This is a genomic window from Cupriavidus sp. 01T418, from assembly GCF_056398885.1.
Genome location: NZ_JBFTQG010000007.1, coordinates 57,209 through 112,454 on the forward strand (window position 1 = coordinate 57,209; position 55,246 = coordinate 112,454).

Below are 55,246 nucleotides of genomic sequence, written 5' to 3' on the forward strand. Positions count from 1 at the left end.
GGCGCTTGTGTACGACTTCGGTGTGGCACAGCCGGATTGCCCCCCGGCCGTTGAACTGCTATTGCTCTTGGTTAAGACGATTCGCGCCAAATGGCGATCACACGGCGGGCAAATGAAGTTGCCCAACCGGATCGAACCGGCAGCCGTATCCGGCCATCGCAGCCTGACGATGCTGAATCGGTATTACCCCAACTGGCTGAAGATACAGTCGTCCAAAGCGGTGCGGAGACCGTCGCTTCCGTCCGGATCATCTGCACTCACCCGCAAGTGCCCCATCCGCATCACCGCCGCCCCACCTTTCTTACCATCCATGACACACACTTACGCCTGAGCCGCTTCCGCTGTAACAAGCGTAACGCCGCATTTCGCCAGCAGGCGGCGCCACGCCACATACGGCAAATTGGTATTCAATGCAGTTTAGGGGACGCAAACGCCCCCCTCGCGGGATCTCGTTCCGCGTCGATCCAAGGTGAGCAACATGAACGGGCGTAGGGTTGGCCAGCTTTTGCTGGTGTTGGCGGCGCTGGGCGCGAGCGGGACGGTCCTGGCAGGCGGTGGCGGCGGACACGGCGGCGGTGGCGGACACGGCGGCGGCTGGCATGGGGGCGGCGGTGGCGGCTGGCATGGCGGTGGAGGCTGGCATGGGGGCGGTGGTTGGCATGGTGGCTGGCACGGGAGCGTAGGCGTCGTCATCGGTCCCGGCTGGGGATATGGATATGGATGGGGCTACCCCTACCCTTATTACTATCCCCCCGGCTATTACTATCCGCCCGACGTAGTGGGCGTGCCGACCTCGCCGCCGCAATACATCGAGCAGGGCCAGGACGGAAGCTTTGAGATGGACAGCGGTGGTTTCGTGCCACCAGCGCCCCAACAGCAACCGCAGCCGCAGCAACAGGCGTACTGGTATCACTGCACCAGGCCGGATGGCTACTACCCGTATGTCAAGGCCTGCCCCGGCGGCTGGCGGAAGGTCCCGGCGCAACCACCCGCCTAGCGCCTGGAGCGCGTTTCCAATGACTACGGCGCGCAGTGACGCTGCGCGCGATGTTTCGATGAACGAGGTATCGAGGTGGCGACATGAGAGCCCTTAACCATTCCAGCCGGCCCAGCTTGCCTGGACTCCCGGTCCTGCTGGGCCTGCCGCTGGCGGCACTGGTACTGGCCGGCTGTGCCGTAATGCCCAGCGGCCCCAGCGTGATGGTGCTCCCCGGAACCGGCAAGAGCTTCAATCAGTTCCGGGCCGACGACAACACCTGCCGCCAATTCGCCTTCGGCCAGGTGGGCGGCGTGACCGCCAACCAGGCGGCAACCACCAGCGCGGTAGGCAGCGCCGCGGTCGGCACGGCGTTGGGTGCTGCCGCTGGCGCAGCGTTCAACGGCGGCAGCGGTGCGGCAGTGGGCGCGGGCGTCGGCCTGCTCACCGGCGCGGCAGTCGGCACGAGCAATGCCCAATACGCGGGCTATGGCAGCCAGCGCCGCTACGACGCTGCCTATGTGCAGTGCATGTACGCCAGCGGTCATCGGGTGCCGGTCTACGGCAATATGGCGGCGGCCCCGCGGCCGGCCGCGCCGACCTACTACTATCCGCCGCCGCCACCGGGCTATTACCCGCCGCAGTAACCCTGCGATCTCCGCCCCGCGGCGTTGAGGCGAGGCTGGCTCGGGGCGGGCTTATGGCGATTTGCCCTTGCTGCGCGCCCTGATCCAGTCGCAGAAGTCGCGCGGCCGCGCCACCGGGTCCACCTCGGCACAAGCATGGGCCAAGTCGGCGAACTGGTTTGCCTCGTCGCCGAGATAATAGAAATGCAAGCGTTCCAGCCACGCACGGCCCTGGACCGGGTCACCGCTCAAGGCCAGCAGCCAAGCGGTGCGGGCAATCAGCGTGGGCGTGGGCAGCAGGTGAAGGGCGGCGATATGCGGCGGCAGCAACTGCGCCGCGTTCTCCGGCGTGATCGTGGCATCCTCCGCCGCTTCCGCTGCGGCGGCCTGGCGGAACCAGAAGCGCGGCATCGGCAGCGCCGCACGGCGCTCCGCGCGCGCATATTCGCGCGCTTCGGCACGCCGGTAGTCCTGCCACATGGTGGCGAGGAGGGCTGCCGCCACGCCGATGAACGCCACGCCGGCCAGCACGGCAAGCCAACGCGGCGCGCGCATGCGGCAGAAGCCCGATGGCTCCAGCCATCCCAGCATGAAGCAGAACGGCAACATGAAATACAGGTAGTGCAGCGGGTACTCCAGCATCGAATGCGCACACAGCATGGCCAGCCATGTGAGCACCAGCACCGTCCGCGCGCGCTCTGGCCCGTCGCCGCGCCACAGGCGCCGGTGCGCCACGCGCCACAGCCAGGCCAGCAATGAGAGCACGACGCCAGCGGTACCGACCAGTCCCGTCTTCGCCAGCAGGTCCAGCAACGCGTTGTGGGCATGCAGCGACATTTCCACTGTCACGCCGACTTGCGCCATCTGCTGGAACTGCGCCCAGCCGAACTCGCCCCAGCTCACCCCCAGCCAGGGATGCGAGCGAAACATCGCCCACGCATGGGACCACAGCGCCCCGCGTGCCGATACCTGGTTGGACGCCTGCAGCTGCGCCACCGTATCGAACAGCCGCCAGTCGAAGACCTGCCCCGCGCTCTTGATCAGCGGCTGCAGCATCAGCAACAGCACCACCATCGCCACCGCGGCAAACACCAGCCCGGCCGGCCGGCTCATCGGGTTGCGGCCGGCATGGCGCGGACGCTGCATCGCACCCGGCTCGCCCTGCCCCGCCCCGCGCGCCATCAAGGCGGCGACCAACGCATAGGCCGCGGCCAGGCCGACATGCAGGATACCGGTGCGCGAGCCCGACAGCACGATGCCGCTCTCCAGCAGCAGCACCGCCGCCAGCCAGGCCGGCGCCCGCAGCCAGCCGCGCGCTGCCAGCCATACGCCAGCCGCGAGGGCCAGGCCCTCGACTGTGGCCTGGTGGTTGGGCTGGTTGAGGTTGCCCCACAGGCGGCGGTTGTCGTCGTAGAAGTAGGTGGAAACCATCCCGAGGGTGTCAGGCTCCAGACCGAAGACCTGGATCCATTGCGCCAGCGTGCCAAGCAATCCGGCTATCAGCCAGGCAATGGCGAGCGCATCGGTCATCGCCTGGCGCTCGGGCGGCGACGCGGCCCTGCCCTGCCGCCACGCTGCCCACATCACCGCGGCGGCGAGCGCCAGCACGAGCTCGGTGATCAGCCGGCTGCCCGACAGGTCGACCATGCCGGTCAGCCCTTGCGCAATGCCGGTGGCGATCAGCCAGAGGGGAAAGAGGACGATCCAGGGAAACCGGGCGGGCGTGGCCTGGCAAGCGGGCCCCTGGGCTTGCCGGTTTGCCGTGATGGCCAGCGCGATGACGGCCAGGGCGAACAACAATGCCGAGGCCCATTCGCCGTAGAAGGTGGCTAGCGGGAGCGTGTGCCGGGAGACCAGCAGCGGCACGATCAGCGCGACAGCGAGGGAACTGGAGGATATGGCTGACCGGGAGGGCAGCATGCGGGATGCCTTGTTATGCCTTGTTATGCCTGGTTGGCAAAAGGCGGATGATAGCTCGGGGAGCAGGCAATGAAAAAGCGCCCGAAGGCGCTTTTTCATTGCGGGCCCGGACTGGCGTCCGTCAGGCCGGCTGTACCGACCGTCTCTGCAGCAGCTTGCCCACCACTACCACCAGTGCCGCGCCGATTGCGCCAAACACCAAGTGTGCATGCGGCACGTGCATCTCGAACCACGCAGCGTCCACCGGATCGCTCACCAGCATCTCGCCCGCCAGGTAGCCCAGCAGCGCCGCGCCCAGCACGATGATGATGGGGAAGCGGTCCATGACCTTGAGCAGGATGGTGCTGCCGAACACGATCAGCGGAATCGACAGGCCCAGGCCCAGGATCAGCAGCATCAGCTGGCTGCCTTCCGGTCCCTTCTGCGCCGCGGCGGCCACGGCCACCACGTTGTCGAGCGACATCACCAGGTCGGCAATCAGGATGGTGCGGACCGCGGCCCAGATGTTGTCCTTGGCGTCGTGGCCGTCCTCGTCGTCTTCACCGGTCAGCAGCTGCACGCCGATGTAGACCAGCAGCAAGGCGCCGACGATCTTCAGGTACGGCAGGCTGAGCAACTTGACCGCGGCGACCGTCAATACCACCCGCATGATGATGGCGGCGGCGCTGCCCCAGAAGATTGCCTTCTTCTGCTGCGCGGGCGGGAGGTTGCGGGAGGCCAGTGCGATCACCACGGCGTTGTCGCCGGAAAGCACGATGTTGGTCAGGATGATGGATCCCAACGCGATCCAAAACGCAGTGGAGGACAGCAGTTCCACGGTAAAGCTCCTCGAGTTTCTAATTTATGATTCGAACGCCACGTATGTACCGATTGCCATCGGCATCTACGGAATTTCGGATGTCTGAGATTTCAGACATGAAGATTTACCGTATCAAGCTTTCGATTGGGTTTCAATCGGCATATCGCACGCCTCCGGAGTTACCCTAGGTGATTGGCACTCCAGAACGACATGCCCCCGCACGAAGGCGGGGGCATCGAGGTCCGATGTGCGGTTGCGGCCATGCACCCGCACCGGTACCGGCAAGCCATTCCCGCCCCTGGGGGAGGGAAAGCCGCTGTTCGGTATTACAGGATCGACTTGAGCAAGCGAGCCATTTCCGACGGATTCTTGGTGACCTTGATACCGCAGGCTTCCATGATTTCCAGCTTGGCTTGCGCCGTGTCGGCACCGCCCGAGATCAGCGCGCCGGCGTGGCCCATGCGCTTGCCCGGAGGCGCGGTCACGCCAGCGATGAAGCCAACCACCGGCTTCTTCATGTTTTCCTTGATCCAGTAAGCCGCGTTGGCTTCATCCGGACCACCGATTTCGCCGATCATGACCACGGCGTCCGTTTCGGGATCGTCGTTGAACATCTTCATGATGTCGATGTGCTTCAGGCCGTTGATGGGGTCGCCACCAATGCCCACGGCCGACGACTGGCCCATGCCCAGCGCGGTCAGCTGGCCCACTGCTTCATAGGTCAGCGTGCCCGAGCGCGACACCACGCCGATACGGCCCTTGCGGTGGATGTGGCCCGGCATGATGCCGATCTTGATTTCGTCAGGCGTGATCAGGCCCGGGCAGTTGGGTCCGAGCAGCAAGGTCTTCTTGTTGCCCTTCACCATCTTGTCCTTGAGCTCCATCATGTCGCGCACGGGGATGCCTTCGGTGATGCAGACCACCAGGTCCAGGTCAGCGTCGACGGCTTCCCAGATGGCGGCAGCGGCGCCGGCGGGCGGCACGTAGATCACGGAAACGGTAGCGCCGGTCGATGCCTTGGCATCCTTGACGCTGGCGTAGATGGGAATGCCTTCGAAGTCTTCGCCGGCTTTCTTCGGGTTCACGCCGGCAACGAAGCAGTTCTTGCCGTTGGCGTAGTCGCGGCAGCCACGGGTGTGGAACTGGCCGGTCTTGCCGGTGATGCCCTGGGTGATGACCTTGGTGTCTTTATTGATCAGAATCGACATGCTGTAATCCTTTGCTTGGCTCAAAGCAGCGCGCGAAGGCCTGGCCCCGGCGCGCTGCTGGCGTTCGTGTTCGCGTCTGGCTTACTTGCCCGCGGCGGCAGCCACGACCTTCTGGGCGGCTTCTTCCATGGTGTCGGCCGCGATGATGGGCAGGCCCGAGTCGGCCAGCATCTGCTTGCCGATCTCTTCGTTGGTACCCTTCATGCGCACCACCAGGGGCACGGACAGCGACACGGCCTTGGATGCAGCGATCACGCCTTCGGCGATCACGTCGCAACGCATGATGCCGCCGAAGATGTTGACCAGGATGGCCTTCAGGTTCGGGTTCTTCAACATCAGCTTGAAGGCTTCGGTGACCTTCTCGGTGGTGGCACCGCCGCCCACGTCCAGGAAGTTGGCCGGCTCGCCGCCGAACAGCTTGATGGTGTCCATGGTGGCCATGGCCAGGCCGGCGCCGTTCACCAGGCAGCCGATGTTGCCGTCCAGCGAGATGTAGGCCAGGTCGAACTTCGAAGCTTCGATTTCAGCCGGATCTTCTTCGTCCAGGTCGCGGTAGGCGACGATTTCCGGATGACGGAACAGGGCGTTGGAGTCGAAGTTGAACTTGGCGTCCAGCGCGATCACCTTGCCGTCGCCGGTCAGGATCAGCGGGTTGATTTCAGCCAGCGATGCGTCGGTGTCCCAGAACGCCTTGTACAGGCCTTGCAGGGCCTGGCGGGCTTGGGGAACGCTTGCGTCGGGCACGCCGATCTTGCGGGCGATGTCGTCGGCGTCAGCGTCGAGCAGGCCAGCGGACGGATCGATGATCAGCGTGTGGATCTTTTCCGGGCTGTGGGCAGCGACTTCCTCGATGTCCATGCCGCCTTCGCTGGAAGCCATCAGGGCCACCTTTTGCGAGACGCGGTCGACGACCAGGCTGACGTACAGTTCCTTCTTGATGTCAGCGCCTTCTTCGACCAGCAGGCGGTTGACCTTCTTGCCTTCCGGGCCGGTCTGGTGCGTGACCAGGGTCATGCCCAGAATATTGCTGGCGTAGGTCTTGACCTCGTCGATGCTCTTGGCCACCTTCACGCCGCCGCCCTTGCCGCGGCCGCCCGCGTGGATCTGCGCCTTGACGACCCATACCGGGCCGCCCAGTTGTTCAGCAGCCTTCAGGGCCTCTTCGACCGAGAACGCGGGGATGCCGCGCGGAACCGGCACATTGTATTTGCGCAGGATTTCCTTGCCTTGGTACTCATGGATATTCATGCGTGTTTCCTTTCGGGTAGGCGTAAAAGTGGAGATGGAATCTCGGCGGATGGCCGGCCGGCCTGGCTTAGCCGGAGGTGCCGGTTGGCCTGCGGGACATAGCGCCGCCAGCGGTGGCGGCGAGCGCCTCCGCGGGTTGCGCCGCCGGGGTCGAAGACCCTTCGGTCTTGATCCTCGGCTTTGGCTGGTGACCATACCAGCGCGGGTAAAACTGACGCACCACCTCGCCTTCGAAATGCAGGGCATGGCAGCCGTGCAACTGGTAAGGCGGTTCAGGATTGGTGTCTTCGGTGCCGCCGTCGCGGATCTTGAACACGTCGCCGGCGAAGGCCTGGATCGCGGTGGTCGGCAGCACGCCGGCCAGCTCGGTCAGGTGGGTGCAGCCCAACACGCCGGACAGCCGTTCTTTCACGGCCTTGCGGAAACCCTTCATCAGGTTCAGGCCGATCAGCTTGCGGTAGGCCGGGCCGATGGTGTCGCACTGGCCCGGATACGGTACCCAGTCGGAACAGGCATCGGCGTCCACCACGTTCATGCGCACATCAACGGTAATGCGCAGCCACAAATCGTGCAGCGGCTCGCCCACGGGGCGCACGCCACCACCGGCAAGCTCGATCTCGCGGGGCTTGGTGTCGGTCAGGCGCGCTTCGATATCCCATAGGCCATCGTCCCTAAGGTACGCCTCGGCCATGATGGCGCGACGGTGACGCAGGGTGCGATTGACGGGCGGGGAAAGCGGCATAACACCAGGCAGGAGCGGGAAAAAGGACGGCCAAGCCAGAGGCTGGGCCAGAAAACCGCAGAATTTTAACATGCCGGCCAACTTTGGCCGGGAACAAACTGCGCGCGGGGCTGTTGTCGGGGATTGTCGGGTGACGGACAGGTACTGTGGACAGGGAAAATGCGCGCAAGCACAAGACTGAACCGCTGCCCGAATCACATGCGGACGGCGCCGAATACGCCACCGAATACGCCTACTGCCGAATCAGGTATGCGCACCGCGCCGGTGCAGGACATCGTGGCGGCATCACTTTGGGCGGAAATCCGGCAGGGTTGGTCAGCCGCATCGATTGCTCAGTCGTGTCAGTCGTGTCAGTCGGCGCCATCCAGCCATTCGTCCGCGCCCTTGATCACCTGGCTCACCACCGAGCGGGAAAAACCGCGCGCCACCAGGAAGCGGATCTGCCTGGCCCGCTCCTCGGGCGTGGCGGGCGGCGCGCCGAAGCGCTTTTGCCATACCGCCCGGCCGCGCTCCAGTTCGGAGCCGCGCAGGCGCTCCTGCAGACCGGCGAGCTGCTCGCCGCCGAGCTGGTGGGTGCGGGCTTCCTGCATGACGCGGGCGGCGCCATAGCGGCTGGCGCGCCGGTGCACCAGGCTGTCGACGAAGCGCTCGTTGGACAGCCAGTTCTCGCGCTCCAGCGCATCCAGCAGTTGCTCCAGGGCCTCGGGCGATTCGGCGTGCGGGGCCAGCTTGCGTGCCAGCTCCGCCCGGCTGTGCTCGCGCCGCGACAGGTAGCCTACGGCGCGGGCCTTGAGGGAAAGAGGGGGACGAGTGGCCATGAAAAGAGCGTTTGAAATGCGCGTCAAGAACGCAAACCGGGGCGGCCCGCGTCGCTGCGCGTGCCGCCCCGGCGGGGTTCGCGGCCGGGAACGTCCCGGCCGGCGAAGTTCAGGCCTCGACGGTGGCCACGGCGGCAGCCGGCGTGCCGTTCATCAGCACCACGCCCAGCGATTCACGCACCTTGTTCTCGATCTCGTCGGCGATATCGGGATTCTCGCGCAGGTATTCACGCGCGTTGTCCTTGCCCTGGCCGATCTTCTCGCCCTTGTAGCTGTACCAGGCGCCGGACTTCTCGACAACCTTGGCGTCCACGCCCAGGTCGATGATTTCGCCCTGGCGCGAGATGCCCTGTCCGTAGAGGATGTCGAAGAAGGCTTCGCGGAACGGCGGCGACACCTTGTTCTTGACCACCTTGACCTTGGTCTCGTTGCCGATCACCTCATCGCCCTTCTTGATCGAGCCGATGCGGCGGATATCCAGGCGCACCGAAGCGTAGAACTTCAGCGCATTGCCACCGGTGGTGGTTTCGGGCGAACCGAACATCACGCCGATCTTCATGCGGATCTGGTTGATGAAGATCACCAGGCAGTTGGTGCGCTTGATGGTGCCGGTCAGCTTGCGCAGCGCCTGGCTCATCAGGCGGGCCTGCAGGCCGGGCAGGGAATCGCCCATTTCGCCTTCGATTTCGGCCTTGGGCACCAGGGCCGCCACCGAGTCGATCACGATCAGGTCGACCGAGCCCGAGCGCACCAGCGCGTCGGTGATTTCCAGTGCCTGCTCGCCGGTGTCCGGCTGGGAGATCAGCAGTTCGCCCACGGCCACGCCGAGCTTGGAGGCGTAGTTGACGTCGAGCGCGTGCTCGGCATCGATAAAGGCGCAGGTACCGCCCAGCTTCTGCATCTCGGCCACGACCTGCAGCGTCAGCGTGGTCTTGCCCGAGGATTCCGGACCGTAGATTTCCACCACCCGGCCGCGCGGCAGGCCGCCGACGCCCAGTGCGATGTCCAGGCCCAGCGAGCCGGTGGACACGACCTGGATATCCTGCTCGACCTCGGCATCGCCCAATTTCATGATCGAGCCCTTGCCGAACTGCTTCTCGATCTGGGCCAGCGCGGCCGCCAGCGCCTTCTGCTTTTCGGCGCTTACGCCAGCACTCGCCTTCTTGCCGTCATCCATGGTCGTCCTTCCGTCAATGGTGTATAAATAGGCCGCATGTGGCGCGCTGCCCTCTTTTGCTGGCAACCGCCCGGCCCGCGCCGCACTGCGAACTCCTGATGACGATGAACCTGGCAGCAGGGGCAAACATTGGGGCGAACGTTCGGTAAAAAACAAGTACAAGATCTGTAAAGCCCGGCTTGCATCGACTTGGCATCGAAGACAAATCGAATGCGACCGGCATAAGCGAGTACTGTATAAAAAAACAGTATGCTTGGCAAGCCCCGTCCGCGCCCATTTGATGGAAAGGGGCGACAAAGCCGGGCCAGGGTGGAGACAACCATGCGTATTCTGATCGCCGAAGATGACGATGTGCTGGCAGACGGCCTGACGCGCTCGCTACGTCACTCCGGCTATGCCGTCGACCATGTTGCCAGTGGGGTTGAAGCCGACTCTGCGCTGTCGACCCAGGCCTTCGACCTGCTGATCCTCGATCTCGGCCTGCCGCGCATGCCGGGGCTGGAAGTGCTCAAGCGGCTGCGCGCGCGCGGCGCCATGCTGCCGGTGCTGATCCTGACCGCCGCCGACGGCGTGGACGAGCGCGTCAAGGGCCTGGACCTGGGCGCCGACGACTACATGGCCAAGCCTTTCGCCCTGTCCGAACTGGAAGCGCGCGTGCGCGCGCTGGTGCGGCGCGGCACCGGCGGCGGCGCCACGCTGACCCACCACGGTCCGCTGGCCTTCGACCAGGTCGGCCGCATTGCCTACCTGAACGAGCAGATGCTGGATCTTTCGGCGCGCGAGGTGGGACTGCTGGAGATCCTGCTCACCCGCACCGGGCGGCTGGTATCGAAGGAGCAACTGGTCGACCACCTGTGCGAATGGGGCGAGGAGGTCAGCAACAACGCCATCGAAGTCTATGTGCACCGGCTGCGCAAGAAGATCGAGGTGGGCGGCATCCGCATTGCCACGGTGCGCGGGCTGGGCTATTGCCTGGAGAAATTCCAGGCCGCCGTGGCGCACGACCAGGAGCGCCATTAGCATCGGCGTTGGCATTAGAATCGGAATCAGCGTCAGCACTACCGTGCTTTATTGCCCTGCTTCATTGCCCTGCGGCGACATCGCCAAGCCCTGCCTCTCCTTTTCCCCATGACCCTGCTGCGACTGCTCCGGCGGCGCCAGCGGGCCGCGCAGCCCGCGCCCACCGCCTCCGCGCCCCCCGCGCCCGACGAGATTGTCAGCGACGAAACGCTGGCCGCCGCCTTGCCTCACCTCGAAGACAGCGCCGGCCACCCGTCGCCGCGCTCGCTGTTCGGCGAGATCCTGGACTGGATGCTGGCGCCGCTGCTGCTGCTGTGGCCGATGAGCATTGCCGTGACCTACCTGGTGGCCAAATCGATCGCCAATGGCCCCTTCGACCGCTCGCTGGAAGCCAGCGCCATCGTGCTCTCGCAGCAGGTGCGCGAGGTCAACGGGCGCGTCACGCTGCAGCTGCCACTGTCCGCGCGCGAGATCCTGCGCGCCGATGAAACCGACAACATCTATTACCAGGTGGTGGGCACGCACGGCGAATTCGTCGCCGGCGACAACGACATGCCGCTGCCCGGCGACGACGACCGCGGCCACGCCGGCCTGGTCTCGCTGCGCAACGACCGCATCGCGGGCAACGATGTGCGCGTGGCCTATACCTATGTCGATCTCAAGCAGGGCGGCGACGCGCAGCCGGTGCTGGTGCAGGTGGGCGAAACCCTCGACAAGCGCGCGCGGCTGGCCAACGAAATCATCAAGGGCCTGATCCTCCCGCAATTCGTGATCCTGCCGCTCGCGGTGGTGCTGGTGTGGTTCGGCCTCACGCGCGGGCTGGCACCGCTGACGTCCATCCAGCAGCGCATCCGCGCACGCAATCCCGGCGACACCAGCCCCATCGAGGAACACGCCGCGCCGCAGGAAATCACGCCGCTGGTGGCATCGTTCAATGACCTGCTGGCGCGCCTGGATGTCTCGGTCCAGACACAGAAGCGCTTTATCGCCGATGCCGCCCACCAGATGAAAACGCCGCTGGCCGGGCTGCGCATGCAGGCCGAACTGGCGCAACGCGAGCAATCGCCCGAGGAGCTGCGCAAATCGCTGGCACAGATTGCCGGCAGTTCCGAGCGTGCCGCCCACCTGGTGACGCAGCTGCTGTCGCTCGCGCGCATGGAGAACCCGGCCGGGGCCGGCAGCATGGCCCCGCTGGACCTGGCCGCGCTGGCGCGCGACGTGGTCAAGGACTGGTTGCCGCAAGCCTGGGCGCGCCGCATCGACCTGGGCGTGGATGCCGGCGAGCACCCGGTGATGGTGCAAGGCAATCGCCTGATGCTCACCGAGATGCTCAACAACCTGATCGACAACGCCATCCGCTACACGCCCGCGGATGGCCACGCCACCGTGCGCGTCAGCGCCGATGCGTTCGAGCCTTTCGCGTATATCGAAGTGGAAGACACCGGTCCCGGCATCCCCGTGGCCGAGCGCGAGCGCGTGATGGAGCGGTTCTACCGTGTACTCGGCACCAAGACCCAGGGCAGCGGCCTGGGCCTGGCCATCGTGCGCGAGATCGTGCAGCAGCATGGCGGCGACGTCAGCATCCTCGACCACGTCTACCAGGCGGAGCCGCGCCTGGCCGGCGCCTGCTTCCGCGTTACGCTGCGCCGCCCTTCCCCCTGGAGCCGGCATGAATGATCCCGACCACACGCGCGGTGGGCGCGACCAGGCTGAGCAGTCCGAACGGCGCGCCTGGCATCGCAACCTGCGCTGGATCGCCGCGCTGCTGTCGATCTGGTTCGTGGTCACCTTCGTCGTGGCCTGGTTCGCCCGCGATCTGCGCTTCGATTTCTTCGGCTGGCCCTTCTCGTTCTGGGTCGGCGCGCAAGGCGCGCTGGTCGTCTACGTTCTGATGGCGGCGCTCTACGCCTGGCGCATGAACCGCGAGGACGACGACGATGCCGACGAACGTGCCGCGCTCGCCCGGCGCCATGACGATGCTGCATAGCAAGAAATGCAGGGGCGCCGCTTAGCGCTGGTTCCTCCGCGATTTTCCGCGACCGGGCGCGTCGCGGCGCAGCAAGGCCGGATCCGTTTTTGCCTAGCGTATACCCCGAGCATTTAGCAGCGTACGGCGCCGGAATTGTCAGAACGCAGTAAGTTTCACCACCCACAATCCATTGCAACTTCGGAGGCGATGGTGCGCCCGCGACAGCGCGAGCGTGCCAGTGGTCCCCCGGAAAGTTCCGAACACAAACGGAGGAGACAATGGCTAACGCACAGAACGTGGCAATGCCCGGACGCACAAACCAGGGCTCGGCGATGACGCCCGAAGAGAGGAAGGTGATTTTTGCTTCCTCGCTCGGCACGGTATTCGAGTGGTACGACTTTTACCTTTACGGTTCGCTGGCGGCCATTATCGCCAAGCAGTTCTTTTCCGGCCTCGATCCAACCGCCGCCTTCATCTTCGCGCTGCTGGCCTTTGCCGCGGGCTTTGTGGTGCGGCCGTTCGGCGCGCTGGTGTTCGGCCGCCTGGGCGACATGATCGGGCGCAAGTACACCTTCCTGGTGACCATCCTGATCATGGGCGCGTCCACCTTCATCGTGGGCCTGCTGCCCAGCTACGCCACCATCGGCTGGGCCGCCCCGATCATCCTGATCGCGCTGCGCATGCTGCAGGGCCTCGCGCTCGGCGGCGAGTACGGCGGTGCCGCCACCTATGTGGCCGAGCACGCGCCGCACGGCAAGCGCGGCGCCTACACGGCATGGATCCAGACCACCGCCACGCTCGGCCTGTTCCTGTCGCTGATCGTGATCCTGCTGTGCCGCAACCTGACCGGTCCGAACTTCGACACCTGGGGCTGGCGCATTCCGTTCCTGGTCTCGATCGCGCTGCTCGCCGTGTCGGTGTATATCCGCCTGTCGATGAGCGAATCGCCCGCCTTCCAGAAGATGAAGGCCGAGGGCAAGACCTCCAAGGCTCCGCTGACCGAGTCGTTCGGCCAGTGGCGCAACCTGAAGATCGTGATCCTGGCGCTGGTCGGCCTGACCGCCGGCCAGGCCGTGGTCTGGTACACGGGCCAGTTCTACTCGCTGTTCTTCCTGACCCAGGTGCTGAAGGTCGACGCCACCACCGCCAACCTGCTGATCGCGGGCGCCCTGGTGATCGGCACGCCCTTCTTCATCTTCTTCGGCTCGCTGTCGGACAAGATCGGCCGCAAGTGGATCATCCTGGCCGGCTGCGCGCTGGCGATGCTGACCTACTTCCCGCTGTTCAAGGCCCTGACCCACTACGCCAACCCGGCCCTGGAGCGTGCCCAGCAAACCGCGCAGATCGTGGTGACCGCGGACCCGAAGCAATGCTCCTTCCAGGGCAGCCCGATCGCCCGCGAGATCGATTTCCGCAGCTCCTGCGATATCGTCAAGCGGACCCTGGCGCAAGCCTCGGCCAGCTATGAAGTGGTGGAAGCCCCTGCCGGCACCGTAGCCTCGGTGAAGATCGGCGACAAGGAGATTGCCTCCTTAAACGCCACCCTGGTACCGGCGGGCCACAGCTTCGACGACGCCAGCAAGAAGCAGATCGCGGCGTTCAAGAAGCAGGTGGGCGATTCGATGGCCGCGGCCGGCTACCCGACCAAGGCGGACCCGGCGCAAATGAACACCATCATGGTGCTGGTGCTCCTGGTCATCCTGGTGATCTACGTGACCATGGTGTACGGCCCGATCGCCGCGATGCTGGTGGAGATGTTCCCGACCCGGATCCGCTACACCTCGATGTCGCTGCCGTATCACGTCGGCAATGGCTGGTTCGGCGGCCTGCTGCCCACCATCTCCTTCGCGCTGGTGGCGCAGAACGGCAACATCTACTACGGGCTCTGGTATCCGATCATCATCGCCGGCGTCACCCTGGTCATCGGAGCGCTGTTCATCCGCGAAACCAAGGATGTGGATATCTACGCCAACGACTGATCCGGTAATCAATCGCTCTACGCGGCGGACCTCGCGGTCCGCCGCTTTTTTTTCGGGTTGCGGGAAAGGCGGCTTGTGCCCCCCTCGAAGTTTTCCAGGAGGGGGTGTTGACAGGTCCGAAACGGCATGTATAATTGCGGTCTTCGTTGGCGAATTAGCTCAGTCGGTTAGAGCGACGGAATCATAATCCGCAGGTCCGGGGTTCGAATCCCTGATTCGCCACCAGTATTTCTGTAGGAAATCAGTACTTGCCAGCCCCTTCAGGTCTCGGACCTGAAGGGGCTTTGGTTTTGGCCCTCCCGAAGTCTCAGCGATGACCCCGAAGGCGCCATCCAGCACAAGCTGGCTACCCCCGCCCTCGCCTCTCAAACGTCTCGTCACCCCTCCACGCCAAGAAACTGCGCTTCACGGTAACTTCGACTCCGCCCAGGAGTCGGACCACCTTTGAACCGTCTTCGGCCGTTACCGACTCCACCCCGGGCGGCCATCCTTGCTTCCAAATCAGTTCGGTTAAGCTCGACATAGCTGCCGCCTCACTTCTATGGTATGCCTAGCAGGGCGACGGCTTTTGCCCGGACTTCGGCCAGTTCCGCAGAAGACACCTTACCCTTGTGATTCGCCCTTCGCACGACCCAATCGACACTCTTCACCCGGTCAGCCAGCGCCGCGCTAGGTTTGTCGCCAGCAATCGACACCTCGAATGGATAGCCCTTGATCTGGGTAGTCATGGGGCAGCAGAGCATCAGGCCTGTTTTGCCGTTGTACGCAGCCGGACTGAGAACGAGGGCAGGCCGATGCCCGGCTTGTTCGTGGCCGGCTTGCGGGTCGAAATGCAGCCATACAATGTCGCCGGCCTCGGGCACGTAGCGGCGCACCACTAGAACGCCTCCTTGCCAACTGCGGGGCCGAAACTAGCCTCGGCGTGCAAGTTGTCCGGCGTAATGCCGGCCAGCAATTGCGTAGCGGCTCAATGACAATGCGCCCACCTTCCTCGCGCACGTCCACGGTATCGTCCAAGCTCAAGCTTGCGGCTTCCATGATGGCGGCAGGAATGCGCACCGACGCGCTGTTGCCCCACTTCTTCACGATGACTCGCATGTGAGCCACCTCCGTATCATCAATGTTGATACACGAATCCCAACGGCGCCTTCCATTCTCGTGTGCGGCGTGTGTCAAGATCCTATGAGGCATCCAGGCGGTCGGCGAACCGAGGCCTAAAACGAGCGTGCCGAGCCTTGTTCACAGGAGAGCATCATGCGTATAGATCAGGCATACCCGACGCATTCCGAAGCGGTCATGCTGGCGGTGTCACGGGAGCTGGCCGGCAGCAAGTGGAAGGTTGCGCTGCATGATGGCCGGCGCAAGCAGCACGTCCACATTGGGGATTAGCACAGGCAGGGTACTCCTGTACTGCCGCAGGGTCATCGCTTCAGATCCCGGTAGAAATTCTCATGTGGGCCGACCGCTTCCAGGTACACGAGCCGAAGACCATCATCAACGGTGTATCCAAGCAGAAACATCTGACCGTGGCTGTGGAACTTGTAAACATACAGATCAGCCAAGTCGCCCTTCTTTCGCTCCCCGGCAGCAGGCGTAGTCGCGACGACTGCTACCGCGTCGTCTACGTCAGCGGCGACGTTCTCGTGGAGCTTCTTGTATTGCCTCGCAAAGCGCCGCGTCTGCCTCACCTCATACGTCATGCGCGGCGGCCTCGCGGCACAAACGGCGTCGCGTGCTCGCGTGGCTCAGCCAGCGAGATCAACGACTCCGCAATGAATGACGCAGGCAGATCCGGGTTGTCCAACGCAGCACGACCGACCTTGGCCCAGAATTCGATCTGGCCCGCAATCGACCGGTGTTCCGCCGAAGCGTCAGCTTTCGCCTGCTCGTACAGTTCGTCATCAATTCGCACTGGCATGCCCATAAACCCTCCTTTACTACAATTGTAGTAAGTCTAGTGTAGCAGCCGGAGCATCGGGAGCCAAGGCGCACGGATGGTCAATTGGGTGGGTGGCGTCAAATGACGAATTCAATGGCTTCGCGCAAGCTGCATTGAGGGACCTCCGGGTAGGGTGAAACATGATCTAGCTCAGCATGTGCAAGCAGGGAGTTGACAGTCTCCAAAGAGTGCCCTTTGGCATCGGGGCAAAGCGGGTTCGTCGCGCCGGATGGCACCCGCTCACCGCACTACAGCGACCAGCTCGCACTCTATACGGGCTTCGGCCGCAAGCCGTTGCGCCTGGAGGCGGACGAGGTCGCGCGACATACGCGCAGCGAGGAGAGAGTCAAGGTCACCTCGATAGCATGTGGCTGGCAAGATCGGGCAGACGGCATCAGGTTGACCGTTGGCGTCGTAGGGGTCATACCGTAACCTACTACCGTCTACTACCGTCGTTGCGCAATTATTCGGTATCCACCTCTGGCCACAGCTTCGGAAAGAGGAATCTCAGACTCTTCAATGGCAGGGAAAAATTGAGTGCGTCGCGGTGTGATTCTGACTGCAGAATTCCGAAGTCAAGAAGGCTGCGAGTGATGCGCCGAACCGTCGTGTCGCCCTCACCGAGAATCTGACCGAACTCTGCTCGAGATAGGGGGCGCATCATCGCAACCGATTCCAGGGCCAAGATAGTCTTCTCGGGCTTGATGACCGATTTTTCCGAACCTATTTGCCAAGGATTCGCGTCAAGGTAAGTCAGCAAGTCTCGAAGTCGTGCGCGCAAGCCATCGAACTCCATCATCTTCAGCATGAAATCCACCTGGTCCAGGCAGCATTCGAGGAAGTAGTGCACGAACTTGACCAACTCCTCCTGCGACAGGTTTCCTCGCCCGTCCAGATCATTGCGTCTTTGCTGGTCTGCGCAGGCCAGTCGCAAGTAGTACTCCTGATGCGTCCGGGCGAATCCACGTAGCACCGACCAAAGCCCATCCGTCAGCCCCGAGGCGTGAAGAGTGAGATGCGAGTGGAGGCGGCAGGCTCGGCCATTGCCGTCAATGAAGGGGTGAATCCAAGCCAGGCGATGATGGGAGCAAGCGGCAGCAATCAACTGGTGTTCGAACCCCCTGACGCGCGAGTAGCGAGTACTCCATTCTTCCAGTAACCGAGGTATGAGCGCGACTGGCGGAGCATCGTGCTTGCCCACGCTCACGACCTTCTCCCGAAATTCACCAGGATGAATCGGCTCTCCCTGCTCCGTGAATCGAAACTGAGGAGGCATGCCCTCGAAGAACAGCTGATGGATGCGCTGCACCTTACCTGGGGCGAACATCTGGGCGGTATCTTCTCCTTGCCACTCCACCTCCAAGGTCTCTTCGGTTCGGATGTGCGCAATCGCCACGAGCTGCTTCTTGTACTCCTCCCGGTCCTCCGAGTAGTGCTTCTTCAGCGCTTGCTCGATGCTTTTCGGCGTCGTGTGCTGGCCTTCAATCTTGTTCGAGTAGTACGAATTCATGTTTCGCAACAACGGTGCCAGCGCTGTAGCGACGGGTCCATGGCCGTTCGTGAGCAGTGTTCTTGCCTTCTTAGCTAGTTCGGTAGCCTGTTCAAGTGGCGCATGGAGCGCCCTCTCTTCGAGATAAAGCGGTTGAATTGTCGTTACGTCGGCCATGAATTATGTGCGGTATTGCGATACCTTTGACTTGGCAGGGGCCGTGCCGTGCCGGTGACTACCGGCCGGGAGTTTTTGGTAGGGCTGTAGGGCTATTTGGAAAGTCCATAGCTGGGTACGATGGATGGTTCTTTGGATGGCTCAAATTCCCCTCAGATGCCCAACAAGTATAGCGTAGCGGCGAATCCATGGAGTGTTGGATGGAGGATTCCTTGGAGAACTCTTTGGAGGGTGTGTTGGAGCGTTCGAAGAGGTGCTCCTGGCGCACACCCGCCCGTCTCCAGGTATCTAGCCCCACACCCCCTGAGTTTCTGACTATCAATTTCCCGACTCAATCCAAACAATTCATCGACCGACCGGTCGGTTTATAAATATACTGCGTCATCGCCTCCCAGGAAATCTCCATGTACACCCAATCTCTCGATATCCCAGGCAACGCGCAACCGAACGATCCGGCACTGGCGGATGCCTCGCCGCAGCAAGGGCGTTTCGATGCCCTGATGGCGGCCGACGGCAAGATCGAAGCACAGGACTGGATGCCCGATGCCTACCGCAAGACGCTGATCCGGCAGATTTCCCAACACGCGCATTCGGAAATCATCGGCATGCAGCCCGAAGGCAACTGGATCAGCCGGGCCCCGAGCCTGAAGCGCAAGGCGATCCTGCTGGCCAAGGTGCAGGACGAGGGTGGGCATGGTCTCTACCTGTACAGCGCCGCCGAAACGATGGGCGTCTCGCGCGACCAGCTGGTCGATGCCCTGCACGCCGGCAAGGCCAAGTATTCGAGCATCTTCAACTACCCGACGCCGACCTGGGCGGATGTGGGCGTGATCGGCTGGCTGGTGGATGGCGCGGCGATCATGAACCAGATCCCGCTGTGCCGTTGCACGTACGGCCCGTATGCGCGCGCCATGATCCGCATCTGCAAGGAGGAGTCGTTCCACCAGCGCCAGGGCTTCGACGCGCTGCTGTCGATGATGAAGGGCACGCAAGCCCAGAAGGACATGGTGCAGCAGGCGGTGGATCGCTGGTGGTGGCCGGTGCTGATGATGTTCGGCCCGAGCGACAAGGATTCCATCCACAGCGGCCAGTCGTTCCAGTGGGGCATCAAGCGGATCTCGAACGACGACCTGCGCCAGAAGTTTGTCGATGCGACAGTCGAGCAGGCCAGGATACTCGGCGTGACGCTGCCCGACCCGGACCTGAAGTGGAACGAGGCACGCCGGGCGCACGACTATGGCGCGATCGATTGGGAAGCATTCTGGCGCGTCGTCAACGGCGACGGGCCTTGCAACAAGGAGCGCCTCGCCACCCGGGTGAAGGCGCACAACGATGGCGCGTGGGTGCGCGAAGCCGCGCTGGCCTACGCCGGGAAACAAGCCGCGCGGGCGCACAAGCAAGCCGCTTGAACAGGAGATGACGATGAACAAGGAATGGCCAATCTGGGAAGTGTTCGTGCGCAGCAAGCAGGGCCTGGACCACAAGCACTGCGGCAGCCTGCACGCGTCCGACGCAAGCACGGCGCTGCGCATGGCGCGCGACGTCTATACGCGCCGGCAGGAAGGCGTGAGTATCTGGGTGGTGCCATCGGCGGCGATCACGGCGTCCGATCCCGCCGACAAGGAGTCGTTCTTCGAGCCGGCCGGCGACAAGATCTACCGGCATCCGACCTTCTTCGTGCTGCCCGCCGAAGTCGACCACATGTAAGACGAGACGCCATGATGAACACGCCACAACATTTGTCATACGTGCTGCGCCTGGCCGATAACGCGCTGATCCTCGGCCAGCGCAATAGCGAGTGGTGCAGCCATGGCCCGGCGCTGGAGGAAGATATCGCGCTGGCGAATATCAGCCTCGATCTGATCGGCCAGGCACGGCTGCTGTACTCGCACGCGGCTACGCTCGACGAAGCGCTGAGCGGCGCGAAGAAGACCGAAGACAGCTACGCCTACTTCCGAAGCGAGCGTGAGTTCGCCAACTACACGATGGTGGAGTTGCCGCATTTCGGGCCGCTTGCCGGCACCGTGCGTACCGAGCGCGACTATGCCGTCACGATAGTGCGCAACTTCCTGTACTCCGCGCTGATGGCCCATCTGTGGACGGCGTTGCAATCGTCCAGCGATGCGCAACTGGCGGCGATCGCCGCGAAATCGCTGAAGGAGACGCGCTATCACCTCACCCACGCGAGCGAGTGGCTGATCCGCTTCGGCGACGGCACGGCGGAGTCGCACCGGCGCGCGCAGGCAGCGCTGGACTACCTGATGCCGTACACGCGTGAGTTCTTCGCAACCGATGCGGTGGAGATCGCGATGGCCGAGGCCGGTGTCGGCCCCCTGGTGGCGGGCCTCGAACCCGCATGGCAGGCAGGCGTTGCGCAAGTCCTTGCCGAGGCGACCCTCGAGATGCCGTCCCCGGTAAAACACATCACGACCGGCAAGCACGGCGAGCATTCCGAACACATGGGATTCCTGCTTGCCGAAATGCAGTCACTGGCACGCCAGCATCCTGGCGCTACCTGGTAGATCGCGATGAACGCCGCCACATTGATGCATGCCGACGCCACGCTGGAACACGCCTGGGCCGTCCTTGAAGCAGTCCCGGATCCGGAAATCCCGGTGGTGTCGATTCGCGAACTGGGCATCCTGCGGGACGTGCGCCACGGCGCGGACGATGCGATCGAGGTCGTCATCACGCCTACCTATTCGGGATGCCCGGCGATGTCGCAGATTGCCGAGGATATCGAGCAGGCGCTGGACGCCGCCGGGATCGTCCCCCATCGCGTCGTCACCGTGCTTGCCCCCGCGTGGAGCACCGACTGGATGACGGGCGAAGCGCGCGACAAGCTGCGCCGCTACGGCATCGCTCCACCTGCCGGCAACTGCGGCAGCGGCCACACCGCGCAAGAGCAGACCATCCGCTTCGTGCCGCGCGTGGCCGCGCAGGACAAGCCGGCCTGCCCGCGCTGCGGCTCCGTGCACACCGAACGCCTGGCCCAGTTCGGCTCGACGGCCTGCAAGGCACTGTATCGCTGCATCGATTGCCGCGAGCCGTTCGACTACTTCAAACCGTACTGACCTGGACCGACACCATGGCGACTCCACATTTCCACCCGTTGCGTATCCGCGAGGTACGGCCCGAAACCGCCGATGCCGTGACCGTCTCCTTCGAGGTGCCCGAGAACCTGCGCGACGCATACCGCTTCACGCAAGGGCAATTTGTCACGCTAAAGGCGCACCTCGACGGCGAGGAGACCCGCCGCTCGTACTCGATCTGCGTGGGCGTCACCGACTACGATCGCGATGGCGAATTGCGCGTCGGCATCAAGCGCGTGCGCGGCGGCCGTTTTTCGAACTTTGCGTTCGATACGCTGCAGCCCGGCCACGAGATCGAGGTGATGACCCCCGATGGCCGCTTCTTCACGCACTTGAACGCCGATCTGTCGCGGTCCTACGTGGCATTCTCCGGCGGCTCCGGCATCACGCCCGTGCTTGCCATCATCAAGACCACGCTGGAGACGGAGCCGACCAGCCGCTTTTCGCTGGTGTACGGCAACCGCAGCGTCGACGCGATCATGTTCGCCGAGGAACTGGAGGACCTGAAGAACCGCTATATGAGCCGGTTCTCGCTGTACCACGTGTTGTCCGACGATTTGCAGGAAGTCGAGTTGTTCAACGGCGTGCTGGACCAGGAGAAATGCCGGGCATTCCTGGAAACGCTGACGCCGGCCAATGAAATCGATGAAGCCTTCATCTGCGGCCCCGGTCCGATGATGGACGCCGCCGAAGCCGCGCTCAAGGCAGCCGGCGTGGCACCCGAGAAGGTGCACGTGGAGCGCTTCGGCACCCCGCTGCCGCAAGCCGGCGTGCCGCCCATCGAGATCACGGACGACACCCCGGCCGCGGATCTGGAACTGATCATCGACGGCAAGAAGCGCAAGCTGCGGCTGCCGTATGTGGGCGTCAGCGTGCTCGATGTCGGCCTGAAGGCGGGTCTTGCCCTGCCCTATGCCTGCAAGGGCGGCGTGTGCTGCACGTGCCGGGCGAAGGTCCTCGAAGGCGAAGTGAAGATGGAAAAGAACTACACGCTCGAACAACACGAGATCGACGATGGCTTCGTCCTTACCTGCCAATGCCATCCGGTGTCGGATCGGGTTGTCGTGAGCTACGACGAACGGTAAAGAACGGTAACGGTAATCGAAGTCCTGCAACCTCCAAGAAATACGGCCCCCGCAATGCATCATTCCCTGTTCACCAAACACGAAAGTACCCTCGAACGCGCCCTGGAAGCCATCAGGACACGCGGCTACTGGAGCCCCTTCAACGAGATGCCCAGTCCGCGCGCCTACGGTGAAACCGCCGCCGCCGATGGCGAGGCAGCATTCAAGGCGCAGCTCGGACAACCCTTTTCACTCGATCAACCCGGCAGCAACGGCCACGTCGGCGAAGAGCGTTCGCCCTTCGGCCAAGCCTTGCGTATCGGCTATCCCAAGGCGGAACCGGACGCGCTGCTCGCCGCGGCCCGGACGGCGCAGGCACAGTACCGCAAGGCGGGCCCCAAGGCCTGGGCCGGCGTGAGTCTGGAGATCCTGGCGCGGCTGAACCAGGCCAGCTTCGAGATTGCGCACAGCGTGATGCACACCACCGGGCAAGCCTTCATGATGGCATTCCAGGCCGGCGGCCCGCACGCGCAGGATCGCGCGCTGGAGGCAATCGCCTATGCATGGGACGCGATGCGCATTATTCCGGAGACGGCCTACTGGGAAAAGCCGCAAGGCAAGAATCCGCCGCTCGCCATGGAAAAGCGCTTTACCATCGTGCCGCGCGGCATCGGCCTGGTGATCGGCTGCTGCACGTTCCCCACCTGGAACAGCTATCCCGGCCTGTTCGCCGATCTGGCAACCGGCAATGCCGTCATCGTCAAGCCGCATCCGGCCGCGATCCTGCCGCTTGCCATCACCGTGCGCATTGCGCGGCAAGTGCTGGCGGAGGCTGGCTTCGACCCCAACGTGGTGACCTTGCTGGCGACCGCCCCCAACGACGGCGCGCTGGTGCAGTCGCTGGCCACACGCGACGAGATCCGGCTGATCGATTTCACCGGCAGCACCGCCAACGGCGACTGGCTCGAGACACATGCGCCGCAGGCCCAGGTCTATACGGAAAAGGCCGGCGTCAACCAGATCGTGATCGATTCGGCGGATGCGCTCAAGGCGGTGTCCCGCAATATCGCGTTTTCTCTTGCGTTGTACTCCGGGCAGATGTGCACGGCGCCGCAGAATATCTATGTGCCGCGTGATGGCATCAAGACCGCCGAAGGCACCATGTCGTTTGAAGAGGTCGCCCGGTCCATCGCCGGTGCCGTCCAGAAGCTGACCGCCGATGCGGCCAAGGCTGTCGAACTCACCGGCGCGATCCAGAACCGGGGCGTGCTGGACCGGATCGATCAGGTGGCCCGGCTCGGCAAGCCGCTGCTGGCCAGCCAGCGCCTCGCGCATCCCGAATTCCCCGACGCCACGATCGCCACGCCGGTCCTGCTGCAGCTCGACGCCAACCACGATGAAGCCACCTTTACGCAGGAGTGGTTCGGCCCGATCGCGTTCGTGATCGCCACCGACTCCAGCGCGCATTCGCTGGCACTTGCGGCGCGCATCGCCCGCACGCGCGGCGCCCTGACGTTGTCGGTCTACAGCACGGATGAGGCGGTGCTCGATGCCGCCGAAGAGGCAGCCGTGAGCGGCGGCGTGGCGTTGTCCGTCAATTTGACGGGCGGCGTCTTCGTCAATCAGTCCGCGGCGTTCTCCGACTTCCACGCCACCGGCGCAAACCCCGCGGCCAATGCGAGTCTCGCCGACACCGCCTTTGTCGCCAACCGCTTCCGCGTCGTGCAGAGCCGGCGCCATGTTGCGCAGCGCGAGCCTGCATAAGGGCCGCGCCGTCTAGCCGGCGTGCCCGCCTGGCCGTTCGCCGCGCATGCGTCGAACGGCCGGGCCGGCGATCTGTCGAGTGGCGTCCCCATCCCCGCCACCGTTCCATCCTATTTTTTCGCGACACCATCAGGAGACAACCGTGGTCCAGCCAATTCCCCAACCGGGCGAGCTCGAGCCCATCGAACGCGCCAGCCGGGACGAACTCCAGGCGCTGCAGCTCCAACGGCTCAAATGGTCGCTGCGGCATGCGTATGACAACGTGCCGCACTACCGCAGCGCGTTCGACGCCGCCGGCGTGCATCCCGACGATTTGCGCCAGTTGTCCGACCTGGCGAAATTCCCCACCACCTCGAAAAAGGACCTGCGCGACAACTACCCGTTCGGGCTGTTTGCCGTCCCCAGGGACGAGGTCGTGCGCGTGCATGCATCGAGCGGCACCACCGGCAAGCCGACCGTGGTGGGCTACACCGCGCGGGATATCGACACCTGGGCCAACGTCACGGCCCGCTCCATCCGCGCGGCGGGCGGCCGCCGCGGCGACACGCTGCACAACGCATTTGGCTACGGGCTGTTCACCGGCGGCCTGGGCATCCACTACGGCGCGGAGCGGCTCGGCTGCATGGTCGTGCCGATGTCCGGCGGCCAGACCGAGAAGCAGGTCCAGCTGATCCGCGATTTCGAGCCATCGATCATCCTCGTCACGCCCTCGTACATGCTTAACCTGCTCGACGAAATGGCACGACAAGGCCTGGATCCGGCGGCGTCATCGCTCAAGATCGGCATCTTCGGCGCGGAGCCGTGGACGCAGGGCATGCGCAGCGAGATCGAGACACGCGCTGGCATCCAGGCCATCGATATCTACGGGCTCTCGGAAATCATGGGCCCCGGCGTCGCCTGCGAATGCATCGAAAGCAAGGATGGCCCGGTCATCTGGGAAGATCACTTCTATCCCGAAATCATCGACCCCATCACCGGCGAGGTGCTGCCCGACGGCAGCCAGGGCGAACTGGTATTCACCTCGCTGTCGAAAGAGGCCATGCCGATGATCCGCTACCGCACGCGCGACCTGACCACGCTGCTGCCGCCGACATCGCGCTCGATGCGCAGGCTGGCGAAGATCACCGGGCGTTCGGACGACATGCTGATCATCCGCGGCGTCAATGTGTTCCCGAGCCAGATCGAGGAACTGATCCTCGGCATCGCCCGCCTGAGCGGCAACTACCAGTTGTGCATCACCCGCGACGGGCATATGGACGCGCTATCCGTCTCGGTGGAGGCGCGCGCCGGGGTCTGCGAGGCGCTCACCGATAGCGACCGGGCGCAACTCGGGCGCGAGCTGCAGCACCGGGTGAAGACCATGGTGGGCGTTTCCACGGCGGTGCGTGTGCTGAACGCCGGCGAGATCAAGACCACCGCCACCGGCAAGGCCCAGCGCGTGCTTGACCTGCGCCACGCCGGCGCCTGAGTCCGGGCAAGGGTGCCGTCCGTGACGATGGCACGCAAGCGAGATGCGCATGCGTGGCTGGACTCAACGCGACTGCAGCTTGCGGTATGCGTTGAAATGCCGGATGGCACGCAAATCGTTGCCCAGCGTCTCATACAGCCGTGCAGCATTGAAGTGGGCATCCGCGAACTCCGGCGCCAGCTCGATACAGTGCGCGTAACTGGCCAGCGCCTCGGCCTGCAGCCCGTCGTCCTCCAGCGCGATGGCCAGGTTGAAGTGCATCAGCGGTTCGTCCGGCAGATGCGCAAGGCCGCAGCGGTAGAGCGCGACCGCCTCCCCGAAGTGGCCGGCATCGCATAGCATGCAGCCCAGGTTGAGATAGGGTTCGAGATAGCCGCCGTCGATGGACAGCGCGCGACGGTAGGCCTGCTCCGCTTCATCGGGCGCATCGGCTTCCCGTTCGCAACCGGTCCGGAACCAGAGGCTCGCTTCAGCGGAGCGGGGGCGATGAATGGAATGGACGGCGGCAGCGCCGGCCTCGTCCGGCTCGAAGTCCATCAGTAGCTGGCCCGATTCCGCCTGCCACTGATGGACGGCGTCGCGGGTCGCCACTTCGTTGCCGATCGCGCGAACGCGTACGCCGGTCAGCGGCGCTTCCTGCCCCCTGGATGCCTTCAGTCTCGAGAGCGCGCGGGAGATGCGCCGGCTCGGGATATGCGCCTCGTGCAACGAGTTGGCGGTCCGCAGCATCACCATATCCTGGAAGGTGAAGAGGTATTCACGGCGCGTGCCCCTGCTTGGCGTCACCACGCCATCCGCGATCAGCCTGGCGGCAACCGAGCGCGGGATACCGAGCAGGTCCCGGACCTCGCGCAGCGTGTATAGCGTCATGTGGCAGTCACTTCTTGCCGCTCGCGCGGCGCGCGGGGGCTGGCGCAGCCGCCGGCGCGCGCCGCGCGGCCTTGCGCTCCTTCGGTGCGTCCGGCGCCGGGGCCGCCGAGGCGGTTTTGGCGGCTGCGCGTTTGCGCTGCTGCACGCTGGCGCGCAACGCTTCCATCAGGTCGATGACTTCCGCGCCCTGGCTTGCCTCGCGCTGTTCCGTCACGGTAATTTTCTTGCCGGCGATCTTCTTGTCGATGGCCGCGAGTACCCGCGCCTTCTCCTCGTCGGCATAGGCGGCGGGATCGTAGCTGTCCACCGAATTCTGCTCGATCAACTGCTGCGCCAGCGCCAGTTCCGCGGGCTGCACGTCCGCCTTCTCCACATGCAGGTCGGCCATCGGGCGCACTTCGTCGGCATAGAGCAACTGCTGCAGGATCAGGCCATCGTCCCCGGGCCGTACCTGGACCATGTACTGCTTGCCTTTCCAGACCCACTGGGCCAGTGCGCAGGTGCCGGTGCGGCGCATCGCTTCGGTCAGCAAGGCGTACGGTTTCGCGCCGCGCTTGTCCGGTCCCAGGTAATAGGTGTTGTCGAAGTAGATCGGATCGATCGCGCCCGCCGGCACGAACGATACGATATCGATCGTATGGCGGGCTTCGTGCTCCAGCGCGTCCAGTTCTTCGGGCTCGAAGACCACATAGTGATCTTTCTCGAACTCATAACCCTTGACCATCTCGGAGCGCTCCACGACCACGTCCTCGCGCAGGCACACGTACTGCTGCTTCAGGCGGGAGCCGCAGCCCTTGTGCAGCAGGTTGAAGCTCACCCCGGATTTGCTCTCCGTCGCGGCGTACACCTTGACCGGTATCGAGACCAGTCCGAAGCTGAGGGAAAGGGAAGCGATGGAACGCGCGGCCATGACGATCACCCTGCGAGGACGGGAGTGGGATCTTTGCCATATAGCTTAGACCGTGCCGGGCAAAGCGGCGTCCGACCCGGTCGCGGGCAGGGGCGGAGCCGCCGCTTTTCTTGTGTCGCCTCGATTTTGTGGCGTGCAAGGACTGCGGGATGCATGTGTCAAATTCCCGGTTTACCGCCCGGACGCATGGAACTGTGGTCCGCGGAATCGCGCTTGCCTAGGCCGCCAATGCCGACCTAAGCTGCATGTGAAGGATCTCATGCGCGGGTTCGCGCACAAACCATTGCAACGTACACTTTCACATTGCGTGGGAGTGATGCCAGAGTGACACTGAATTGAACAATCGGCGGCCTAGCCAGTCCGCGCCATGAAGCCCATCGCCTATCCCTATCGACCGGAACAGGAACGGGGAACGCTGAAATGTTTCCTGCTGGCTCTGTTTATGCACGTGCTGCTGGGCATGCTGCTCTACTACGGCGTGCACTGGCAAAGCCGGACCCCGGCCGGTGTCGAAGCCGAACTGTGGGACAGCATTCCCAACATTGCGCAGCCGCAGCCGGTGGTCCAGCCGAAGCCCGAGCCTGTGGTCAAGCCGGAGCCGGAGGAGAATGCAGACATCGCCTTGCAAGCGCAGAAGCGCCGCCAGGCAGCAGCAGCCGCCGCCGCGGCGGCCGCAGCTGCCGAAGCAGCCCGGCAGGCCGAGCAGCGCGAGCGCCAGGCCGCCTTGAAGCAGCAGCGCCAGCACGAACTGGCTCGCCTGCAGGCAATGGCCAACAGCGCGCCCACCACCGGCGGCGTGGGCAGCAAGGCGGGCACCGGGGCCGGCGCGGGCGGCGGTGCGTCGCCGGGATATGCGGACAAGGTGCGGCGCCGCGTCAAGCCGAACATCATCTTCACGGAGGAAATAGCCGGCAACCCGGCCGCGGTGGTTGCGGTGCACCTGGCGCCAGACGGCTCGCTGCTGTCGGCACGGCTGAGCAAGTCCAGCGGCAATGCCGGCTGGGACAACGCCGTGCTGCGCGCGGTGGAGCGATCCGATCCGCTGCCGCGCGATGACAACGGCGTGGCGCCCGCCAACGTGAACATCACCTTCATGCCCAGGGAATAGGCGGCGCGAGCCGGAGCCAACGAGGCCCAACAAAAACCCGGCTCCGGATCGGGCGATCTACCCGTTACACAAAGGTGTTGGTAAGCCGGCCTTGAGTGCCTAGAATCCCCTGTGAGCATTGCCTTGCGGGGGATTTTCATTTACCCGGGAATTTTTCGTGAGAAGGCAATGCGGAACCGCAAATGCTGGAGGAGAGAAAAATGATCGTGCGTAAATTACCCGCAGTTGGCTTGACCGTTGTGATGGCGCTCGTCTTTACGGGTGCGAGCGCTCAGCAGCCACAAGGAGCCGACTCAAGCCAGATTCCGGCCGCGCCGGCGACCACCGCAGAAGCCAAGGCCATCATTGCCGAGCATTTCAAGGCGGCCGACGTCAACCATGACGGCAAGTTAACCCGCGAAGAAGCCAAGGCGGGTATGCCGCAGGTTTACAAGCACTTTAGTCAGATCGATGCCAGGAAGCGGGGTTACGTAACAGAACGTCAGATCGGTGCGTACTGGGAGATGAAGACCAAGGAACAGATGCAGAAGGAAGATCCCATTTGGAACTGAGCCCTCTCTGCCATCGCGCCCGAACTCGCCCAGGATTCGGATTGGCGCGTTCTACGCTCCAGTCTTCGGACGGGTCCGGGCGCTGAGGGCCGGCATGCTGGTGACGCTAACCGCACTATCCATCGACACCTTTGTGTAACGGGTAGATACCGCGATCCTGAGGGGGTTTGCTGTTGGCAAGCCGGCTCGGACTAACGAGGCCCCGGCATCACCCGGCCGCTCAGAACGACGGCACCATCGCGCCCTTGAACTCGTTCTTCATGAACTGCTTCACTTCTTCCGACTGATAGGCGGCCACCAGCTTCTTCACCCACGGCTTGTCCTTGTCCTGGGTGCGCACCGCGATGATGTTGGCATACGGGCTGTGGATGTCTTCCAGCGCAATCGCGTTGCGGGTCGGCTGCAGGCCGGCGGCCAGCGCGTAATTGGTGTTGATCACCGCCGCGGCCACATCGGGCAGCGCGCGCGCCAGTTGCGCGGCGTCGAGTTCGACGATCTTCAGCTTCTTCGGGTTGTCGCTGACGTCCAGCGGCGTCGCGTTCACGCCGTTGGTGCCCGCCCCGCTCTTGAGCTTGATCACGCCTTGCGCGGCCAGCAGCAACAGTGCGCGGTTCTCGTTGGAGGGATCGTTGGGTACGGCCACCTTCCCGCCTTGCGGCAGGTCCTTGGGCGACTTCAGCTTCTGCGAATAGATACCCAGCGGAGAGATGTAGGTGTAGCCCACGCTGACCATCTTGTAGCCGCGCTGCTTGATCTGGCTGTCGAGGTAGGGCTGGTGCTGGAAGCTGTTGGCGTCCAGGTCGCCGGCGTCGAGCGCGGCGTTGGGCTGCACGTAGTCGTTGAACTCGACGACCTTGATATTCAGCCCGTCGCGCCTGGCGACTTTCTGGACCACCTGCCAGACCTGCGCATCCGGGCCGCTGACAGTGCCGACGCGCACGGTCTGTTCCTGCGCCAGCGCGGCGCCCGAGGCTACGATGCCGAGCGCGGTAATTGCGATCGACAGGGTTTTTTGGATCGAGGGATAAACCATGGTGCTGCTATTCCTTTCTGCTTTCTACGTTCTGCTTTCTACCAGGCAAGATGCCGGGGTGAGAGTGTAAACGGTTGCCCGCTGCCCGCTGCCCGCTGCCCGCTGCCCGCTGCCCGCTCAATGCCCGCTCAATCTCCGCCCATCGGCTGCGTCTTCACTTCCGGGGCATTCTGCCAGCCACCGCCAAGCGCGAGGAACAGGTTGATCTGGTCCAGCGCAACCTGGCTTTCCGACGCGGCCAGCGAGGCCTCGGTACTGGCCAGCGTACGGTCGGCATCGAGACTGTTCAGGTATGGCGAGCGGCCTAGCTGGTAGAGCTGCCGGTTCTGCCGCGCCACCTCGCTGGCCTTGTCGCGGGCATCGCGCAGGGCCTCGGTGCGCTCCAGCTCACGCGTATAGCTGCTCAGCGCGGCCTGCGTTTCGCGCAGCGCATTGAGCACCACGCCGTCGAAGCGCGCCAGCGCTGCCTCGGCGCCGGCTTCCGTGCCGTGGATGCGCGCGCGCGTACCGCTGGTGGGGATGTTCCAGGTGATCAGCGGGCCAAAGCCCCAATGCGCGGTCGGCGCCTGGCCGAGGTGGTCCAGGATGCCGGTAAAGCCGGCGGAGGCGCCGATGCGGATGGAAGGATAGAGATCCGCCGTGGCCACGCCGATCGTTGCGGTGGCCGAGGCGAGTTCGCGCTCGGCCTGGCGCACGTCCGGCCGCCGCTTGAGCAGCGCGGCGCCGTCGCCCACGGGCAAGGCCTGGGTCAGCTTGGGTTCTTCGCGGCAGGCATATTCCGTCAGCGATGCTGCGGTGGGCGGCTTGCCCAGCATCACCGCCAGGCGATACGCCGCGCCTTCCCGTTCGGCCTTGAAGCGCGGCAACGCGGCGCGCAGCGTGTCGGCCTGCGCCTGGGAACGCAACAGGTCGATCGGCTGGCCGCGCCCCGCGTCGACCAACTTGCGCGCCAGCTCGACACCGCGTTGCTGCAGGGCGAGCTGATGCTCGGCCACATCCAGTTCATGCGTGGCGGCGCAACCCTGCACATAGGCCCGCACGGTCTCGGCGGCCACGCCGACACGCGCCTGGTCGAGCGCGGCCTGGCTGGCTTGCGCGCCGGCCAGCGCGGCTTCGTCCGCGCGCGCGAGCTTGCCGAAGAAGTCGATCAGGTAGGAAACATTGAGGCCGACATCGCCAAAGTTCATCACCGGGATCTTCTCTTCCTTGAGCAGCGGTTCGCCGGCAATCTGCCCGCGCTGCGCACCGGCCAGGATACTGGCCCCGGGCAGGTTCTCCGCTTCCACCTCGTGGTAGACCGCGATAGCGCGCTTGAGATTGGCGGCGGCAACGCGCAGGTTCGTGTTGGCACCCAACGCCTCCTGCACCAGTTGATTCAGCTTGGGATCGTCGTAGAGACGCCACCAGCCATCCGGCACAGCCGCGATCGACACCGCGGGGTTGTCCGTGCCAAGCAAGGGACCATTGGCGGTGGCCGACTTGACGGCCGCATTTTCCGGCACGTGATAGTCGGGGCCAACCGTGGTGCAGGCGAACAGCAACGGCACCAGGGCCGGCAGCAAGGCAAGGCGCAGGGCATTCACTGCATGGCTCCGTGGGTTGCGGCCCCCTGGCCGGTTGCCGCGAGCTTGTCCTTGCCCGGCTCCCGCACCGAGACGGTGGCGGTGCGGCCGGCCACCAGCCGCAGGTCGGCGGGCGGATCGTCCAGCGCGATGCGCACCGGGATGCGTTGCGCGAGTCGGACCCAGTTGAAGGTCGGGTTCACGTTTGGCAGCAGGTTGGAGCCGTTGGTACGGTCCCGGTCCTCGATGCCGGCGGCGATGCTCTGCACGTGGCCATGCAGCACCATGGATTCGCCCATGACGCGGATCTCAACCGGATTGCCGATATGGATGCCGTGCAGCTTGGTTTCCTCGAAATAGCCTTCCACGTGGAAGGAACTTGCATCCACCATCGAGAGCACCGGGCGGCCCGTGTTGACATAGTCGCCCAGGCGCGGCAGCCGGTCGTTCAGGTAGCCGTCCACCGGGCTGAGCACGCTGGTGCGCTCCAGGTTGAGCCTGGCGAGGTCGACCGCCGCCTGCGCCTGCGCCAGCGCGGCTTCGCCTTGCTGGACCTTGGCCAGGCCTTCTTCCACCACTTCCTTGGAGACCACATCGGACAGCGTCTGGCTGCGCCGGGCTTCGCGGCGGGCCTGGGCGAGCGTCGCGCTTTGCGCGGCCACCGTGGCCTGCGCCTGCTGGAGCGCCAGCGCGAAGCGGTCGCGGTCGATCTCGAACAGCGGTTGCCCGCGCTGCACGCGCTGGTTGTCCTTGACCAGGACCTTGGTCACCAGACCGGACACATCAGGCGCGATCTGCATCACGTCGGCGCGTATATGGCCGTCGCGCGTCCATGGTGCGATCGTGTAGTAATCCCACAGGTGCTTGACGACGACGACCGCGACCGCGGTGACGACAAGGGTAAGGACGATGGGGCCAAGCGTACGTAGAYTGAGTTTCATGACTGCAGCCGATAGGCAAGGTAGACGGTGCCACCCAGGACGATCCCGTATAAAGCCAGATTGAACAGCGACCGGTGCCAGACCAGCCGGTAAAAACCTGCACGCGCCAGCACGGCGCGCGCGCAAGCGGTAATCAGGAAAGCCACCAGCATCCACGCCAGCAGGCTCGGGACAAACACACCATAGACGTCGATTTCACCGCGCATTGCTATTGCTCGCTTCCATGCTCTCTTATTTCTCGATACCGGCCGGGCTTGCGGCCTGGACGGCAGCCGGGTTCATCGCCAGGGGCGCTGCGGCAAACAGGGCAACGTGCATTTCTACCAGCGCGGCAAACGCTTCGCGCGAGGCCTGGTCGGCCTGCGAGGCCACCTTGCGGATGGCCTTGCTCATCCGCTCGCGCAGCACCTGCGGCGGCGCATCGGCCCTGGCATCCAGGCGTGCCTGGTAGTAGCTGGCAACGCCCTGCAGCACACGGTGCACCGAGCGCTGGTGCTCCGGCGCCAGCGCGGGCAGCTCCCGCTGCAGCGCCAGCGTGCTGAGCTCGACGCGCACCTCGGTGAAGCCGTCGCTGGCGTTTTCATCCTCGCTGGCGGCCAGCCGCGGCACGATCTGCGCCAGCCGGTCCAGCATGCGGGCACGCAGGTGGGCGTGCTCGCTGGGTTCGCGGCCGGTGGCGTTGCGGGCGATATCGCCCCAACTCGCGCGCACCAGCCGGCGCACCGCGGCCTTGGTGCCGAAGGGGCGTGCCACCAGCGTCCACACCAGCGCGAACAGGATGCCCGCGATGCCGGCCACGTTGCCATTGAAGAAGGCATGGAAGTCGGCGTTGTATGCGCCCTGCAGGCCGATGTCGTTGGCCGTGATCACTGCCAGCGGCATGGCGATCAGGGCGAGCCGCGGCTGCGCCATCATCAGGCCGATGATCAGGTAAGGCACGGCGAACATCATCACCAGCATCTCGAAGTCATGCGCGTTGGGCAGGACCGCAAACAGGTAGACCGTCGCCAGCACCAGGCAGACCACGTTCCATCTGAAGAAGGAGCGGATCATCGGCGCCGGCTCATCCATCGCGGCAAAGAAGCAGCAGGATATTGCGCCCAGCGCGACCGCGCTGGCACCGTCCGCCCAGCCCGTCCAGATCCAGGCCATGCCCATGCAGAAGATGGCCAGGGCCGTGGTGGCGGTGGAGAACAGCAGCATGCCGTGATCGTAGTGCCGTGCGGCACCCACGCCCCAGCGCCGGAATACCGGCGTCCAGGCGTCCTCCGGGGCGGCCTCGCCGATGCGGCGCTGCAGCGATACGCAGTCCTGCCACAACGCCAGCAGCTCGCGCAAACGGCCCTGCGCGGTGGCGGCCAGCGCGCAGGGCCAGTCCGGGCCGACACTGCCGGAATCGAGTCCGGCGTCGTTGACTGGCGCGTCGGGCGAACCCTGCAACGCTGGCAGGGGCGCTTGCGCGCCCTCGCGGATCCACGCCGAGACCAGCGCCATGTTCTCCGACAAACGGCGGGGCACGCCGGCTGCGTGCTGGTGCAGCGCATCCACCAGGGAAGCCAGTGACGACAGCACGGGCAGCAGCATGGTCATGCGGCCACGCAGCTCCTGCGCGTGCCGCACACGCACGGCGCTTTCGGCGTCGTAGGAAAGCTGGCTGATCAGTTGATCGAGCGCGAGGATGTCGGCGGCAAGGCGGTGGCGGCTGTGATGGCGCGAGACGTTCGCGGCAGGTTGCGCGCAGAGCATATCGGTCGCCCACAACGCGGCGTCGGCCAGCCACTGGCCGGATTTCCCGCCCAGCACGGTAGCCACCCTGGCGGGGAAGATCGTGGCGCCGACGATGCTCGCGCACACGATGCCGAGGCAGATTTCCTCGGCCCGCGCCACCGCGATATCGAACACACTGGCGGGATCGCTCACCGCGGGCAACGCCACCAGCGGCAGCGTGTAGGCCGCCAGCATGAACACATAGCTGCGCGGCGTGCGGTGCAGCAGCGCGATATAGAGCAGCACCCCGGTCCACAACGCTACCGCGGCCATCAACAAGGCCGGCGCGTTCACCAGCGGCGGCACCATGGCAATGGATGCGGCCGCGCCCAGCAGCGTGCCCAGCACGCGGTACAGCGCCTTGGAACGGGTCGCGCCGGTGAGCGGATGCGCCACGATATACACCGAAGCCATGGCCCAGTAGGGACGCGGCAGGCCGAGGTACAGCGCGATAAACAGCGCCAGCATGGCCGCTGCAAAGGCTTTGAAGGAAAAGATCCAGTCTCGTCCGGTTGGCCAGCTCGACATGTTCTTACGATCCGGAGGCGGTGCCGGGCGTGGACTCGGCTGCGCGTGCGAGGGCATCGAGCACGCGCATCGCGCCCTCGAAATCCCGCTCGCTGATATCTGCGAAGACCGTGGCGCGGACCTGCTTGAGTTCGATCTCGAGTTTTTCGGCCAGCGCATCGCCGGCGTCGGTCAGCCACAATGCATTGGCCCGGCGATCGTTCGCATCGACCTCCCGGCGCACCAGGCCGGCGGCGCAAAGCTGGTCGAGCAAGCGCACCAGCGAGGCGCCTTCGAGCCCGACATAGTCGGCCAGCCTGACCTGGCGCACGCCGCCGCCAAGCCGGCGGATAAACAACAACGGCCCGGCGGCCGCGGCGGAAATGCCGTAGGCGGTGATGGCGCCCTGGGAGATGTGGCGCCATTGACGGCCGGCCAGCATGATCTGGCCGGTAAAGGCGAATTGGAGGGCGTCGATCTGAGGCATGGATGGAATGATAGCAGCCATATAGTTAGGATGCAAATTATCACCATGCATAGCAATAGACTATTGCGTCATGTGAAACATGCGGCACGACCGAAAGAAGCACCGCAAGCGCACCGCCGGTTGCGCACTGGTTATCATGCTCCGGTCACCACCGCCGCTTGCCGCCTCCTATGCGAAACCGAATCAACGAAGAAATCACCTTCCGCAAGCTCGAAGTCCTGCTCGCCTACATGGAGACGGGCAACCTCGCCAAGGCCGCCGAGGCGCTGGACGTGAGCACCGTCAGCGTGCATCGCGCGCTGCACTCGCTGGAAGAAGGCATGCGCTGCGCCCTGTTCCGCCACGAGGGACGCAACCTGCTGCCGACCGAGGCCGCGCACGTGCTGGCGGATGTCGCCACCGATGTACTCAAGGCCATGACCGACGGCATCCGCGCCACGCGCGAGGCTGCCGGGTACTCGGCGGATCACATGAAGATCGGCTCGCTCTATTCGCTGACCATCCGCACCGTGCCGGAAGTGGTGATCGGCATCAAGGTCAGGCGGCCGGAACTGCAGGCGGAACTGGTGCTGGGCTCCAACGCGGACCTGCTCTTCAAGCTCAAGCAAGGTGGCATCGACGCGGCGCTGATGGCCATGCCGGCACCGGATCCGGACATCGAGTCCATTCCCCTGTTCGAAGACGAGATCTACTTTGCCGCGCCGGCGGATTCGCCCTATGCGAAGCAGTCATCCATCGACCTGCGGCAATGCCGGGACGAACCCTTCGTCACCCTCAGCGAAGGCTTCATCACCTATCAAGGCTTTGTGGATGCCTTCCGCATTGCCGACTTCACGCCCAACGTGGTGATGAAGGTTGGCGACATCTTCTCGCTGATGAACCTGGTCAGCGGTGGCGTGGGCTACGCCCTGCTGCCGGGGCGCGTGCGCGATGTGTTCGCGCACAAGGTGACGCTTATTCCACTATCCTCGCAATACCGGCTGCGCCAGACCATCGGCCTGAGTTTTCTGCGGCGGCGCGAGCGGGATCCGAACCTGCTGGCGCTGGCGGCGGTTTGCAGGCTGGCGATGCGCTCGCCGCAGCCGGACTAACCCACCACCGCCTTGGTCGCCAGAAACAATAACGACGGCCCCAGCAAGCACCCCAACCCCGTGTGGAATGTAGCCACGAGCGCGCCATAAGGCACCAGCCTGCGATCCGTTGCCGCCAGTCCCGCCGAGACACCGCTGACAGTACCCGCCAGCCCGCCGAACACCATCGCGGCACGCGGGTTGTTCAGCCCCAGGAAGCCCGCGGCCATCGGCGTACCCACCATCACGATGATGGCCTTGATCAGCCCGGTGGCGATGCTCAGCGCGACCACGTCGGAACTGGCACCCAGCGCGGCGCCGGTGACCGGCCCCACGATATAGGTCACCGCGCCGGCGCCGATGGTGGTCATGCTGACCGCGTCGGTGTAGCCGAACGCACGCGCCACCGCGGCGCCGACGATAAACGGCAGGATGGTGCCGAGCAACAGCGAGATGGCGCCCACCATGCCGGCCTTGCGCGCCTCGGTCACCTGGACTTCGAAGGCGGTGGCGACGATGGCGAAATCGCGCAGCATGGCACCGCCCATCAGGCCGATGCCGGAGAACAGCGAGAGGTCGGCCAGGCCCTTCTCCTTGCCGGTGACGAGGCCGCCGTAGTAGGCCAGCAGCAGGCCGATGACGATGGCGATGGCGGACGCATGCACGCGGCCGAAGGTCAGCCAGCGCGACAGCCGCGAGGACAGCCACATGATGATGCCGACCGCGGCGAAGGCGGTGACCAGGCCGTTCTGCAGCAGGACGTTCTGGAAGATGTGCGAAATGGATTGCATGGCGGCGCCCTTAGTGCGAAGCGTGGCTGGGGGTGGCTTCGTGAGACGGCAGTGGCGGCAAGGGCGCGTGGTCGCCGGTGCGGCTGAGCAGCGCGATGCAGCAGGCCGATACCAGCACCGCGCCGACCGCCGCGATCAGCGCCACCGGGCCGCCGCGCAGCGCCGCGACCACATTCTGCTGGGCCGCCATCGCCACCACCACGGGGATATACATCGCCCCCCAGAAGCCCACGCCCGCCTCACTCTCCTTGGGCAGGAGGCCGCGCCCGTGCAGGTAGAGCCGTATCGTGATCAGCAGCAGCATGGCGATACCGACGCCGCCGACATTGGCCTTGACGCCGATCGCGATACCCAGCAGTTCGCCGAGGAACAGGCCGACGAGATGGCAGAGCGCCAGCAACGCGGTTCCGTAGATGATCATGGTGTTGTCTCCTGGTGGTCCTGATGGTCCCGATGGCCTGTCGGCGTGCTTCCCGCGCAGGCTGGTTCGGTTTGTTTGTTGGCCCGCGCTCTGGCCGGCGGGTCCACCGGGGCCGGAAGCGGGCTTGCGCACGCAGATCGGTCCGGTATGGACGCAATCTAGGTGAACCTGTGCACCGCATCAATCAACCCGCCGGCGGAATCGTTAGCCTGGGATTAACGGCGTGCGGCGGATACCGGGTAGCGTTGTGACCGGGCAGTCCCTTGCCGGCGGTGCTGGCGGTGTATGGTGCGCGAGAGCTTTTAGCGGCTTTGCCAAGGGATCCAAGCGTTTTAGCGCTGCGCTGGATTATCGCGCTGAGGGGGCGGAAGGCGCTTGCTCGGGAGGTACGCGACGCGATGGCGCTGCATTTCGAAGGGGAGTCTGGGTGACTATACCGGCTTTTGTACTTCACTTCCCTCGACCGCGTGGTGAGCCTCGGCTTTGGCCGACGGTCCGCCGTTGGCCGACACGGCGGCGGACGGGCTCTTCCCGGCCATGAGCCGCCGGTCACGAGCGAGTCCGCTATGGCCGGTCTAGAGCTGCGAGCGGATTTTGGCAACAATCGGAGGCTCCGATATGAAGCTGCGTGCGCCGCCAGCGCCAATCCGTACGGGACGTCGCGTCAATCCAGCGCGAGTTGGCGCGACTCTTTCGGTGCAATCTTTGCCTGAGCCACGACTTGGCGCCAACGGTTCAGATCCTTCTGCAGCCTCTGCGCAAGCGCGTCGGCGGGTCCGGGCTCGGTGCGTGCACCATGGCTCTCGAAGTGTTCGTCGACCTCTGGATCGACAAGTACCTCGTTAAGCGCTTGATTGAGGCGATCGATGGCTGCCGCGGGCGTACCGGCCGGCGCGAACAGCCCATACCATTGCCCGACATCCACCCCAGTGACACCCAGCTCTGCGAGCGTCGGCACGCCAGGAAGGGCCTCCAGGCGCTTCGGTCCTGCCACCGCCAACGCGCGCAGTTGTCCCGCACGGATGAAAGGGTATGCCGTGAATAGACTGGGAAACATGATCTGCGCTCGACCATTGACCGTGTCGGCGATTGCAGGTGCGGCCCCCTCATAGGTCGCGCTTGCCATCGACGTTCCGCTGCTGAGCTGGAACAGTTCGGCAGCGAAGTGCGGCGGCGTCCCATCGCCGGCAGATGCGTAGCTGAAAAAGCGGGGTGCCCCCTTCAGCCCAGCGATGAGCATGTGCAGGTCGGGGGCGTCCGGATGGGTGACCATCAAGGTCGACGAAGAACCGACGAGCCCGACCGGCTCAAAATCGCTAACCGGATCGTAACCCAGCCTTTGCAGTGCGGGGTTCATCGCGTGCGTGCCGACGTAACCGAACATCAAGGTGTGGCCATCCGGCGAGGAGCCCGCCACGTACTCGCTTGCGATGGCGCCGTTCGCGCCGGCCCTGTTGTCGACCAGCACTTCCTGCCCAAGCAGCGGGCCCAACTTAGCGGCGATGATGCGAGCCATCGTGTCGTTGCCGCCACCGGCGCGCGTCGGCACGATGATTGTCAGGGCTCTGTGCGGGAAATCTGAGGGCTCGACTTCTCTTGCTTCTGGACGCGAGAACACATATTCGGGCAGATGCAGCTGACCTTGCATGATCTTTCGTGCCGTACGAACGAGAGCGGCGCGCTCGACCGTGGCGGAATCTGCGCGGCCGCTCAACTCGACTTCGACATCGATCTGGCCGGCGGGATGCAACACGACCAGCTTGTGGCGGCCCGGTTCGCGCGCCGCCCCACTCGCGACCGTTCCCGGCAATGCAAACGCGCTGGCGACGCCAATGGCGCCCGTCACGGCGTGTGATGCATGGCATTTGCGCGGCGTGAAATAGCGTGAGGTGATGCTGTCGTTCGACACGCCCATGCTGACCAGCACCGGCTTTGGAATGACGCTGTCGGACACGTCGCCGAGGCCCATCCTGCGCCCGGCCTCGAGGCGAAGGCTTTCCAGCCGATCGAGGAGCGCAGTGTTTGCATCAAGGGCCGCCGGTTTCTCGCGCCCTGTGACGCCGAGATCGCCGGCGCGCACAATCATTAGCGGCATGGCCGCATCGATGCAGGTCACCTCGATACCGTCGATCGTGTCGATGCGCTTGCCTGTCGGGAACACCTGCCCGGTGACCGCACCCCACGCATCGAGGAAGTTGAGCAGGATGGGCGCCGCCGTGCCGGCCACACCATCGATGCGCGCGTCGCCTTCATAGGTCACGCGGCCGCCGGGCGTTCGCACCGTTACGTCGATCCGCGACTTGGTGTTGACGTTGTAGACGCGAACGCTGGTCGTGCCGTCCATCGCGGGAATCAAGCCCTGCTCGATCGCGAAAGGCGCAACGCCGGAGAGCATATTTCCGCAGTTCGGCCGCGTGTCGACCGAGCAGTGACCCACGCCGACCTGCGCGAACAGATAGTCGATGTCGCAGCCCGGCTGCAACGAGCGCGACACGATGGCGACCTTGCTGTTCAGCGTGCTGCCGCCACCCACACCGTCGAGCTGAAGCGGGTCGGAGGCACCGATGGCGCCGATCAGCGCCTGGTCGCGTGCCTCGTCGCCCTCCGGCAACCACTCGCGCAGAAAGAATGGGCCTCGCGAAGTGCCGGCGCGCATCAGCACGCAAGGGATCGACCTGTTCATCTCAGTCCGCGGTGATCTTGGCGGCCTGGACCACCTTCTTCCACTTGACCTGCTCTTGCGCAACATAGTTGCGCATCTGGTCGGTCGTCATGGGCGAGACTTCGGCACCGTGGTCCTCGAGGCGCTTGATCACGCTCTTGTCGGCCAGCACCTCATTGAGCACCTTGTTGAGCTGTTCGACTACAGGCTTGGGCGTCTTCGCCGGCGCGAAGATCCCGTACCACTGCGAGACGTCGACGTCGGCAATGCCCTGCTCCTGGAGCGTGGGTACGTCCGGCATGAGGGTCGAGCGCTTGGCGCCTGCAACACCCACGGCCTTCAGTTTGCCGGCCTTGACGTACGGCATGGCCATGAAGAGGCTTGGGAACATCACCTGCGTCTGGCCTCCGATGGTGTCCGTGATGGCTGGCGCGGACCCCTTGTAGGGCACGTGCAGCATGCTTGTACCTGTCGAAAGCTTGAACATCTCGGCGGCAAAGTGCGGCGCCGTGCCGTTGCCGGCCGAGGCGTAGCTGGTCTTGTCCGGGGCGGCCTTGAGCATCGCTACGATCTCCTTCGCGTTGCCGGCCTTGACGGCTGGATTGAGCACCATCACCGTCGCCGACGATCCGACCATGCCGACGGGCTCGAAGTCCTTGACCGGGTCGTAGCGAAGCTTCTGCAGCGCCGGATTCATCGCGTGCGTTGYGATGTAGCCCAGCATGAGCGTGTAGCCGTCGGGCGCAGCGCGCATCACATACTCGCAGGCGATGGCGCCGTTGCCGCCCGCCTTGTTGTCAACGATGACCGGCTGCTTGAGGATGGCCGACATGGCTTGGCCGATGACGCGCGCCATGGCGTCGTTGGCACCCCCTGCCGCCGTTGGGACCACGAGGGTGATCGGCTTTTCAGGAAAGGCGGCGATTGCGCTGCCGCAGGCAAAGGACGCCGCCAGCGCAACGGCACCAACGAGGCGAAGCTTCTGTAACTTCAATTTGTCTACTCCGATGGATTGTCGAAAGGTGGATGCAAGTAGGCTCTTGCTTGGCCTTGATCGTATGTTCCGCTTTTGGATGTCTTCTGTAAATTGCATGTTTATGATCGATTGATGCACACTGTGGATAACTGAGACTGCCCCCGGAGCCTGTGCCATGACCATCAACTTCAATCTCAACGATCTGCAGGCATTCCGGGCGGTGGCTGAGCTCAACAGCTTCCGCAAGGCAGCCGAGGCGCTGCATGTATCGCAGCCGGCCTTCAGCCGACGCATCGAAAAGCTCGAGGAAGCGCTCGGCGTTCGGCTGCTCGACCGCACCACCCGGCGCGTGAGCCTGACCTCGGTCGGACGCGACTTCGATCGCAAGGTGCAGCAACTCCTGGACGACCTCGACCACACGCTCCTGGGCATCCGCGGTGTGGCGGCCACGCGCATGGGCGAGGTGACGATTGCCTGTGTGCCTTCGACCGTCTACTACTTCCTGTCGCAGGTGATCTCGCGCTACCACGAGCGCTACTCGAAGATCCGGGTGAAGGTTTTCGACGCCAGTGCCAACGAGGTGCTATCGGCTGTGTCGCGGGGCGAGGCGGACTTTGGGTTGAACTTTGTCGGTGGCAAGGAGCCGGACATCGAATTCAAGCCCTTGCTGGAGGAGCGTTTCGTCGCGGCCTGCAGGCGCGACCACCCACTTGCCAGGAAGCGTCGAGTGAGCTGGACGGAACTGGCGCAGTACGACTACATCTCGGTCAGCAAGGCGTCGGGCAACCGGCTGCTGCTGGATCAAGCGCTTTCGAGCCTGCCCGGCCGTCCGCAGAGCATCTACGAGACCCAGCACGTCACGACGATGCTCGGCCTTGTCGAGGCAGGCCTCGGCGTGGCCGCGGTGCCTTCGATCGCCATGCCGGACGCGGACCATCCGCTGCTGGTGAGCGTGCCCCTTTACGACCCGGTGATCACCCGCAAGATCGGTCTTATCCGGCGCAAAGGTCGAACCTTGTCCCCGGCGGCGCAACAGCTCTACGCTTTCTTCTCCGAGATGAAGGCAAAGCGCGGCAAGCCAGAAGGCCGCCGCGCGGCGGGTTGAAGATCCTGAGGCGGGCAGTGCTCCAAGCCCGGTGCCCGGTTCAGTGCGCCGGGCCGGCGTGACCGAGCGGCGCAGGCAAGTCTACCGAACCCTCTTCGAGTTCGTGCGCGGCGTTGGCGTAGTTCGCGGCCAATTCCCGGCGCAGCACGTCTCGGTCGCAAGCGTTTTCCCAGATCGAGACCACGATGCAGGCCACTGCGTTGCTGATGGTGCTGGTGAGCGCTCGCGCCTCGGACATGAAGCGATCGACTCCCACGATCAGCGCCACGCCAGCCACTGGCAGATCGGGCATGACCGTGAGCGTGGCGACCAGGGCGACGAAACCACTGCCAGTCACCCCCGCTGCGCCCTTGGAGGTCAGCAGCATGATGCCCAGCATCGAGGCGATCTGGAGCCACGACAGATGGATGTCGCACGCCTGGGCGATGAACATCGACGCCAGCGTGAGGTAGATGGCCGTGCCGTCGAGATTGAACGAATAGCCGGTCGGGAGCACCAACCCGACCACTCCCTTCTTGCAGCCGAGCCGCTCGAGCTTGAGTAAGAGTCGGGGCAGCGCTGGTTCGCTGGAGGAGGTGCCGAGCACCACCAGCAACTCTTCCTTTATGTAGCGCATCAACTGCCATAGCTTGAACCCGTGCAGACGCGACAGTACGCCGAGTACGACGACGACAAAGAAGACGCAGGCTACATAGAAGGTCCCGATCAGCAGTCCGAGTGATCCGATCGACTTGATGCCGTATCGCCCTACGGTGAACGCCATCGCGCCGAATGCGCCGATCGGTGCCAGCCGCATGATGATGCCGAAGGCTGCGAAGAGCATCTGCGAGAAGCCTTCGATGCTCTCGAGCACCGGCTTGGCGGCCGTCCCGATCTTCGTTAGACCGAATCCGCAGAGCACGGCGAGCAGCAGCACCGGCAACACCTCGCCTTCGGCGAAGGCGCCGACGAACGCATTCGGAATGATGTGCATGACGAAGTCGGTGAAGCCGTGGATGTGCACTTGATTCGCGAAGCGCGTCGCCACGGAGGCGTCGAGGTTCTTCGGATCGATATGCATGCCGGCGCCGGGTTGCATCAGGAACACGGTGACCAGGCCCGTGATGAGGGCCAGGATCGTCAGTGCGTAGAAGAGTCCCATTGCCTTGAGCAAGGTCTTGCCGATCTCCTTTGAGTCGCCGAGCGAAGTGATGCCACTCACGATGGTGCAGAACACCACCGGCGCGATCATCATCTTGACCAGCTTGACGAAGCCATCGCCGAGCGGCTTCAGCGCGGCACCGAACTCGGGCCAATAGTGGCCCACGGCAATGCCGAGGATCAGGCCGATCAGGACCTGTACATAAAGCAGCTTTGGGAGTTTGCGGATATTCACGACGTTGTCTCCGGGTTGAGAGGCGCACAGATGCGTACCGGTCTGCGCCGGTTCGGGTCGGTATCGAAGGGCTGGAGCGGGCTCAGCGGTGCGCGCTGAGCACCCGATCGACCATGACGCCGGCTTGACCGAGGTTGTTCGCCGGGTCGCACATGGCATCGAGTTTGGCTCGCGTGACGTGCTTGTTGATCTCCGGGTGGGCGGCCAGGATCTCGATCAGCGGTCGGTTGTCGGCCAGTGCCTGGCGGCACAGGTCATAAACCAGGTCGTGTGCGTATTCACGGCCGATGTACGGGCCCAGGCCCATCATCACCGCCTCGGACATCACTAGCCCGTTGGTGATGTCGATGTTGGCGCGCATGCGTGTAGCGTCGACTTCCAGACCCTTGAGGATGAACTTGGTCTGCTTCAGCGCGCCGGACATCAGGCAGAAAATCTCGGGCAGCGATACCCACTCGATTTCCCACGGACCCGTGGAGCGCTCGTGGTCGGCCACCATCGCATCCATGAGCGCAGCGGCATGCTGGCGCGCGACCGAGATGTTGGCGTGGATGTAGAGGCAGGAGATCGGGTTGCGCTTTTGGGGCATGGTCGACGACGATCCGCGGCCCGGCGCGAAGGGCTCGAAGACCTCCGCCACTTCGGTCTGCATCATCAGCTTGACATCCATTGCAATCTTGCCGAGCGAGCCGCCGACCAGACCGAGGAAGGCGCCGACTTCCGCGATCGTGTCGCGCACCGTGTGCCACGAGATCAGCGGTTGGGCCAGTCCCAGCTCCTTCATCAGTCCGGCCTGGGTTTCCATGGCGCCCTTCTCCAGCGAGGACAAGGTGCCCGACGCACCGCCGAACTCGCCCATGAGGACGCGCGGCTTGAGTTGCTGCAGGCGTTCACGGTGACGATCGATGCCGGCCAGGATGCTCGCCATCTTGTAGCCGAAGGTGATTGGCGTGGCCTGCTGAAGATTGGATCGGCCGATGACGGGCGTGTCACGGTACTTGCTGGCCAGGGCGGCAAGCGCATCGCCGATCTCGTCCAGATCCTGCTCGACCAGCGCCAGGCCTTCGCGCATCTGCAGGACGGCGGCCGTGTCGGTGATGTCCTGCGTGGTGGCACCCCAGTGGCAATACTCGCCGAGCTTGTCCCGGCAGTTTGCATTGATCTGGTTGACCACCGCGATGATGGGATAGCCGATCTGCTCGGTCTTGGCCTTCAACCTGGCCCAGTCGATCTGCGACAGGTTGCAGTTGCGGACGATCTCGTCCGCGGCTTCCTTCGGGATGATGCCGAGTTCACCCTGGACCTTCGCCAGCGCGCGCTCGATGTCCAGGTACTTGGCGGTGCGGTTCTCGTCGGACCAGACTTCGCGCATGCGCGCGTCGCTGAACATGTCGCCGAAGATGCGCGAGTCGATGATGGTGGAGGCCATGGTGCTTCTCTCTCTGCGGTGGAAGTTGGGAAATAGGGTCAGTTGCGGGCAAGGGCGAGCGTGCGTTGTGCCTGCAGCACGACGGGCCGGTCGATCATGCGACCGTCGAGCCGGGCTGCACCGGGCGATGCCGCATCGGCAATAAGGACGCGCTGAGCCCAGTCCAGTGCCTGCGCGCCCGGATGCAGTGCGGCGTGGATCGGCTGTACTTGGCGTGGGTGGATGCACAGCTTGGCGCCGAAGCCAAACCGTCGCGCATCCGCAAGATCCGACAGGAGGCGTTCCTCGTCGTCCAGTTGCGGCGTAACGCCTGCGACCGGTGCCGACAGGCCCGCCAGGCGCGAGGCAATTGCGATGCGGCTGGCTGCATAGCCAAGGCCGGAAGCGTCAGTAGAGATGTCCATGTCGAGGTCAAGCGCGAAATCGAGCGTGCCGAACACCAGGCGCTGGGCGCCGGCGGCCGCGATGTGGTCCACCTCGGACACGCCGCGTGCGCTTTCGATGAGCGCGAGGATGCCGGCATCCGGCAAGGCAGCCTGCGTCTCGGCGACCTGTGCGGCCGACTCGGCCTTGGGCAAAAGCACGGCGGTCGTCGGCGCATCGTTCAAAGCCGCAAGGTCCGCTGCAAACCATGGGGTGCCGGCGTCATTGATACGCACGACGATGCGCGACCGCTCCGCGGGTGTTGCACCCTGCAGCCATGTCGTGATGGCGCCGCGTGCATTGGCCTTGTCGTCGGGGGCCACGGCGTCCTCGAGGTCGAGCACGACCCTGTCGGCACCGCTGGCAAGCGCTTTGACAAAACGCTCCGGGCGCGTGCCGGGCACGAAGAGGTAAGTGCGGGCGGGAAGCAGCATTTCGGCGGGCATGACAGCCACCTCAGACGGCGTTGGACGTGTGCAGGCCGTCGATCTCGGCCGCGCTGTAGCCGAGCTCCGTCAGGATTGCGTCCGTGTGCTCGCCGAGTGCAGGTACTGGATCCATCCGCGGGCCGGTATCCCAGGTCCCGGGAGGGAGCATGGCGGGCACCGGCCCTGTCGCCGTTCCCACTTCGGTCCAGCGCCCGCGCGCCTCGAGCTGCGGATGCGCCCAGACGTCCTTCATGGTATTGACTTGGGCATTGGCGATCTGCGCGAGTTCGAGTCTATCGACTACCTGCGCGCCGGTCAGGGACGCGAAGGCATCCACGATGATCTGACGCAACGCCACCCGCTCTGCCACTCGCCTGAAGTTGGCCGTGAAGCGCGGATCCGTGGCGAGTTCGGGTAGCTGTAGCACCTTGTCGCAGAAACTGACCCATTCGCGCTCGTTCTGCAGGCCCAGCATTACGGTGGTGCCGTCTCCGGCCGGGAACGGGCCGTACGGATAGATCGTGGCGTGGCTGGCGCCGGTGCGCGGCGGTGGCGCCGCCCCTTCGAATGCATAGTAGAGCGGATAGCTGGTCCACTCGGCCAGCGACTCCAGCATGGAGATGTCGATGCGTTGACCCTTGCCGGTCTGGCCGCGCTGCAACAGCGCCGCGAGGATGTTGCTGTAGGCGTACATGCCGGCGGCAATGTCCGCGATCGAGGGGCCTGCCTTGCAGGGCTCTTCAGGCGTGCCGGTGACGGAGACAAAGCCGGCCTCACTCTGGATCAACAGGTCGTAGGCCTTCTTGTCGCGGTACGGGCCGGGATTGTGCGGGTCGTCGCCATAGCCGGAAATATCGCAAACGATCAAGCCTTGCTTGGCGCCGGAGAGCTTGTCGTAGCCAAGCCCGAGGCGGGCTGCCGCGCCTGGCGCGAGGTTCTGCACGACGACGTCGGCCTTCTCCATCACCAGCCGCTCAAGCACCCTGGCCGCCTCGGGGTGCTTCACGTCCAACGTGAGGCTTTCCTTGGAACGGTTGGTCCAGACGAAGTGAGACGCCAGGCCGCGAACGCGCTCGTCGTAGCCCCGCGCGAAGTCGCCGGATCCTGGCCGCTCGATCTTGATGACGCGGGCGCCGAGATCAGCCAGTTGACGAGTGGCGAAGGGCGCGGCAATCGCGTGCTCGAGCGTGACAACGGTGATGCCCTTGAGTGGCTGCATGTCTATCTCTTTTAATGTCGTTCGTGAATCAACGCAGCACGGCGGTGGCGTCCATCGTCAGCCAACCTGCGTGGTCCGAGGCCCAGAGATGGATCGATTTGCCGTCGGCCTGCGGTTGCCCACTGACGTGGAATGCGTTCAGGTCGAATGTGGGGCGCACGGCCTTGAATCGAAAGCTCGCCACGTCTGCGTCCGGCAACTGGCGGCGCAACAGGTCTAGCAGCAGCGTGGCGATCAGCGGGCCATGGACGATCAGCCCTGGGTAGCCCTCGACCTGCGTCACGTACTGGCGGTCGTAGTGGATGCGGTGGCCATTGAAGGTGAGTGCGGAGTACCGGAACAGCAGAACGTCGTCGGGCACGATCTCGCGGCGCCAGGCCGCGTCGGTCGGCGCGACTTGAGGGGGCGGCGCGACGTCGTTCGGGCTCTGCGCTTCCCGGTAGACGATGTCGTGAAATTCGACGAGCGCCGGCTCGGTGGCCTCGTTGCAGCGCACCTCGTGGCGCACCTTCACAAACACGAGCTTGCCGGTGCGGCCTTCCTTGGTTGAGACGTCGTCGATGGTCGAGGTCCGCGCAACACGGTCGCCCACGCGGATCGGGCAACGGAACTCGAACTGACTGCCGGCCCACATGCGCCGAGGCAGGGGAACCGGCGGAAGGAAGCCGCCGCGCTTGGCATGGCCGTCGGCGCCGATTTCGCTCTGCCGATGCATCGGCAGGAAGTAGAGCCAATGCCAAAGTGGCGGGAGGGTGGTGCCGGCAACTACCGGCGTCGCCGGATGGTCCAAAGTCGCGGTCAGCGCCACCACAGGCGTGGGGTAGATGGTGTCTTCGAACCTCTCGCTGCGCCCTATCCACGATTGCAGTTGATCTTGCTGTACGTCCACTTCGCCTCCTTCGCTGGCTGCACCAAACGGCAGCAGTTGTTGGGAGCAAGTGTGCGACGCAGCCTAGGTTAAGGGAATTGCGATGTTTGGTCCTATTGATGCATCCAGTGCAATAAATGGGGTGTTCCTGATTGAACCAAAGAGGTTCGAGAGCACCCTTGCTGAAAAGCGGGCGGCCGGTTGCTGGTGCAGTGCGGTCGTGCGCTCCGCGTCGCGCTAGGGCTGCGACGGGTCGACTATGGCCCTTTGCCCTCCCCGGTCGAACGGCAGTTCATCGGCCGACTCGGTCATTGATGCGGGAGATGTAGATGTCCGTGAAGGGTCGGGAAGAGCCATCTGCGCTAATCCCGGCCAACGGCCGCCTATCGATGATAGCTAACGCCAGCGTCTCCATTCGCGTGCCTTCTCGCAAGAGGCAAATCGGACTGGCATGTTGGGAGCGCCAAAGCTCCGCACTCGGCCAAGGGGAAACTCCGCCGCCGCTTGGCGTGTAAGTACCTGATTCCAAAAAGCATCCGCTTCCGACGTGACTAGCAAAGCTCCAAGATGAACTAGCAAACGACAAACAGCCTCCATGTCGCGCCGCCAATACTTACACCTGGAGTAACGATGCCGCGCCGGGCGTCATTGCTTGTGCCGCGCACGCTGCGTATCTTGGTGCCATCCCTAGCATCAAGCATCAAGCACAACGGAGACGCGATGCCGAACCCAGTCATGGACCGACAGTGGGACACCCGCCGCACGGAAAAGCGCAAACGCCTCGCGCGCGGCGCCGCCTTCGCCAGCGGCCGTGTCGTGCGCACTGCCGATATCGTCCCCTTTCTCGAAGCCATCACCGCGCCGGGCGACCGCGTGGTGCTGGAGGGCAATAACCAGAAGCAGGCCGATTTCCTCTCGCGCTCGCTGGCCGAGGTGGACCCGGCCAAGGTGCACGGGCTGCACATGATCATTCCGAGCGTGAGCCGGGTGGAGCACCTCGACCTGTTCGAGCGTGGCATCGCCAGGAAGCTGGACTTTGCCTACGCCGGCGCGCAGAGCCTGCGCATCTCGCAGTTCCTGGAAGACGGGCAACTGGAGGTCGGCGCCATCCACACCTATATCGAGCTGTATGCAAGGCTCTACGTGGACCTCACGCCCAACATCGTGCTGATCGCCGGCTACAAGGCCGACCGCGACGGCAACCTCTATACCGGCGCCAGCACCGAGGACACGCCCGCGCTGGTGGAGGCCGCCACCTTCCGCGACGGCATCGTGGTGGCCCAGGTCAACGAGATCGTCGACGACCCCGCCGGCCTGCCGCGCGTGGATATCCCCGGCTCGTGGATCGACTACGTGGTGCAGGCGGACAAGCCGTTCTTCTGTGAGCCGCTGTTCACGCGCGATCCGCGCCTGATCAAGCCGGTGCATGTGCTGATGGCGATGATGGCGATCCGCGGCGTCTATGAGCGCCACCAGGTGCAATCGCTCAACCACGGCATCGGCTTCAATACCGCGGCCATCGAACTGATCCTGCCGACCTATGGCGAATCGCTCGGACTGAAGGGCAAGATCTGCAAATACTGGACGCTGAACCCGCATCCCACGCTGATCCCCGCCATCGAGTCCGGCTGGGTGGAAAGCGTGCACAGCTTCGGCAGCGAACTCGGCATGGAGCACTACGTGGCCGCGCGGCCGGATGTGTTCTTCACGGGCGCCGATGGCTCGATGCGCTCCAACCGCGCTTTTTGCCAGCTTGCCGGGCAGTATGCGGTGGACCTCTTCATCGGTTCCACGCTGCAGATCGACGGAGATGGACACTCCTCCACCGTCACGCGCGGCCGTTTGTCCGGCTTTGGCGGTGCGCCCAATATGGGCCACAACCCCGGCGGACGGCGTCACCCCACGCCAGCCTGGCTGGACCTGATCGAGACCGACGACCCGCTCGCGCGCGGCCGCAAGCTGGTGGTGCAGATGGTGGAAACCTTCCAGGCCGGCGGCAAGCCGACCTTTGTCGAATCGCTCGACGCGGTACAGGTGGCGAAGGACAGCGGCATGCCGCTGGCGCCGGTGATGATCTACGGCGACGACGTGACCCACGTGCTGACCGAGGAAGGCATCGCCTATCTCTACAAGGCGCGCTCGCTGGAAGAGCGCCGCGCCATGCTGGCAGCGGTGGCCGGCGTGACGCCGATCGGATTGCGCCACGACACCAGCACCACGCGCCGCATGCGCAGCGACGGCCTGATCGCGCTGCCCGAGGACCTCGGCGTGCAGCGCCGCCAGGCTACCCGGTCGCTGCTGGCGGCAAAGAGCATGGCCGACCTGGTCGACTGGTCGGGCGGCCTGTACGAGCCGCCGGCACGCTTCAGGAGCTGGTGATGGCGAGCCCCGCATGGCTTGCAGCGCCGCGCTGGGCCGGCGACTTCGAAGCGGATGCGATTGCGCTGGCGGATCTCGCTGTGAGCGCGCTGATCGACGAGGCCGCGCTGTCGCCCAAGCCCGGACTGGTCGACAGCCGCGGCAACGGCGCCCACGCCGATCTCAACCTGGACCTGATGCGTATCTCGGCACGCGCGCTGCATCCCGCCTTTGTCGAGATGGCGACGGCGGGCTTGCGTGCCACGCGGACCGGCGTGGCGCTGCGCGAGCGGCTCGGCGCGCTGGGCCGCGACGCCGAAGCGGCGATGATGCGCGCCACCGGCGGCATCAACACGCATCGCGGCGCGATCTGGAGCCTGGGCCTGCTGGTTGGCGCGGCGGGCTTGCACCGCGACACGCGCAGCGCGCATGGCATCGCGCGCACCGCCGGCGCCATCGCGCGCGTGCCCGACCGTCATCGCCCCGCGCGCACTGGCAACAAGGGCGAACGCGTGTGTATCGACTACGGCGTGAGCGGCGCGCGCGGCCAGGCGCAGGCCGGCTTCCCGCATGTGCTGCGCGCCGGCCTGCCCGAACTGCGGCGCAGCCGCGCGCGTGGCGATGCCGAGCCCAGCGCGCGCGTCAACGCACTGCTGGCGATCATGCACCGGCTCGACGACACCTGCGTACTGGCCCGCGCCRGCCGCGAAGGACTCGCGCTGATGCAGGAAGGCGCCAGCCAGGTGCTGGCGGCCGGCGGCATCGCCACGCTGGCCGGCCGGCGCCTGCTGCGCCGGCTGGAAGCCGGCATGCTGGCCTGCAACGCCTCGCCCGGCGGCGCGGCCGACCTGCTCGCCGCGACTTTTTTCCTGGACCGGCTGCCGTCCGCGACGCAACCGGCGCATTGCCCCGTGCAAGGAGACAAATAATGGAACAGCTCCAATTCGAATATCCCGCCGGCGCGCCGGCCAGCCAGCGCGTGCTGGTGGGCGTGGTCGGCTCCGGCGATCTTGAAGTGATGGTCGAACCCGGCACAGCCGGCATCACCCAGGTCCACGTCACCACTTCGGTGGATGGCTACGGCAAGGTCTGGGATGCGCAGCTCTCGCGCGTGTTCAGCGCCGAGCCGCGCGCCGCCATGCGCATCCGCATCCATGATTTCGGCGCCACGCCGGGCGTGGTGGGGATGCGGCTCGCGGAAGCCTTCGAAGCGCTCGGCACCGATGGCAAGGAGCAACCATGAACCACGCATCGCTGCTGAGCCGCGAGAGTTTTGTCGAACTGGGCGCGCGTGCACGGGTGCATGCACTGCTCGATACCGGCAGCTTCCGCGAACTGGCCGGCCCCTTCGATGGCCTGGTCTCGCCGTGGCTGGAACGCCAGGGCGTGGTGCCGCAGGCCGATGACGGCGTGGTGGTGGCCAAGGGCCGCATCGATGGTCAGCCCGCCGTGATCCTCGCCATCGAAGGCGCGTTCCAGGGCGGCAGCCTGGGCGAAGTGGGCGGCGCCAAGATCGCCGGCGCGCTGGAACTGGCCGCGCGAGACAACCGGCGCGGCGTGGCCACGCGCGCCGTGATCCTGTTCGAGACCGGCGGCGTGCGGCTGCAGGAGGCCAACCTGGGACTCGCCGGCATCGCCGACATCCACGCAGCCATCGTCGATCTGCGCCGCTACCAGCCGGTGGTGGGCGTGATCGCCGGGACGGTGGGCTGCTTCGGCGGCATGTCGATCGCGGCGGGACTGTGCAGCTACCTGGTGGTGACGCGCGAAGCGCGCCTGGGCCTCAACGGCCCGCAGGTGATCGAGCAGGAAGCGGGCGTGGCGGAATACGATTCGCGCGACCGCCCCTTTATCTGGAGCTTTACCGGCGGCGAGCAGCGCATCGCCACCGGGCTGGCCGACCGCTACGTCGAGGACGACAGCGACGCCATCCGCGCCACGGTACGCGAGCTGCTGGCCCAGAGCGTACCCGCCGCGCACCGCAGCGAGCGCTACGCGCACTATCTGCAACGCCTGGCCGCATACGATCCGGCGTGCCAGCCGGAGCCGGAGACCGTCCGCGCCATCTACGCACCCGGAGCAAAGTCATGAGTACAGCAAGCACCCAAGGCCGCGGCGAGACCTGGCTGGCAGCGCTGACGGGCAGCGCCCCGCGCCGCCCCGGCTATCCGGCCACCGTCCAGGTTGCCGACGCGGAACTGTCCGGCCGGCCCGCACGCTTTATCGCGGTTGTGCCCGACGCCGGCAACGCCTACCCGCGCGTGCGCAACGGCGAGGTGGGCCTGCTGGAGGGCTGGTCGCTCGCACAGGCCGTGCATGAAGTCGTGCAGGCCGAGCGCGACGCTGCGATCAAGCGGCCCATCGTCGCCATCGTCGATACACCCAGCCAGGCGTATGGCCGGCGCGAGGAAGCGTTCGGCATCCACCAGTCTCTGGCAGGCGCGGCCGGCGCCTACGCCACGGCGCGGCTGCAAGGACATCCGGTGATCGCGCTGCTGGTCGGGCGCGCCATGTCCGGCGCGTTCCTCGCGCACGGCTACCAGGCCAATCGCCTGATCGCGCTGGACGATGCCGGCGTGGAGGTGCATGCCATGGGCAAGCAGGCCGCCGCCCGCATCACCATGCGCAGCGTGGAAGACCTGGAGAGCTTTGCCGCGAGCGTGCCGCCGATGGCCTATGACATCGGCAACTACGCCACGCTGGGGCTGCTGTGGAAGCTGGTTGGCGTGAAGCATGCCGCGCAACCGGACGCGGCCGATCTCGACACCGTGCATGGCGTGCTGCAAGCGGCACTGGCCGATATCCAGGCCGATCCGCAGCGCGATCTGCGCAGCCGCCTCGGCGGGCAAAACCGGCAGGCTTCCAGCCGCGTGCGCGAGTTGCTCGCGCAGCAGTGGCAGGACTGACCGTCACATGCCGCGCCGCAGGGCAATGACATGACCGCACGCACGCTGCTGCCGCACGACCTGCTGTGGCTCACCGACCCGCCGGCCTTCGCCGCTGCCAATGTGCTGCCCGCGTGGGCGACAGTCGATTGGCTGGCGCAAGCACCGCTGGTGGTGCGGCGCGATCGCGCCGACGAAGCCCGCGTCCCGGTCGGGTTGCGCGGCACCACGCGCGCGCAGCGCCATGCAGCGTGGCTGTCCGATACGCAAGTGGCGCGCGTGGTGACGCCGGGCATGATCGCGCGGCAGGCGCGCTGGCGGGATCATCCGCGCCGCCGCGAAATGCCGGCGTTGATCGCGCTCGCGCGCGTTGCGCCGCTGCTGGACGATGCGCAACTGAACTGGGGCGTGACCGGCGGGGCCGGGTTCACCCTGGCCTCGGGCATCGACGTGCTGCATGCCGGCAGCGATCTCGACCTGCTTGTGACCGCCGCCGTGCCGCTCGCAGCGGGCATCGAACGCGCGCTCGCCGCCCTGCTCGATGATGTCGATGCCCGCATCGACATCCAGGTGTCCACGCCCTTCGGCGCCTTTGCGCTGCGCGAGCGCGCACGCACGGGTGGCCGCGTGCTGCTCAAGACGGCAAACGGTCCCGTCATGAGCCAGGACCCGTGGCACCCGCGATCATGAGCACCCTGTTCACCTTCCCCGGCCAGGGCGCCCAGCGTCCCTGCATGCTGCACGCGCTGCCCGATCATGCGGCCGTCGTCGCCACCATCGACGAGACCAGCGAAACACTCGGCCGCGATGCGCTCGCGCTCGACAGCGCGGCCGAACTCGCCTCCACCGTGGCCGTGCAGCTCTGCCTGCTCGCCGCAGGCGTGGCGATGGCCCGCTGCCTGCTTGCCGAAGGCGCCAGGCCCGATGCCGTGGCCGGCCTGTCGATCGGCGCTTTCCCGGCGGCGGTGTGCGCGGGCGTGCTGGACTTTGCCGACGCGGTGCGGCTGGTGGCGCTGCGCGGACAGTTGATGGAGCAGGCGTACCCGAGCGGCTATGGCATGACGGCGATCCTGGGCATCGAAGCCGGGCCGCTGGCGCGCATCATCGCCCAGGTGCACGGGCCAGCGTCACCGGTCTACCTGGCCAACCTCAACGCGCCCACCCAGCTCGTCATCGCAGGGGCCGCGCCGGCCATGGCACGCGTCGCGGAGCTGGCGCTGGACCACGGCGCGCACGCGGCCAAACCCGTTGCCATCAGCGTGCCTTCGCACTGCGCCCTGCTCGACGGCGCGGCGGGCGCGCTGGCACGCGCCTTCGCCGGCGTGCATTTCCACCGCCCGCGCCTGCGCTACTTCAGCGCCAGCGCCGCGCGCGAGCTGCGCGATCCCGCCCGCATCGCCGTGGACCTGGCGCGCAACCTCGCCGTGCCGGTACGCTGGCACGAGACCATGCTGCTGGCGCGCGAATGCGGCGTGCGCCTGGCGGTGGAAATGCCGCCCGGCAATGTACTGACGCGGCTGGCCGCGCCGCTGCTGTCCGACGGCATTGCAGTGGCCTGCGCGGACACGCGCATCGACAGCGTGGCGGCGCTCACGGCGCGGGAGGCGCTGCGGACGTCCTCCTGAGCCGGCGCGCCACCCGAGCGGCAACGCCGGCTGGGGCGCCGCCTGCATTGGCGTACCGCTGGATAGCGAGCGGCGTTACAAGTAGACACAGTTGTATTGAGGCGCTAATACCTGAGAACGGCGCGCCGCATTACAGTGGCGGCAACAACCAACTGGAGTCACCCGTGCGGAAATTTGCCACCCTTTGCACCCTTGCCGCTGTTGCGGGCCTTGCTTCCGGCGCGGCCTTCGCGCGCGTCGATGTGGACATCGGCATCGGCGTGCCCGGGCCCGTGTTCGTTGCCCCGGCGCCGGTCTATCAGCCTGCACCGGTCTACCGGGCCGCGCCGGTCTACGAGCCAGCGCCGGTCTATGTCGCACCCCAGCCGGTCGTGGTGGCAGGCCCCGGATATTACGGTCC

At 65.2% G+C, this 55,246-nt stretch carries 55 protein-coding genes, 1 tRNA gene and 1 pseudogene (2 of these 57 cut by a window edge); 27 read left to right on the forward strand and 30 right to left on the reverse strand.

The features are described 5' to 3' along the window. Positions 1-29: the 5' end (the start) of an excalibur calcium-binding domain-containing protein gene (locus tag AC1DQ3_RS10250; protein WP_477120081.1), read on the reverse strand. 313 nt of this gene lie to the left of the window's left edge; 29 of the gene's 342 nt are visible here — the first part of the coding sequence; it begins with the start codon at positions 27-29; the stop codon falls past the left edge of the window. 449 nt (positions 30-478) lie between these two features. Here AC1DQ3_RS10250 and AC1DQ3_RS10255 point away from each other — a divergent pair, with 449 nt between their 5' ends. Together AC1DQ3_RS10255 and AC1DQ3_RS10260 are read left to right on the forward strand one after the other, a co-directional pair. Next, a complete protein-coding gene (locus AC1DQ3_RS10255; protein ID WP_477120082.1) occupies positions 479-997 on the forward strand; it encodes a hypothetical protein in 519 nt (172 codons plus the stop codon). A gap of 83 nt (positions 998-1,080) precedes the next feature. Then, entirely contained in the window at positions 1,081-1,623 is a 543-nt protein-coding gene (locus AC1DQ3_RS10260) for a YMGG-like glycine zipper-containing protein (protein ID WP_477120083.1), read from the forward strand. A 51-nt stretch (positions 1,624-1,674) separates the two neighbouring features. Here the strand turns inward: AC1DQ3_RS10260 and AC1DQ3_RS10265 are convergent, their stop codons facing one another. The 7 genes from AC1DQ3_RS10265 to recA all read right to left on the reverse strand — a co-directional run bounded on the left by AC1DQ3_RS10265 (position 1,675) and on the right by recA (position 9,514). After that, a complete protein-coding gene (locus AC1DQ3_RS10265) occupies positions 1,675-3,522 on the reverse strand; it encodes a PglL family O-oligosaccharyltransferase (protein WP_477120084.1) in 1,848 nt (615 codons plus the stop codon). A 121-nt stretch (positions 3,523-3,643) separates the two neighbouring features. Next, the gene (locus tag AC1DQ3_RS10270) at positions 3,644-4,339 is read right to left on the reverse strand and encodes a TerC family protein (RefSeq protein WP_477120085.1); all 696 of its coding nucleotides are present in this window, start codon (positions 4,337-4,339) and stop codon (positions 3,644-3,646) included. Between the two features lie 308 nt (positions 4,340-4,647). After that, the gene (sucD, locus tag AC1DQ3_RS10275; RefSeq protein ID WP_035869320.1) at positions 4,648-5,529 is read right to left on the reverse strand and encodes a succinate--CoA ligase subunit alpha; all 882 of its coding nucleotides are present in this window, start codon (positions 5,527-5,529) and stop codon (positions 4,648-4,650) included. Positions 5,530-5,610: 81 nt separating this feature from the next. After that, on the reverse strand, positions 5,611-6,777 hold the full coding sequence (sucC, locus tag AC1DQ3_RS10280) for an ADP-forming succinate--CoA ligase subunit beta (protein WP_477120086.1): 1,167 nt from the start codon (positions 6,775-6,777) through the stop codon (positions 5,611-5,613). Positions 6,778-6,844: 67 nt separating this feature from the next. Then, entirely contained in the window at positions 6,845-7,519 is a 675-nt protein-coding gene (locus AC1DQ3_RS10285; RefSeq protein ID WP_477120087.1) for a DUF2889 domain-containing protein, read from the reverse strand. A 350-nt stretch (positions 7,520-7,869) separates the two neighbouring features. Beyond that, complete coding sequence (gene recX, locus AC1DQ3_RS10290) at positions 7,870-8,337, reverse strand: recombination regulator RecX (RefSeq protein WP_477120088.1); 468 nt, start codon at positions 8,335-8,337, stop codon at positions 7,870-7,872. 109 nt (positions 8,338-8,446) lie between these two features. Beyond that, entirely contained in the window at positions 8,447-9,514 is a 1,068-nt protein-coding gene (recA, locus tag AC1DQ3_RS10295) for a recombinase RecA (RefSeq protein WP_477120089.1), read from the reverse strand. Positions 9,515-9,835: 321 nt separating this feature from the next. On the opposite strand from recA, the gene AC1DQ3_RS10300 reads away from it, so the two are divergent. The 5 genes from AC1DQ3_RS10300 (at position 9,836) to AC1DQ3_RS10320 (ending at position 14,707) form a co-directional block, all read left to right on the forward strand. Then, entirely contained in the window at positions 9,836-10,534 is a 699-nt protein-coding gene (locus AC1DQ3_RS10300; protein WP_477120090.1) for a response regulator, read from the forward strand. A gap of 108 nt (positions 10,535-10,642) precedes the next feature. After that, positions 10,643-12,211 carry a sensor histidine kinase N-terminal domain-containing protein gene (locus AC1DQ3_RS10305; protein ID WP_477120091.1) on the forward strand — a complete coding sequence of 523 codons (1,569 nt, stop codon included), beginning with the start codon at positions 10,643-10,645 and terminating at the stop codon, positions 12,209-12,211. After that, positions 12,204-12,521 (forward strand): DUF4212 domain-containing protein, encoded by a 318-nt coding sequence (locus tag AC1DQ3_RS10310; RefSeq protein ID WP_477120092.1) that lies wholly within the window; start codon positions 12,204-12,206, stop codon positions 12,519-12,521. Before AC1DQ3_RS10305 ends, AC1DQ3_RS10310 begins: the two co-directional genes overlap by 8 nt. 260 nt (positions 12,522-12,781) lie before the next feature. Further along, entirely contained in the window at positions 12,782-14,482 is a 1,701-nt protein-coding gene (locus AC1DQ3_RS10315; protein WP_477120093.1) for an MFS transporter, read from the forward strand. A gap of 148 nt (positions 14,483-14,630) precedes the next feature. Next, a tRNA-Met gene (locus AC1DQ3_RS10320) sits at positions 14,631-14,707 on the forward strand. Positions 14,708-15,021: 314 nt separating this feature from the next. On the opposite strand, the gene mazF is transcribed toward AC1DQ3_RS10320, so the two are convergent. Both mazF and AC1DQ3_RS10330 read right to left on the reverse strand, forming a co-directional pair. Then, complete coding sequence (gene mazF, locus AC1DQ3_RS10325; protein WP_477120094.1) at positions 15,022-15,360, reverse strand: endoribonuclease MazF; 339 nt, start codon at positions 15,358-15,360, stop codon at positions 15,022-15,024. Positions 15,361-15,499: 139 nt separating this feature from the next. Then, a pseudogene (locus AC1DQ3_RS10330) lies at positions 15,500-15,673 on the reverse strand (AbrB/MazE/SpoVT family DNA-binding domain-containing protein); the annotation flags it as partial. Between the two features lie 63 nt (positions 15,674-15,736). Between AC1DQ3_RS10330 and AC1DQ3_RS10335 the strand changes: the two are divergent. Beyond that, the gene (locus tag AC1DQ3_RS10335; RefSeq protein ID WP_477120095.1) at positions 15,737-15,871 is read left to right on the forward strand and encodes a hypothetical protein; all 135 of its coding nucleotides are present in this window, start codon (positions 15,737-15,739) and stop codon (positions 15,869-15,871) included. Positions 15,872-15,903: 32 nt separating this feature from the next. On the opposite strand, the gene AC1DQ3_RS10340 is transcribed toward AC1DQ3_RS10335, so the two are convergent. From AC1DQ3_RS10340 to AC1DQ3_RS10350, 3 genes are all read right to left on the reverse strand, one after another. Continuing rightward, positions 15,904-16,182 carry a type II toxin-antitoxin system RelE/ParE family toxin gene (locus AC1DQ3_RS10340; protein WP_477120096.1) on the reverse strand — a complete coding sequence of 93 codons (279 nt, stop codon included), beginning with the start codon at positions 16,180-16,182 and terminating at the stop codon, positions 15,904-15,906. Beyond that, positions 16,179-16,406, reverse strand: coding sequence for a ParD-like family protein (locus AC1DQ3_RS10345; protein WP_477120097.1), 228 nt, complete (start codon positions 16,404-16,406; stop codon positions 16,179-16,181). Before AC1DQ3_RS10345 ends, AC1DQ3_RS10340 begins: the two co-directional genes overlap by 4 nt. A 478-nt stretch (positions 16,407-16,884) precedes the next feature. Then, positions 16,885-18,087 carry a Fic family protein gene (locus AC1DQ3_RS10350; protein WP_477120098.1) on the reverse strand — a complete coding sequence of 401 codons (1,203 nt, stop codon included), beginning with the start codon at positions 18,085-18,087 and terminating at the stop codon, positions 16,885-16,887. 404 nt (positions 18,088-18,491) lie between these two features. Between AC1DQ3_RS10350 and paaA the strand changes: the two genes are divergently transcribed. The 7 genes from paaA (at position 18,492) to paaK (ending at position 25,475) form a co-directional block, all read left to right on the forward strand. Next, complete coding sequence (paaA, locus tag AC1DQ3_RS10355; RefSeq protein WP_477120099.1) at positions 18,492-19,496, forward strand: 1,2-phenylacetyl-CoA epoxidase subunit PaaA; 1,005 nt, start codon at positions 18,492-18,494, stop codon at positions 19,494-19,496. 13 nt (positions 19,497-19,509) lie between these two features. Then, the gene (gene paaB / locus AC1DQ3_RS10360) at positions 19,510-19,794 is read left to right on the forward strand and encodes a 1,2-phenylacetyl-CoA epoxidase subunit PaaB (RefSeq protein WP_477120100.1); all 285 of its coding nucleotides are present in this window, start codon (positions 19,510-19,512) and stop codon (positions 19,792-19,794) included. Between the two features lie 11 nt (positions 19,795-19,805). Continuing rightward, on the forward strand, positions 19,806-20,609 hold the full coding sequence (paaC, locus tag AC1DQ3_RS10365; protein ID WP_477120101.1) for a 1,2-phenylacetyl-CoA epoxidase subunit PaaC: 804 nt from the start codon (positions 19,806-19,808) through the stop codon (positions 20,607-20,609). 6 nt (positions 20,610-20,615) lie between these two features. Continuing rightward, positions 20,616-21,161: a 1,2-phenylacetyl-CoA epoxidase subunit PaaD gene (paaD, locus tag AC1DQ3_RS10370; protein ID WP_477120102.1), complete on the forward strand. Its 546-nt coding sequence runs from the start codon at positions 20,616-20,618 to the stop codon at positions 21,159-21,161. Positions 21,162-21,175: 14 nt separating this feature from the next. Continuing rightward, entirely contained in the window at positions 21,176-22,264 is a 1,089-nt protein-coding gene (gene paaE / locus AC1DQ3_RS10375) for a 1,2-phenylacetyl-CoA epoxidase subunit PaaE (RefSeq protein WP_477120103.1), read from the forward strand. 54 nt (positions 22,265-22,318) lie between these two features. Continuing rightward, positions 22,319-24,007: a phenylacetic acid degradation protein PaaN gene (gene paaN / locus AC1DQ3_RS10380; protein WP_477120104.1), complete on the forward strand. Its 1,689-nt coding sequence runs from the start codon at positions 22,319-22,321 to the stop codon at positions 24,005-24,007. Between the two features lie 142 nt (positions 24,008-24,149). Next, a complete protein-coding gene (paaK, locus tag AC1DQ3_RS10385; RefSeq protein WP_477120105.1) occupies positions 24,150-25,475 on the forward strand; it encodes a phenylacetate--CoA ligase PaaK in 1,326 nt (441 codons plus the stop codon). 63 nt (positions 25,476-25,538) lie between these two features. On the opposite strand, the gene AC1DQ3_RS10390 is transcribed toward paaK, so the two are convergent. Further along, positions 25,539-26,345, reverse strand: coding sequence for a tetratricopeptide repeat protein (locus AC1DQ3_RS10390; RefSeq protein ID WP_477120106.1), 807 nt, complete (start codon positions 26,343-26,345; stop codon positions 25,539-25,541). A 7-nt stretch (positions 26,346-26,352) separates the two neighbouring features. After that, on the reverse strand, positions 26,353-27,255 hold the full coding sequence (ku, locus tag AC1DQ3_RS10395; protein WP_477120107.1) for a non-homologous end joining protein Ku: 903 nt from the start codon (positions 27,253-27,255) through the stop codon (positions 26,353-26,355). A gap of 367 nt (positions 27,256-27,622) precedes the next feature. Here ku and tolA point away from each other — a divergent pair, with 367 nt between their 5' ends. Together tolA and AC1DQ3_RS10405 are read left to right on the forward strand one after the other, a co-directional pair. Next, a complete protein-coding gene (gene tolA, locus AC1DQ3_RS10400) occupies positions 27,623-28,363 on the forward strand; it encodes a cell envelope integrity protein TolA (RefSeq protein WP_477120108.1) in 741 nt (246 codons plus the stop codon). 200 nt (positions 28,364-28,563) lie between these two features. Then, on the forward strand, positions 28,564-28,914 hold the full coding sequence (locus AC1DQ3_RS10405) for an EF-hand domain-containing protein (RefSeq protein WP_477120109.1): 351 nt from the start codon (positions 28,564-28,566) through the stop codon (positions 28,912-28,914). Positions 28,915-29,134: 220 nt separating this feature from the next. Here AC1DQ3_RS10405 and AC1DQ3_RS10410 read toward each other — a convergent pair whose 3' ends face one another. The 6 genes from AC1DQ3_RS10410 to AC1DQ3_RS10435 form a co-directional block, all read right to left on the reverse strand. Continuing rightward, a complete protein-coding gene (locus AC1DQ3_RS10410) occupies positions 29,135-29,947 on the reverse strand; it encodes a MetQ/NlpA family ABC transporter substrate-binding protein (protein ID WP_477120110.1) in 813 nt (270 codons plus the stop codon). Positions 29,948-30,075: 128 nt separating this feature from the next. After that, entirely contained in the window at positions 30,076-31,530 is a 1,455-nt protein-coding gene (locus AC1DQ3_RS10415) for an efflux transporter outer membrane subunit (protein ID WP_477120111.1), read from the reverse strand. Then, positions 31,527-32,450 (reverse strand): efflux RND transporter periplasmic adaptor subunit, encoded by a 924-nt coding sequence (locus AC1DQ3_RS10420; protein WP_477120112.1) that lies wholly within the window; start codon positions 32,448-32,450, stop codon positions 31,527-31,529. Before AC1DQ3_RS10420 ends, AC1DQ3_RS10415 begins: the two co-directional genes overlap by 4 nt. Further along, positions 32,447-32,656: a DUF1656 domain-containing protein gene (locus tag AC1DQ3_RS10425; protein WP_477120113.1), complete on the reverse strand. Its 210-nt coding sequence runs from the start codon at positions 32,654-32,656 to the stop codon at positions 32,447-32,449. The genes AC1DQ3_RS10420 and AC1DQ3_RS10425 overlap by 4 nt, the downstream gene beginning before the upstream one ends. Before the next feature lie 25 nt (positions 32,657-32,681). After that, positions 32,682-34,745: an FUSC family protein gene (locus tag AC1DQ3_RS10430; RefSeq protein ID WP_477120114.1), complete on the reverse strand. Its 2,064-nt coding sequence runs from the start codon at positions 34,743-34,745 to the stop codon at positions 32,682-32,684. Between the two features lie 4 nt (positions 34,746-34,749). Continuing rightward, complete coding sequence (locus AC1DQ3_RS10435) at positions 34,750-35,211, reverse strand: MarR family winged helix-turn-helix transcriptional regulator (protein ID WP_477120115.1); 462 nt, start codon at positions 35,209-35,211, stop codon at positions 34,750-34,752. Between the two features lie 170 nt (positions 35,212-35,381). Between AC1DQ3_RS10435 and AC1DQ3_RS10440 the strand changes: the two genes are divergently transcribed. Further along, positions 35,382-36,302, forward strand: coding sequence for a LysR family transcriptional regulator (locus AC1DQ3_RS10440; protein WP_477120116.1), 921 nt, complete (start codon positions 35,382-35,384; stop codon positions 36,300-36,302). Here AC1DQ3_RS10440 and madM read toward each other — a convergent pair. The 4 genes from madM to AC1DQ3_RS10460 form a co-directional block, all read right to left on the reverse strand. Next, positions 36,299-37,072, reverse strand: a complete 774-nt coding sequence (gene madM, locus AC1DQ3_RS10445) for a malonate transporter subunit MadM (RefSeq protein WP_477120117.1) — start codon at positions 37,070-37,072, stop codon at positions 36,299-36,301. The two genes, AC1DQ3_RS10440 and madM, sit on opposite strands and share 4 nt — an antisense overlap. 10 nt (positions 37,073-37,082) lie before the next feature. Then, positions 37,083-37,493: a malonate transporter subunit MadL gene (madL, locus tag AC1DQ3_RS10450; RefSeq protein ID WP_477120118.1), complete on the reverse strand. Its 411-nt coding sequence runs from the start codon at positions 37,491-37,493 to the stop codon at positions 37,083-37,085. A 664-nt stretch (positions 37,494-38,157) separates the two neighbouring features. After that, positions 38,158-40,176 carry a 4-oxalomesaconate tautomerase gene (locus tag AC1DQ3_RS10455; protein ID WP_477120119.1) on the reverse strand — a complete coding sequence of 673 codons (2,019 nt, stop codon included), beginning with the start codon at positions 40,174-40,176 and terminating at the stop codon, positions 38,158-38,160. 1 nt (position 40,177) lies between these two features. Further along, positions 40,178-41,149: a Bug family tripartite tricarboxylate transporter substrate binding protein gene (locus AC1DQ3_RS10460; protein ID WP_477120120.1), complete on the reverse strand. Its 972-nt coding sequence runs from the start codon at positions 41,147-41,149 to the stop codon at positions 40,178-40,180. Positions 41,150-41,306: 157 nt separating this feature from the next. Here AC1DQ3_RS10460 and AC1DQ3_RS10465 point away from each other — a divergent pair, with 157 nt between their 5' ends. Next, positions 41,307-42,236, forward strand: coding sequence for a LysR family transcriptional regulator (locus tag AC1DQ3_RS10465; RefSeq protein ID WP_477120121.1), 930 nt, complete (start codon positions 41,307-41,309; stop codon positions 42,234-42,236). 40 nt (positions 42,237-42,276) lie between these two features. On the opposite strand, the gene dctA is transcribed toward AC1DQ3_RS10465, so the two are convergent. The 5 genes from dctA to AC1DQ3_RS10490 form a co-directional block, all read right to left on the reverse strand. Next, entirely contained in the window at positions 42,277-43,611 is a 1,335-nt protein-coding gene (gene dctA / locus AC1DQ3_RS10470) for a C4-dicarboxylate transporter DctA (protein ID WP_477120122.1), read from the reverse strand. A gap of 82 nt (positions 43,612-43,693) precedes the next feature. Further along, on the reverse strand, positions 43,694-45,040 hold the full coding sequence (locus AC1DQ3_RS10475; RefSeq protein ID WP_477120123.1) for a class-II fumarase/aspartase family protein: 1,347 nt from the start codon (positions 45,038-45,040) through the stop codon (positions 43,694-43,696). Between the two features lie 38 nt (positions 45,041-45,078). Continuing rightward, positions 45,079-45,909, reverse strand: a complete 831-nt coding sequence (locus AC1DQ3_RS10480) for an HpcH/HpaI aldolase/citrate lyase family protein (protein ID WP_477120124.1) — start codon at positions 45,907-45,909, stop codon at positions 45,079-45,081. Positions 45,910-45,919: 10 nt separating this feature from the next. Next, entirely contained in the window at positions 45,920-47,110 is a 1,191-nt protein-coding gene (locus tag AC1DQ3_RS10485; protein WP_477120125.1) for a CaiB/BaiF CoA transferase family protein, read from the reverse strand. A gap of 28 nt (positions 47,111-47,138) precedes the next feature. Beyond that, positions 47,139-47,999, reverse strand: coding sequence for an HTD2 family dehydratase (locus tag AC1DQ3_RS10490; protein ID WP_477120126.1), 861 nt, complete (start codon positions 47,997-47,999; stop codon positions 47,139-47,141). A 699-nt stretch (positions 48,000-48,698) separates the two neighbouring features. Between AC1DQ3_RS10490 and mdcA the strand changes: the two genes are divergently transcribed. The 8 genes from mdcA to AC1DQ3_RS10530 all read left to right on the forward strand — a co-directional run. Continuing rightward, on the forward strand, positions 48,699-50,357 hold the full coding sequence (mdcA, locus tag AC1DQ3_RS10495; RefSeq protein WP_477120127.1) for a malonate decarboxylase subunit alpha: 1,659 nt from the start codon (positions 48,699-48,701) through the stop codon (positions 50,355-50,357). Then, positions 50,357-51,265 (forward strand): triphosphoribosyl-dephospho-CoA synthase, encoded by a 909-nt coding sequence (locus AC1DQ3_RS10500; RefSeq protein ID WP_477120128.1) that lies wholly within the window; start codon positions 50,357-50,359, stop codon positions 51,263-51,265. The genes mdcA and AC1DQ3_RS10500 overlap by 1 nt, the downstream gene beginning before the upstream one ends. Beyond that, positions 51,265-51,579, forward strand: a complete 315-nt coding sequence (locus tag AC1DQ3_RS10505) for a malonate decarboxylase subunit delta (RefSeq protein ID WP_477120129.1) — start codon at positions 51,265-51,267, stop codon at positions 51,577-51,579. The genes AC1DQ3_RS10500 and AC1DQ3_RS10505 overlap by 1 nt, the downstream gene beginning before the upstream one ends. Next, the gene (locus AC1DQ3_RS10510) at positions 51,576-52,427 is read left to right on the forward strand and encodes a biotin-independent malonate decarboxylase subunit beta (RefSeq protein WP_477120130.1); all 852 of its coding nucleotides are present in this window, start codon (positions 51,576-51,578) and stop codon (positions 52,425-52,427) included. The genes AC1DQ3_RS10505 and AC1DQ3_RS10510 overlap by 4 nt, the downstream gene beginning before the upstream one ends. After that, the gene (gene mdcE / locus AC1DQ3_RS10515; protein ID WP_477120131.1) at positions 52,424-53,242 is read left to right on the forward strand and encodes a biotin-independent malonate decarboxylase subunit gamma; all 819 of its coding nucleotides are present in this window, start codon (positions 52,424-52,426) and stop codon (positions 53,240-53,242) included. The genes AC1DQ3_RS10510 and mdcE overlap by 4 nt, the downstream gene beginning before the upstream one ends. 30 nt (positions 53,243-53,272) lie before the next feature. After that, entirely contained in the window at positions 53,273-53,911 is a 639-nt protein-coding gene (locus AC1DQ3_RS10520) for a malonate decarboxylase holo-ACP synthase (protein ID WP_477120132.1), read from the forward strand. Next, the gene (mdcH, locus tag AC1DQ3_RS10525) at positions 53,908-54,846 is read left to right on the forward strand and encodes a malonate decarboxylase subunit epsilon (protein WP_477120133.1); all 939 of its coding nucleotides are present in this window, start codon (positions 53,908-53,910) and stop codon (positions 54,844-54,846) included. The genes AC1DQ3_RS10520 and mdcH overlap by 4 nt, the downstream gene beginning before the upstream one ends. Positions 54,847-55,010: 164 nt before the next feature. Next, positions 55,011-55,246 carry the 5' portion of a hypothetical protein gene (locus AC1DQ3_RS10530; RefSeq protein ID WP_477120134.1) on the forward strand. Its footprint extends 166 nt past the window's final position, so 236 of the gene's 402 nt are visible here — the first part of the coding sequence; its start codon is at positions 55,011-55,013; its stop codon lies beyond the right edge, outside the window.

Excerpts from the sequence above, each read along its gene's own strand:
- AC1DQ3_RS10255 (WP_477120082.1), top strand. The coding sequence starts at position 479 with ATGAACGGGCGTAGGGTTGGCCAGCTTTTGCTGGTGTTGGCGGCGCTG.
- AC1DQ3_RS10260 (WP_477120083.1), top strand. The coding sequence starts at position 1,081 with ATGAGAGCCCTTAACCATTCCAGCCGGCCCAGCTTGCCTGGACTCCCG.
- AC1DQ3_RS10265 (WP_477120084.1), bottom strand. The coding sequence starts at position 3,522 with ATGCTGCCCTCCCGGTCAGCCATATCCTCCAGTTCCCTCGCTGTCGCG.
- sucD (WP_035869320.1), bottom strand. The coding sequence starts at position 5,529 with ATGTCGATTCTGATCAATAAAGACACCAAGGTCATCACCCAGGGCATC.
- sucC (WP_477120086.1), bottom strand. The coding sequence starts at position 6,777 with ATGAATATCCATGAGTACCAAGGCAAGGAAATCCTGCGCAAATACAAT.
- AC1DQ3_RS10285 (WP_477120087.1), bottom strand. The coding sequence starts at position 7,519 with ATGCCGCTTTCCCCGCCCGTCAATCGCACCCTGCGTCACCGTCGCGCC.
- recX (WP_477120088.1), bottom strand. The coding sequence starts at position 8,337 with ATGGCCACTCGTCCCCCTCTTTCCCTCAAGGCCCGCGCCGTAGGCTAC.
- recA (WP_477120089.1), bottom strand. The coding sequence starts at position 9,514 with ATGGATGACGGCAAGAAGGCGAGTGCTGGCGTAAGCGCCGAAAAGCAG.
- AC1DQ3_RS10300 (WP_477120090.1), top strand. The coding sequence starts at position 9,836 with ATGCGTATTCTGATCGCCGAAGATGACGATGTGCTGGCAGACGGCCTG.
- AC1DQ3_RS10305 (WP_477120091.1), top strand. The coding sequence starts at position 10,643 with ATGACCCTGCTGCGACTGCTCCGGCGGCGCCAGCGGGCCGCGCAGCCC.
- AC1DQ3_RS10310 (WP_477120092.1), top strand. The coding sequence starts at position 12,204 with ATGAATGATCCCGACCACACGCGCGGTGGGCGCGACCAGGCTGAGCAG.
- AC1DQ3_RS10315 (WP_477120093.1), top strand. The coding sequence starts at position 12,782 with ATGGCTAACGCACAGAACGTGGCAATGCCCGGACGCACAAACCAGGGC.
- AC1DQ3_RS10335 (WP_477120095.1), top strand. The coding sequence starts at position 15,737 with ATGCGTATAGATCAGGCATACCCGACGCATTCCGAAGCGGTCATGCTG.
- AC1DQ3_RS10340 (WP_477120096.1), bottom strand. The coding sequence starts at position 16,182 with ATGACGTATGAGGTGAGGCAGACGCGGCGCTTTGCGAGGCAATACAAG.
- AC1DQ3_RS10345 (WP_477120097.1), bottom strand. The coding sequence starts at position 16,406 with ATGGGCATGCCAGTGCGAATTGATGACGAACTGTACGAGCAGGCGAAA.
- AC1DQ3_RS10350 (WP_477120098.1), bottom strand. The coding sequence starts at position 18,087 with ATGGCCGACGTAACGACAATTCAACCGCTTTATCTCGAAGAGAGGGCG.
- paaA (WP_477120099.1), top strand. The coding sequence starts at position 18,492 with ATGTACACCCAATCTCTCGATATCCCAGGCAACGCGCAACCGAACGAT.
- paaB (WP_477120100.1), top strand. The coding sequence starts at position 19,510 with ATGAACAAGGAATGGCCAATCTGGGAAGTGTTCGTGCGCAGCAAGCAG.
- paaC (WP_477120101.1), top strand. The coding sequence starts at position 19,806 with ATGATGAACACGCCACAACATTTGTCATACGTGCTGCGCCTGGCCGAT.
- paaD (WP_477120102.1), top strand. The coding sequence starts at position 20,616 with ATGAACGCCGCCACATTGATGCATGCCGACGCCACGCTGGAACACGCC.
- paaE (WP_477120103.1), top strand. The coding sequence starts at position 21,176 with ATGGCGACTCCACATTTCCACCCGTTGCGTATCCGCGAGGTACGGCCC.
- paaN (WP_477120104.1), top strand. The coding sequence starts at position 22,319 with ATGCATCATTCCCTGTTCACCAAACACGAAAGTACCCTCGAACGCGCC.
- AC1DQ3_RS10390 (WP_477120106.1), bottom strand. The coding sequence starts at position 26,345 with ATGACGCTATACACGCTGCGCGAGGTCCGGGACCTGCTCGGTATCCCG.
- ku (WP_477120107.1), bottom strand. The coding sequence starts at position 27,255 with ATGGCCGCGCGTTCCATCGCTTCCCTTTCCCTCAGCTTCGGACTGGTC.
- tolA (WP_477120108.1), top strand. The coding sequence starts at position 27,623 with ATGAAGCCCATCGCCTATCCCTATCGACCGGAACAGGAACGGGGAACG.
- AC1DQ3_RS10405 (WP_477120109.1), top strand. The coding sequence starts at position 28,564 with ATGATCGTGCGTAAATTACCCGCAGTTGGCTTGACCGTTGTGATGGCG.
- AC1DQ3_RS10410 (WP_477120110.1), bottom strand. The coding sequence starts at position 29,947 with ATGGTTTATCCCTCGATCCAAAAAACCCTGTCGATCGCAATTACCGCG.
- AC1DQ3_RS10425 (WP_477120113.1), bottom strand. The coding sequence starts at position 32,656 with ATGCGCGGTGAAATCGACGTCTATGGTGTGTTTGTCCCGAGCCTGCTG.
- AC1DQ3_RS10430 (WP_477120114.1), bottom strand. The coding sequence starts at position 34,745 with ATGTCGAGCTGGCCAACCGGACGAGACTGGATCTTTTCCTTCAAAGCC.
- AC1DQ3_RS10435 (WP_477120115.1), bottom strand. The coding sequence starts at position 35,211 with ATGCCTCAGATCGACGCCCTCCAATTCGCCTTTACCGGCCAGATCATG.
- AC1DQ3_RS10440 (WP_477120116.1), top strand. The coding sequence starts at position 35,382 with ATGCGAAACCGAATCAACGAAGAAATCACCTTCCGCAAGCTCGAAGTC.
- madM (WP_477120117.1), bottom strand. The coding sequence starts at position 37,072 with ATGCAATCCATTTCGCACATCTTCCAGAACGTCCTGCTGCAGAACGGC.
- madL (WP_477120118.1), bottom strand. The coding sequence starts at position 37,493 with ATGATCATCTACGGAACCGCGTTGCTGGCGCTCTGCCATCTCGTCGGC.
- AC1DQ3_RS10455 (WP_477120119.1), bottom strand. The coding sequence starts at position 40,176 with ATGAACAGGTCGATCCCTTGCGTGCTGATGCGCGCCGGCACTTCGCGA.
- AC1DQ3_RS10465 (WP_477120121.1), top strand. The coding sequence starts at position 41,307 with ATGACCATCAACTTCAATCTCAACGATCTGCAGGCATTCCGGGCGGTG.
- AC1DQ3_RS10475 (WP_477120123.1), bottom strand. The coding sequence starts at position 45,040 with ATGGCCTCCACCATCATCGACTCGCGCATCTTCGGCGACATGTTCAGC.
- AC1DQ3_RS10480 (WP_477120124.1), bottom strand. The coding sequence starts at position 45,909 with ATGCCCGCCGAAATGCTGCTTCCCGCCCGCACTTACCTCTTCGTGCCC.
- AC1DQ3_RS10485 (WP_477120125.1), bottom strand. The coding sequence starts at position 47,110 with ATGCAGCCACTCAAGGGCATCACCGTTGTCACGCTCGAGCACGCGATT.
- mdcA (WP_477120127.1), top strand. The coding sequence starts at position 48,699 with ATGCCGAACCCAGTCATGGACCGACAGTGGGACACCCGCCGCACGGAA.
- AC1DQ3_RS10505 (WP_477120129.1), top strand. The coding sequence starts at position 51,265 with ATGGAACAGCTCCAATTCGAATATCCCGCCGGCGCGCCGGCCAGCCAG.
- AC1DQ3_RS10510 (WP_477120130.1), top strand. The coding sequence starts at position 51,576 with ATGAACCACGCATCGCTGCTGAGCCGCGAGAGTTTTGTCGAACTGGGC.
- mdcE (WP_477120131.1), top strand. The coding sequence starts at position 52,424 with ATGAGTACAGCAAGCACCCAAGGCCGCGGCGAGACCTGGCTGGCAGCG.
- AC1DQ3_RS10520 (WP_477120132.1), top strand. The coding sequence starts at position 53,273 with ATGACCGCACGCACGCTGCTGCCGCACGACCTGCTGTGGCTCACCGAC.
- mdcH (WP_477120133.1), top strand. The coding sequence starts at position 53,908 with ATGAGCACCCTGTTCACCTTCCCCGGCCAGGGCGCCCAGCGTCCCTGC.